The sequence below is a fragment of the Haloferax sp. DFSO60 genome (assembly GCF_046557615.1).
GTDB lineage: Archaea > Halobacteriota > Halobacteria > Halobacteriales > Haloferacaceae > Haloferax.
In genome coordinates this window covers 778,810-833,235 of sequence record NZ_JBKIII010000002.1, presented here as the reverse complement: position 1 = coordinate 833,235, position 54,426 = coordinate 778,810, and the positions used below count along the sequence as shown (strand labels likewise).

The following is a 54,426-nucleotide window of genomic DNA, read 5'->3' as shown; positions in this document are numbered from 1 at the left end:
GGCCGCGAAACGAGCGTCAGCGGAACCATTACGAACGACGGCCCGGACACGGCGCGTAACGCCGTCGTCGTCATCTCCTCGAACTCCCCGACGACGAACATCAAAGAGACCGAGTACGCACTCGGCACGCTCGAAGTCGGCCAGTCGTCTGACTTCGAGTTCACCGTCGAAGTGAGTGACTCCGCCGACGCGGGCGTTCGACAACTGAACTACGTCGTCGAATACCGCAACGCCGACGGTGACGTTCAGCAGTCGAAGTCGCTCACGATGGAGACGCAGGTCGAACCAAAACAGAACCTCTTCGACGTCGAGATGAAAAACGAGTCGCTCGAAGCCGGTTCCTCGCAGACGATGGTCCTCGTCGTCACCAACAACGGCGACGAAACCTTCCGTAACATCGACGCCAAGGCCTTCGCCGACAGTCCGCTCGGTCTCTCGGACGACACGGCCTTCATCGACGAACTCGCACCCGGTGAGTCGGAAGAGATTGCACTTGGAATGAGTGCGGCCTCGTCGGCGACGCCGAAGACCTACTCGTTCGACATCGACTTCCAGTACGAGAACGAAGACGGCGAGCGCAAACTCTCGGACTCCTACGCGGTCCCCGTCACGGTCACCGAGAGTGAAGGTGGCAACGGTCTGCCGGTCCCACTGATTGGCGGCGTCGTCATCATCGGCCTCGGCATTGTCGGCTTCCTCTGGTACCGCCGGTAACCCCTCCATCCAATCATGATTGACTACGAACGGTACGTTGACCGCCTCGGCGAGCACATCGTCACGAACCCTGGCAGGGTCGTCGCCCTGTTCTTGGTGGTGACGCTCCTCTTCGGTGCCGGTCTCGGAAACATCTCCACCGACGCCGGAACCTCGCAGTTCACCGAAGATTCGCCCGCACAGGAGGCACTCGACGACGTCAACCGCGAGTTCACTCCCGCGTTCGAGACGAGTTCAGGGAGTACACAGCTCATCCAACGCGACTCGAACGTCCTCTCGAAGTCGGCGATGCTCGATATGTTACGCTTACAGCAGAGCATCCTCGAGCGTTCGGACCTCCGGGCAACCTCTGCATCGTCGGTCGCTTCGACTGTCGCACAGACACTCGACCCGTCGGCGACGACTATCGACGCCCAGATTGCGGCAATGGAGACCGCCTCGCAGTCTGAGGTTCGCGCCGCGGCACGGCAGGCAACCTCCAATCCCGGCGTCGCCTCTCTGTTGAGTAACGACTTCAACCACGAGTCGGTCTCGGCGTCGGCGACGATTGGCGTCGTCTCTCACGAAGTTCCCGGTATCTCATCGAGTGCCGGTACCTCGGGGACGAGCCCGCTGACGGACATCCAAACGGAGATTCAAACGATGACCTCCGTCGCCGACAGCGACATCACTGTCTTCGGGAGCGGTATCATCTCCAGCGAGCTGGGTAACGTCATCGTCGACTCGCTCTTGCTGGTCGTTCCCGCCGCAGTGTTGCTCATCTTCGCCTTCCTCGTCATCGCCTACCGCGACCCCATCGACCTCCTTCTCGGAGTCATCTCGCTGGGTCTCGCTATCGTCTGGACGTTCGGATTCATGGGACTGGCAGATATACCGTTCAGTCAGATGCTCATCGCGGTGCCTCCACTGCTCCTCGCAGTTGGTATCGACTTCGGTATCCACGCGGTCAATCGCTACCGTGAAGAACGCATCAAAGACGTTGCGCCCCGTCCCTCGATGCGTGTCACGGTGAAACAACTCTCGGTGGCGTTCTTCATCGTCACCGCGACGACGGTGATTGGGTTCCTCTCGAACCTCACGAGTGACCTCGCGCCGATTCGAGACTTCGGTCTCGTCGCGGCGGTGGGTATCCTCTTTACCTTCCTCATCTTCGGGGTGTTCCTCCCGGCCGCTAAGCTCTACGCTGACGAACTGCGCTCCAAGTACAACGTCCCAGAATTCGGTTCGACACCACTCGGAAACGAGGGCGGACTGCTCGCACGTGTCCTCTCGGTCGGTGTCGTCATCGGTCGCCGTGCGCCGCGACTGTTCCTCGTCGTCGTGGTGCTGATTAGTATGGGTGCAGGTGCCTACGGGACTGGCGTCGATACCACGTTCTCCCAAGAGGACTTCCTGCCGCCGGAGGACCAACCAGCCGTTCTCCAGCAACTCCCCGAACCGTTCAAACCCGGCGTGTACACCGTCACACGCGACCTGAACTACCTCGAAGACACCTTCGAAAGTACGCAAGGCGACAGTGTGACGTTGTACGTCGAAGGCCAACTCAGGCACGACTCTGCGCTCGAAGAGATTTATCGCACCGGAGAGTCGCCGCCGGAGTCGTTCGTCGTCGAGGACCGGCGTGCCGAATCGACGAGCATCGTCACCGTCATCCAGAACTACGCGGCACAAGACCCCGAATTTGCGGCGCTCGTCGCCCGCAACGACGCGAACGATAACGGGGTCCCGGACGACAACCTCGAACAGATTTACGACGAACTGCTCGCATCTCCGGTCTCGTCGCAGGCGGCGTCCTACATCTCCGACGACTACCGCAAGACGCGCATTGTCTACACGGTCAAAGGCGATGCGACCCAAGACGAAATCGTCGCTGACGGCAAGGAAGTCGCCGACAAACTCCGGATGGACGCGACTGCGACCGGCAGTACGGTGGTGTTCAAAGCCGTCTCGGACACTATCTTCATGTCCGCGGTCAACAGTCTCGCCATCGCACTCTCGGTGACAGCAGTGTTCTTGGTACTCATCTACCAACTGCTCGAGGGGAAAGGCTCGCTCGGGGTGGTCAACGTCGTGCCCATCGTGGTCACAATTGCCCTCCTCGCAGGGTCGATGCGCTATCTCGGCATCCCATTGAACGCGTTGACAGCGACGATTCTCTCGATTGCAATCGGGTTGGGTATCGACTACTCTGCCCACGTCGTCCACCGATTCTCCGACGAGTACAACGCTGGCGGTGACCTCTTCGAGGCGCTTCGGCTGACCGTCGGCGGGACCGGTGGCGCACTCACCGGAAGTATGCTCACCACGACCACCGGCCTCGGCGTACTCGCTATCGCCATCACACCCGTCCTCGGGCAGTTCGGTATCGTGACCGCCCTGAGTATCTTCTACTCGTATCTGACCGCGCTCGTGGTCACGCCTCCGACGCTCGTCGTCTGGGAGCAACTGACCCAGCGCGGGACCGATGCGCCGACCTCTGTGTCCTCCTGACGCATCCCTCCGCCCCCTCCATCGCCCACGAAACTCGGCCCATCTCGGGTCGTTGCCCCTGCCCCTCACGCCCGAATCGCTCACAAACCATCGCTGCATCGCCTCTAACCACCCGATTCGCACTCGGACTCCCCACGGGACACCAAACCCACGTCGCTGCACACAACGCAACGCTCATGACCGACAACCAATCGAATCAAACTATGTCCACACTCTCGAAGCTTCGTCCGTGGCTCACCGCGCTCCTCGCGGCGCTTCTCGGTCTCCTCATAACGGGACTCGGCCACCTCTACTTGCGACGCTGGCGTCGCGCACTCCTCTGGATTGTACTCGCGTTCACTGTTGCGTTCGTCTTCGTCCCAACGTCGGCGCTCGAAGCCGTTGCGAACGGGACGACGATGCCGCCGCTCGCTGACCTCATGCCCGTTCTCGCTGTCAGCCTCGTCAGCGTGGCCGATGCGTTCTTCCTTGGGTGGAAGAAAGTCGCACGTACGCAGTCGGTCGCCCACGAATCCGACGAACAGCATCGAACCTGTCCGCAGTGTGGGGGAGAAATCGACCCCGAACTGGACTTCTGTCACTGGTGTACGACTCGTCTCGACACCGACGATGGAGTCAGTTCCTAACCGTCTCGTATCGCCATCTGACCACTGACCACACCCGACGAAACTTCACCGACTATGTACGACGGACCACCAGACACTGGCCGAAGCGAGACAGAACAGGCCATCATGGATGCGACGCTTCGAGCCCTCGCTACACACGGCTATGCCGATTTGTCTATCAAGAACATCGGCACCGAGTTCGAGAAGAGTACCTCGCTTCTGTACTATCATTACGAGAGTAAAGACGAACTGCTCCTCGCGTTTTTGGACTACATTCTCGACATCTTCGCGGCCAGCATCGACCCTCGCGCCGAGGACCCCGACGCAGAGATTCGTGAGTTCGTCTCGTACATCTTCTCTGACTCACAGGAAGACCCCGAGGTCGTCGCATTCCAGCGCACGATTATCGAGCTTCGCGCCCAGACGATTCACAAAGAGTCCTACCGCGAGAAGTTCGGCGAAATCGAGACGCACATGATAGAGACAGTCCAGACGCTCATCGAACGCGAAATCGAGGCCGGAAACTACCGCGATATGAACGCCGAAATGATGGCCGAGAATCTGATGGCGTTTCTCTACCGCGCCCTCGACGTTCGCGTGACCGGGACGCGACCGGAATCGGTCGATGCGATGCGAGAGTCCGTCTTCTTCTTGCTCGACAACGTGATGCCCCTCTCGGGAGACCCGCCACGGCCCGAAGACACGACTTCGTCCTGACGCATCAGAGACGCTACTTTTCTGCGGATTTGAGACGGTCTGACCCGTGTTCGCTCGGGTCGTCGATGAAGTCGATGATAGCTTGGGCTCCCTGGAAGCCTTCGTCGAGTCGGCCAACGAGGTCACCATCTTCGAACAACAAGAGCGTCGGCACGCTCCGGATGGTGTAGGTTTCGGCGATGGACATGTCGGTCTGTGGGTTGACCATCACGACCGTCACGTCGGTCGCTTTGGCGACCGTTCCGAGGACCGGTTCGATGCTCTGACAGAGCGTACAGCCCTTCGTGTAGATATCGAGAAGCACGCGCTCGTGCGTGGCGACGAGTTCGTCGAGTTCGGCTTTCGTCTCGATTCGGATGGGCTTTGTCGGTGCTGAATCGGTCTCTGTCGAAGCCATTGTGAACACTACGTGCTGTTGGTATCTATTGCTTTACTGAGAGACGCTACCACAGACCAATACCGCCGTGCGACGGTGCGTTGGACCCTCTCGGAAGGAGCGCCCTTTCGTGATGTTTAAGTAATGTCCCCGTTTCGTATCGCATGCAATCGCTGATAGGGGTGTAGTCCCCGAGTCCATGAGGGCGAAAATAACTACAAACGCAGTGTTGCGGTAGCCAAGCCTGGCCCAAGGCGCTGGGTTGCTAACTCAGTGGCGTCAAGCCCCCGGGGTTCGAATCCCCGCCGCAACGCTCACAAATCGACTCCCAAAGTCATGAGTGCAGAAGAACCACAGGACGGCTCACCCGAGGAGGAAGAAGACCTCCGTTACTTCATCCGTATTGGTCAAACTGACCTCGACGGAACGAAGTCGGTCGAGCGCAGTCTGACGGACATGAAAGGTATCGGCAAGCGCACAGCGCGCATCATCGCCGACGCCGCGGAAGTAGACCGAACGGCGCTGTTCGGAAAGCTTCCCGAAGACGAGATCGACTCCGTTGTCGATGTCGTCGAAAACTTCAAGGACCACGCCCCGACGTGGATGGTTAACCGACAGAAGGACTTCTTCTCCGGCGACACCGACCACATCATCGGCACGGACCTCGAAGAGAAGCGTCGACATGACATCAACCGCATGAAGATGATTAGCTCCTACAAGGGCGTTCGTCACCAGCGTGGACAGAAGGTTCGCGGACAGCGAACCAAGTCCACGGGTCGTACCGAAGGTACGATCGGTGTCAACGTCGAGGAGATCAAAGAGGGTCTCGAAGAATGACGACCGGCAACAACACGAAATTCTACGAAACCCCCAACCACCCGTTCCAGGGCGAGCGTATCGCCCAGGAAGCAGACATGCTTTCGCGCTACGGCCTCCAGACGAAAGAGGAGTTCTGGCGCGCACAGTCTGAACTGCGTAACATTCGCCGTGAGGCCCGACGCCTCCTCGGCGAAGCAGAGGGTGACGTCGAAGAAGCCGAAGCACTCGGCGACGAGTTTATGGCTCGTCTCCGCCGCTACGGCATTCTCGGAGAGAATGACGACATCTCGCAGACCCTGCGTCTCGACGTGACGGACATTCTCGAACGACGTTTCCAGACCATCGCCTACCGCAAGGGTCTCGCATCGACCCCGCAGCAGGCACGCCAGTTCATCGTTCACGGTCACGTGACGATCAACGGTGCCCGCTCGACGGTCCCCTCGCGTAAGGTCGAGGTCTCTGAAGAGGACTCCGTGAGCTTCGACGAGACGTCGCCGCTCTCGGACGAATTGCACCCTGAACGCGCGGAGGCTCAAGAATGAGCGAATCTGAATCCGACAAGTGGGGAATCGCCCACGTCCACGCATCGTTCAACAACACGCTCATCACGGTCACTGACATCACCGGTGCCGAGACGGTCGTCAAATCGTCTGGTGGCTCGGTCGTCAAGCAGAACCGTGACGAGGCGTCTCCGTACGCCGCCATGCAGATGGCAGAGAGCGTCGCCGACCAGATTAAGGCCGCAGGCATCTCGGGCCTTCACGTCCGAGTCCGTGGCCCTGGTGGCAACCTGAACAAGAGCCCAGGACCCGGCGCACAAGCTACGATTCGCGCCCTCGCCCGTGCCGGTCTCGAAATCGGCCGTATCGAGGACGTGACGCCTATCCCGCACGACGGGACGCGCGCGCCGAAAAACAGCCGACTGTAAATTACCATGGCAAACGACTTCGAGGTCACGTTCATCGAACGCGAAGACCGACGCGCCCGATTCGCCGTGCGTGGGCTGACGCCCGCGTTAGCTAACGGCATTCGCCGGGCGATGGTCGCCGACGTACCGACGTTCTCTATCGACACCGTTCGATTCGTCGAGAACACGTCGGTCATGTTCGACGAGATGATCGGACTCCGACTTGGTCTGGTTCCGTTCACGACGCCCCTCGACGAGTTCGAGCCTGGTGACGCTGTCACCGTCGCGCTCGAAGTCGATGGGCCAGCGACCGCATACTCTGGGGACATCGAGTCCGCAGACGACATGGTCGTCCCCGCGGACGAGAACGTCCCGATTATCGAGCTGAAGGAAGGCCAGCGCCTCGAATTCGAGGCCGACGCCGTCCTCGGCTACGGGAAAGACCACGCAAAGAACCAAGGCGGCGTCTCCGTTGGCTACCGACACCTTCAGCGTGTCGAGGTCATCGGCGATGCCGGTGAGTTCGATGAACAGGAGCCGAACATTCTTCGCGGCGTCATCGAAGAAGCCGCCGCAGAACACGCGGACGACGAGGATGCCGAAGACGGCGACCTCGTGGTCACCGACGAGTTCGGAAATGACCTAACGAACCGATACCCCGGCAAGGAAGTCGAAGTGCACGACGTGCCGGGCGCGTTCGTCTTCAGTGTTGAGACGGACGGTTCGTTCACCGTGGACGAGTTAGTGCGCCGCGCAGTCGCCTCCCTTGGTGACCGCGCCGCAGAACTCGAAGAAAAGGTCGCACTGTAAGTATGATTACTGCCCCGTACACACACCGAGGTTCGCCCCGCCCGAAAGCGGCCGCGCTCTCCACCGTGAGAGCCGACCGCACGACGGAATCGGGTCGGACCGAAGGTGTTTTTACGGGGCATGAAGTAAAGCGGAATGCGAGCAGGGATAGCCAAGTCTGGCCAAAGGCGCAGCGTTCAGGGCGCTGTCTCATAGGAGTTCGCAGGTTCAAATCCTGCTCCCTGCACTCCGCTTTCTCTCTAGAGGTACACAATGAGTAAGACGAACCCGAGACTCAACAGTCTCATCGCCGAGCTGAAGGCGGTCTCGCGTGAGTCCGGCGCCAACGTCTGGCAGGATGTCGCGGACCGTCTGGAAAAGCCACGGCGCACCCACGCGGAAGTCAACCTCGGTCGCATCGAGCGATACGCTAAGGAAGACGAAACCGTCGTCGTACCCGGCAAAGTGCTGGGGAGCGGTGTGCTGCAGAAGAACGTCACAGTCGCTGCTGTGGACTTTTCGTCCACCGCTCGCAAGAAGATCGAGCAGGTCGGCGACACCGTGACGCTGGAACAACTCGCTGAACAAAACCCCGATGGGTCTAACGTACGGGTGATTCGATGAGTCTCGCCGAATTCGACGCTGACGTGGTTGTCGATGCACGTAACTGCATCCTCGGCCGTGTCGCTTCGGAAGTCGCACAGCGTGCGATGGATGGCGAGAAGGTCGCAATCATCAACGCAGAAGACGCCGTCATCACGGGCTCGGAAGAGGACGTGATGGGTGTCTACCGCAAGCGCACTGAAATCGGTTCGGACCAGGGTCCATACTACCCCAAGCGTCCCGACCGAATCTTCAAGCGCGCCGTTCGCGGAATGGTACCGTACAAGAAGCCCCGCGGTCGCGAAGCGTTCGAGAACGTCCGCGTCTACGTCGGCAATCCGTTCGACGAAGACGGCGTGATGCTCGACGAAACGTCGCTGGACCGCCTCTCGAACATCAAGTTCATCACCCTCGGAGAGGTCTCCGAGAAACTGGGTGCTAACGTCACATGGTAACGAACACGTCCGGGAAAAAGAAGACCGCCATCGCCCGCGCAACCGTGCGCGAGGGTGAAGGGCGCGTCCGTATCAATTCCCAGCCAGTCGAACTCGTCGAACCCGAAATGGCCCGCCTCAAGATGCTGGAACCCTTCCGCATCGCAGGCGAGGACCTCCGTTCGAAAGTCGACATTGACGTGCGTGTCAGCGGTGGCGGCGTGGCCGGTCAGGCCGACGCAGTCCGAACCGCACTCGCACGCGGGCTGGTGCAGCATCTGAACGACGCTGAACTCCGCGATGCGTACATGGAGTTCGACCGTTCGCTGCTGGTCAACGACGTTCGCCAGTCCGAATCCAAGAAGTGGGGCGGACCGGGCGCACGGGCTCGTTACCAGAAATCTTACCGCTGAGGTGATTCACCCATGATGATTCCCGTCCGGTGTTTCACGTGTGGTAAAGTGATCGGCGAGCATTGGGACGAATTCCAAGCCCGTGCCCGCGAAGAGGGTGAAGACCCTGCTGAGGTCCTCGACGACCTCGGTGTCACTCGCGCCTGCTGCCGGCGGATGATGGTGTCGCACAAGGATCTCGTCGATGTCGTGTCCCCATACCAATGATGACGCGCTACAACCGTTACGAGAAAGCCCGCATCCTCGGCGCACGCGCGCTGCAGGTCTCCTACGGCGCACCGGTACTCGTCGAAACCGAGCAGACCGAACCTATACTAATCGCCGCCGAAGAGTATGATGCAGGTGTCCTTCCGTTCACCGTCAAACGAGAGGGTAAGTAACATATGACCCGAATCACATCCGTTTCGCTCCGTCGCGTGCTCGACTCGCGAGGCAACCCAACCGTCGAAGCCGACGTACTCACCGAGTCCGGTGGCTTCGGCCGTGCCGCTGCACCCAGCGGTGCTTCGACTGGCGAGTACGAAGCAATCGAGCTTCCGCCGTCCGAAGCAATCGCCGCAGCACGCCGTCACGCTGTCCCCCGGCTCGTGGACGAAGTCCACGCCGGAAACCAGCGTGAGGTTGACGCCGCACTTCACGCCGCCGACGGTACGGAGAACTTCTCCGAAATCGGCGCAAACAGTGCCGTCGCAATCTCGATGGCTGCCGCGAAAGCCGGTGCCGACGTGCTCGGTGCACCGCTGTACCAGCACCTCGGTGGTGCCTTCCGTGGCGAGAACTTCCCGACACCGCTCGGGAACGTCATCGGTGGCGGCGAACACGCCAAGGAAGCGACGAACATTCAGGAGTTCCTCGCCGCACCAGTCGGTGCGCCGAACGTCGCAGAAGCCGTCTTCGCCAACGCGAAGGTCCACGCACGCGCGTCTGAGATTCTCGACGAGCGTGGTGTCCCTGCCGCGAAAGGTGACGAGGGCGCATGGGCGCCAGCCATCTCCGACGCAGACGCGTTCGAAGTGATGGACGAGGCAGTCTCTGATGTCGAAGACGAACTCGGCTTCGAGATTGGCTTCGGCCTCGACGTCGCCGCCTCCGAGATGTTCGAAGACGGCGTCTACCACTACGGTGACGAGACGAAGACGACCGACGAGCAAATCGATTATATCGCCGAGCTCGTCGACGAGTACGAACTCGTCTACGTCGAAGACCCCCTCGAGGAGAACGACTACGAAGGCTTCGCACAACTCACCGACCGAGTGGGCGACCGCACGCTCATCTGTGGCGACGACTTGTTCGTCACGAACGTCGAGCGCCTCTCGGACGGAATCGACGTGGGTGCCGCAAACTCCATTCTCATCAAGCCCAACCAGATTGGGACGCTCTCGGACGCGTTCGATGCAATCGAACTCGCGAACCGAAACGAGATGGACGCGGTTATCTCTCACCGCTCCGGTGAGACGGAAGATACGACCATCGCACACCTCGCCGTTGCAACCGACGCTTCGTTCATCAAGACGGGCACGGTGCAGGGCGAGCGAACTGCCAAACTGAACGAACTCATCCGCATCGCGGACGACGCAGTATGAGCGACAACGATAACGACGCGGTGGAGGTCGTCGACGACGAAGCCGAGACGGAGGCCGAAGAGGTCGCCGAGACGGTAACCGACGAGGCTGCCACCGAAGAAGAGACCGCAGAGACCGCCGAGGCGGCCGAAGAGGCTACCGAGGCTGAAGAAGCAGAGCCGGAACCGGCCTTCGACGAGGACGTCATGCCCGACGAAGACGCCGACCTGCTCATCCCAGTCGAAGACTACCTGGCCGCCGGTGTCCACATCGGTACCCAGCAGAAGACCAAGGACATGGAGCGGTTCATCCACCGCGTCCGTGACGACGGTCTGTACGTGCTCGACGTGAGTCAGACTGACTCGCGTATCCGCACGGCTGCTGACTTCCTCGCGGGCTACAACCCCGAGCAGATTCTGGTCACGTCTTCGCGCCAATACGGTCGCTTCCCGGCCGAGAAGTTCGCCGACGCCGTCGGCGCTCGTGCCCGCACGGGCCGCTTCATCCCCGGGACGCTGACCAACCCAGACTACGCTGGCTACATCGAGCCTGACGTGGTCGTCGTCACCGACCCAATCGGTGACTCGCAGGCGGTCAAGGAGGCTATCACGGTCGGCATCCCGGTCATCGCGATGTGCGACTCGAACAACCAGACCTCGAACGTTGACCTCGTCGTTCCGACGAACAACAAGGGTCGCCGCGCACTGTCGGTCGTCTACTGGCTGCTGGCCAACGAGACGCTCGACCGCCGTGGCACCGACACCGTCTACGCCCTCGAAGACTTCGAGGCAGAGCTGTAATTCGGGACGACACCTTCGTCTCACAAATCGAATTTTCTCGAAGCTAACCGGTGAGCGACTGCACTGGTGAGACTCGTGCGCCCGCCCGCAATGAAGTGGCACTCACGACAAACGATTTTCCACAGGGCGCGCCTACAGCAACTATGGCAAAGCTACTCGCGCAGATGACCGTCGAAGAACTCGCCAACGCACTCGATGCGGGCGAGGAGATGACGCTCATCGACACCCGTCCACCAGAGAGTTACAACGCGTGGCACATCGAAGGGGCGACGAACATCCCCTATCACCCGGTCGATGGACTGGGGGCCGCGTGGGATTGGGAGCGAGTTTCGGACCTCGCGGCGACGGGGCCGCTCGTCGTCATCTGTGGAAAGGGACTCACGTCCACCTCTTTCGGCTTCGAACTCGGGACGCGGGGCTACGACGACGTTCGGGTCGTCAAAGGCGGAATGGAAGACTGGAGCAAACTCTACGAAGTCGTCGAAGTCGAGACCGGGAATCCGGACCTCTATCTCGCACAGGTCCAGCGCCGGGCGAAAGGATGTCTCGGCTACGTCGTCGGGTCGCGGGAGACGAACGAGGCAGTCGTCGTCGATTCCACACGCCAGTCCGAACAGTTCGAACTCGTCGCCGCGGACGCGGGAATGCGAGTCGTCGGGGTCTGCGACACCCACGTCCACGCCGACCACATCTCCGGCGGGCGCACGCTGGCGTCCCGACTCGACGTGCCGTACTACATGGGGTCGAACGCGACAGACCGTGACGTGCAGTACGACTTCGTCGCCCTCGACGATGGCGAGAGCATCTCGGTGGGCGACGTTGAAATCGAAACGCTCCACGCACCGGGCCACACCTCCGATATGGTCGCCTACCTCGTAGACGGGCAGGCACTCCTGACCGGGGATACACTCTTCGTCGAATCGGTCGGTCGGACCGAACTCCAGTTCGGCGACAACGATGCCGCGACGGGTGCAGAACTCCTCTACGACACGCTTCACGAGTCGATTCTCGGGTTACCGGACGAGACTAGAATCCTCCCGGGACACGTCTCGGTCGATACCGAAGGTCGATTCGGCGTCGCCGCACCCGGCCAACTCGTGAGTGCGACAGTCGGCGAACTCCGTGAATCGTTGGACTTCCTCTCGATGGACGAAACGTCGTTTATCGAGCGCATCACCGGCGACCTGCCCGAAAAGCCGCCGAACTACGAGCGAATCATCGCGCTCAACACCGGCCGTGGGTCGCTCGAAGGAGAAGAAGAGGCGACGCAACTCGAACTCGGGCCGAACAACTGCGCGGCGTAGTTAGACGCGTTCGACGACGCCGAGTCGTCGGTGGAAGAGTTCGTGGTCGAACCACGCCATTCGTCGGTCGTCGTAGTGATTCTCGGGAGCGAGCGCCAGCGATTCACTCGCCTGTTCGATGTCGCTGACGCCGAGTAAGAACGCACAGGGGCCTTCGCCGACACTGGAGACACGGTCTGCGAGCCAGCCGTCTGCGGTCTCACAGAGTGCGACGGGCGTCCCCGGAACCACAGAGAAGTGTGGAAATGGGCCGTTCGCCTCGATAGGCGTCGGATAGCGATGGCGACGTGCGAAGAAGTCGGCAGTCGCTTCTCGGTCTTCGGTTGCGACGACGACGGTTTGGATACCCTGAATCGTCGAATCAGAAGTTCGGCGAACGCGATAGCTTCGCGGGGTGCGGTCACGAATCAAAAACGGAAGCCGTTGGTCGTCGCCTTCGAAACACATGTCCCACTCGACGAGTCGGCCATCCGGTCGCTCTCTCGATGCTTCGTGCGGGCCGTTGATGACGACTCCGGCGTCGATTGCAGCCTTCGCGCTGGCGTGAACGTCCGGTACGTCGAGACACCACGCGGCAGGGCCGGCATCGGCGGCGAGATGGTCCGGCCAGAATCCGGCCTCCGACGGTTTCGTTCCGGGTGTCGGTGCGATGAGTTCGAGATACGACCCATCGGGGAAGGGGACAATCGCCATGTGTGTCGTACCGGTTCCGTGCTCGCCACCGTACGTTGGGGTGAGACCGACGTCCGCGGCAGCGTCTCGAAGTGTATCGAGGTCGAGTCCGCCGAACGCGACGTGGTCAATCGTCCGTTCCATACCCCACCATCTCACGTCAGGGTATAGTGTGTTCGCCCACCCTCGACCCGCCGAACATCACGTAATTCTAACTCGTCCGAAGCGTTTTGCCCGACGACACCTACTTACGGGGTATGAACATTCTTCGGAGCGTCTGGAGGGTTGCCGACTCTTCGTCCAATGGGAAGGGGAGTATCGACTGGCCGGCAGTCTCGGCGGCCGCGAAGGCGGCGACTGACCCTGGGTCGCTGGACCTCTCGACGGCCGACCGCGAAGGCTACGCAAGTGACGTTCGTGATGCGCGTGAGCGACTCCAAGCAGTCGCCGAAGTCGAATTCGACGTTCCGGAAGTTATCGAAGTACAGAATCGACACCACTGGATCGATGCGAACGTCGAGACGTTCCATCGCATTATGCTCCCACTCGAAGAACACGGGCCGACAGTGCTTCCCGGCATCACTCGCGCAATCAACACGGGCACGTTCGCACTCGTCCTCTCATTTCTCGGGAACAACGTCCTCGGCCAGTACGACCCGCTGTTGTTAGCCGACAGTGACGACGAACACGGCCTGTACTTCGTCGAACCGAACATTCGTCGCGTCGCCGAATCACTGGACGTCGAGTACCCGCGATTCCGCCGCTGGATTGCGTTCCACGAGGTGTCTCACGCCGCCGAATTTGGGGCGGCACCGTGGCTCTCGACACACCTCGAATCACGGATGGAACGCGGTATCGACGCACTCGTCGAGGGTGACCTCGACCGCGACGCATTCCGCGAACTCGATACGGCGATGACCGCCGTCGAAGGCTACGCGGAGTTACTCATGGACCGTGCGTTCGACGAGGAGTACACTGACCTCCGACGGAAGTTAGACGAACGCCGACAGGGTGGTGGCCCGATTGCAAAACTCACCCGCCGTCTTCTCGGGCTTGGCCTCAAGCGTCGGCAGTACGAACGCGGTGCGAAGTTCTTCCGCTACGTCGCTGACAAGCGTGGCGTCGCCGCCGCTTCTCGCGTGTGGGACCATCCGGAGAACCTGCCGACCGATGACGAATTAGACGTACCCGAGCGATGGATCGCGCGGGTGTCGCCTTGAGGAGACTGCAACTCCATCAGTAATGCGAACCCGCCCGGGGATTTCCTGAGCGCGTACGCACCTTGGGTAGTGTCTGTGTTGTGCCAAACGCCCAATTCAGCACCCCACGAGACTCCGGTATAGAACCAGGTCGTTGCCCCTGCCCTGGCTACCGGCAACGACGAGATGCACAGCCTATGGACATATAAGCTACGATTCTACGTAATTTCGGATTGCTGTTATTTATCCGCTAGCGAATGAAACAAATGAGTGACAATTGTGAGCATAATGTGTGTTGAACCTACAAGAACGACAGACAACGGTCTCGTCAGCGGCGGTTCGACGCGACGAACTCCTTGCTCCACCGGCCGAAGTAGACGATGAGTACGATACCGAGGACGAGTCCACCGAGAAAGGCCGCACCGATTTGAATGGGCGTCGCGTCACCAGCGAACGCGATGGCTGCCCCTGTGAATCCGTTGAGTAGGACGAACCCGACGCGAATCTGGTTGTTCGCGTTTCGAGTCTCGTCGTCGCTCAGACTGGGGCCGACCATCGACCCTCCTCGTGTGCAAAACGTAGCGACCCCAAAGATGGGCATCGAATCTGTTCGCTCATGTCTGTGTGATAGGCACGAGTGGGTTTGAAACCCGTTGGGTTCGCTCGCGAGGAGAGTCGTCCCTGTTCACACCACGTCAGTCTCGAAGCGGAGGATGGTCGAACCGGGCATCACAGTTCCGACACACGACGACGGCCGAACTCGCCTCTCCCCGCGTGATTCGCAAGTCGGTGTGCCCACACTCCGGGCAGTCGCTCGGCGTGTATTCCGATGCGCAGTCCGGACAGACGAATTGGAGGCTCTCTTCACCCGCCTCCAAGCGAAGGGTGTCGTGGCCGCAATCGGGACACGTCACCGGAATTCTCGTATCGTCGGTGTTCCGCGGCGCACCAAGCACGAGCGCGCTGAGTTCGCTCTCCGCGCGGTTCTCACCCGATTGAAACTCACCGGGTGCGAATCGAATCGCCTCGCCTTCGCAGATTGTGATTTCACCCTGCATCGTTTCGAACGTCGCTTCGCCCGCGACGACGACGAACACCTCTTCTTGGTCCATATGGGCGTGAAGTCCGCCGGGAAAGCCCTCTCCGGGGGCGAGTCGGTAGTGATTGAGCGCGAGGTCGGTCGTTCCCAACGGGTCAGACAATCCTCGGCGAGTGCTTCCCTCATCGAGTGAGTATGGTTCTACGTCGTCGAGGGCGACTTTCTTCATAGACTCAATCCGGGCGTGGCGGACAAAGTTCCTGTCAAATAAGGAGTTTTCTTGCGATCAGGGCCACTCAAACGCCACTGTGCGCTGTCGTCGCGTCTGTCCTACTGAAACCCGCGCCCCACTTCGTCAGTCTCAATCAGGTCGTCCAACTCCGAGGTCAGCAACCGATTCGCGTCGACGAACTCGTCGGTCAGACCTTCGAGCCGGTCGGGTCGCGCGTCGAACTCGTAGTCCATCGGGCCGAACGCCGGACTTTCGAGGGCGTCCATCACGTCGGTGAAGAAGTCGCCCGGTGTCGTCGGGGCGTCGGCATGGACTTTCACCGTTTCTTCGAGACGCTTGGCCATCGATTTGGCGTGGTCTTCGTCTTCCGGAGGTGCTTGCACACCGAATCGCCCCGTGTCGTCGGCGTCGCGTCTGGGAAACAGTGGTTCGAGGTCTTCGTCGATGCGGCGGGCCACTCTCGCGCCCACGCCGCGGACCTCGTAGGGGTTCTTCGCGTACGTCTTGAGTTGGTAGACGCCGACCGACGGGTGACCGAGATAGAGGTCTTCGCCGATTCCCTTGCGGCGGCGACCAGCGACTGCACGCCACTGTTCGGCATCGTGGCCACCCTCGGTGACATCTGAGAGAATATCTTGCCACTCTCTGACACGCATACGCTGACCTACTGCGGCGACGAGAAAGAACGTAGCGGTTAATTCGAATGACCGACGGCTATTTCCCCCCGTCGCCCCCACGAATTCGACGTGAACCTTCGCGGTCCGCTCGTCGAGGTCGGAGAGCCACGGACGGTCGAAACGCGGTACGGCGAGCGCTCGCTGGCCGAAGTTACGCTCCGCCCCGAGCGCGGGACCGCAGACCCGGTGACGGTGACGCTGTGGGGCAAGTGGACCCACGCCGCCGAACACGCCGAACCTGGCATGGACTTGCTCGTGACGAACGTCGATACCTCCGAATATCTGGGCGAAGAGACGTATTCGACCTCCAAAGAATCCTACGTCGTCGTCGAGCCCGACTTCCTCGTGGACGTGACCGACATTCGCTCGTGGGTGCAGTGTTCGCGGATGTACTATCTAAACAAGTTGTCGGGAATTCCGCTCAACTACCCTGTGGTCAAAGGGACCATCGTCCACGAAGTCTTCGGCGACCTCCTCCGCGGCCGCGACCTCTCGTCTTCTATCGACGAACGTATCGAAGAGCGTGGCCTCGAACTCGGTCTTCTCGGGCGCGAACCCGGCGAAGTCGCGGACGAAGTGCGCCGAAATGCCGCCGCCATCGAAGGGTGGCTCTCACAGGGCGTCCTCACCGACGAGGACGAGTGGCGTTCTGAATACACGCTCATCTCGCCGACGTTCGGCATCAAAGGACGCGCTGACGCTCTCAGACGCGGTGCCCCGGTCGAACTCAAGACTGGCAAGAACCTCAACCGCGACCCACGATTCCAAGACAAGATTCAGGCGGCGGCCTACGCCTTGATTCTCGAAGAGCGGGGCGTTCCAGTCGATACGGGAACGCTCCTCTACACGAAGAACACGACGCTCGACCGAACCGAAGAGTCAGGTGACCTCTCGCCCGCAAAGGACTTCTCTATCGGAAAGGGCCTGCTCGAATTCGTCGTTCGCACCCGCAACGAAATCGCCGCCATGGAGTTCGAGAGCGACGTACCGACGGGATACGAGTCCAACTCGAAGTGCCAGTACTGCTTCGAAAAGGACACGTGTATGGTCGTCTCAGGACGTCTCGGCCAAGAGTCGAAAGCCGGTGCAATCGGCTCTGCGGTCCCGGACGACGAGAAGGAGTACTTCGACCGATTCTACCGTGCAATCGAAGAAGAGCGCCACGCGGTCCACAACGAGTATCGAAAACTCTGGGAACAGAGCCCAGAGGAACGCGCCGACGACGACCGCGCAATCATCGGTCTCGAACCACTCGGCCAGCGCGAGTTAGACGACGGAACGTGGGAACTCCGCGCCCGTAAGGCGGACGATTCAGTATCCAAGCTCCGCGTCGGCGACGTGGCACTCGCCAGCGACGGCGAACCGGTCGAAGGCCACGCCGAACTCTCGCGCATCGTTGAACTCGGCGAAGAAGTCGTCGTCACGGCGAGCGAACCCGTCCCCCTCCGCCGACTCGACGTGTACCCGTCCGAACTCACCGTCGATAGACTCCTGACCGCGCTCTCGGATGCGATTCTCAAGTCCAGTCCCGACCGCAAGGACGTACTCTTCGGACGACGCGACCCCGAATTTTCGGACCGCTCTGCGGGTGAGACGTATATCGACAACAACGAAGCACAGAACGAGGCGGTCGAGCTTGCGGTCGATGCCGACGACGTGGCGCTCATCCACGGCCCGCCGGGGACTGGGAAAACCTACACTATCGCCCGAACGATTCGCGCACTCGTCGAAAACGGGAATCGCGTCCTCCTCACGGCATTCACGAACCGCGCGGTGGACAACGCGCTCGAAGCCCTCCGCGACCAAGGCTTCGAAGATATCGTCCGCATCGGCACCGAGTCGGGCGTCCGTGACGACATGCTCGACGTTCGACTCTCTCGCAGCGGCGACCCCAACACGCTCGCGGCCGCACTCCGAGATACCTCGGTCGTCGCCGCGACGACAGCCTCCTGTGGCTCTCGGATTATGCGCGAACAGTCGTTCGACGTTGCGCTCGTTGACGAAGCTTCGCAACTCACCGAACCCGGCACGCTCGCGGCCGCCAATTTGGCAGACAAGTTCGTCCTCGTCGGCGACCACAAGCAACTTCCTCCCGTGGTTCGCGCCGAAAACGACCTCCAAACGTCGCTGTTCCAGCGCCTCATCGAATCCTATCCGGAGTCATCGGTCATGCTCACCCAACAGTACCGCATGTCCCAACGGATTCAGGCCTTCGCGTCCACCGAGTTCTACGACGGCGCGCTCCGCCCCGCCGCAGGTGAAATCGCCGCCCAACACCTCCGCGACTTGGGTGTCGATGTGTCTGAGTTGCCCGACGAACTCCAAGACCCGGTCACCTTCGTGGACCCCGATGGGCGGCGCGTCGGCAACACGAATCCAGTCGAAGCAGAACGAGTCGCAGAAATCGTCAGGGCCTACGAAGCAGCAGGTGTCGCGTCCGAGGATATCGGCGTCATCGCCCCCTTCCGGGCGCAGGTGTCTGAAATCTCCCGTCGGACCGACGTGACCGTCGATACAGTGGACCGATTCCAAGGCTCTTCGAAGGAGGTTATCATCGTCTCGTTCGTCGCTACCGGCGACCTCGACGGCCCGTTGTTCGAAGACCACCGTCGGGTGAACGTCGCGCTCACTCGCGCGAAGAAAGCCTTGTGTCTCGTCGGCGACGCCAACGCACTCGAATCGGACCCCTTCTACGACCGAATGCTCGCGTGGGCGCGGCGATAAGCCGTCGTATTCGGGGGAACAGCTATGTATCAAGACATGTGAATTTCCTCTATGGCCGTGCTATCGAATTCTCGATAAGCTGAGGATTGAACCGTTGCTTTGGACGTGATGGCGGGTAGGGTCCGAACCTACCCGGGCACCCCGCCTCGGAAATCACCCGGCCCTCTCACAGTTTTACACCCCAAAGCGGTGGTCGCCGAAGCGTCTTCGTCTGTTGGACGCTCTCAGAGTGAGCAGTGAGCACCTGCTTCGAATTCGCTCATCGACCCACCGCACAATGGACATTCCTTCATTCGACGGTCCAAGCATCGCCCGCGCCATCGAACTCATCGCAGCACTCCTCACAGTCGTGTGGATTCTGCTGAACCTGACTGGCGTCTACTGACACCGTTTTTGCTTTTCACTGCACGTCGATTTCTAACTCGTCGTCCTCGATTTCGGCGTGGACGCGCTCGTGGAACTCCTGTAAGGCGGCGCTCTCGTCTTCTGCCAGCACCACGTCACTCGCCATCAACGTCGCAAGTCCGAACGCACGGGGTGTCGGCGTGGTGACTTCGCGCTGGATGACGCGCATCTCGCCCGCCTGCATGGCTTCGAGTGCGTCCTCGATTGCATCGATGTTGAGTTTGTCTTCCAGAATCTCTCGATAGGTCTCTTCCATCACGGCGAACTCCCCTACCTCTTGGGCAAACGAGAGCAACATCTCGGATGAAACCTGTTGTTGTGCGGCGGATTTCTCGTAGCCTTTGTAGCGTTTAAGAATCATGAGCGAGCGCGTCGCGTTGATTCTGAAGTAGCGTTTGAGCAAGTCGGTTCCATCGACCGCCGCCCGAAGGTCTTCGACCACCGACTCGGGCGAGAGTGAGTCGATGATTCGCTTCAAATCGACTTTCCGATTCAGCGGCATCGAGAGCGAAAAGCCGTTGTCGGCGACTGCGACTTGGACGTTCGCGTTGGTTTGGTTCGCGCAGTGGTGGGCAACGAGTCGAGAGAGACCGTCGTTGAACTGGCGGCCGTAGGTGCAGTGGACGTAGTAGTGACGCCGGTAAGTTTCTCGATTCAGCTCCTCTTCGATGACGATTCGCTCGTTCGTGGCGACGCTCTGGGGTCCGGCATACCTGACTTGCTCGTCGAACATCCGGGTGAGCGCCCGCACGCTGTGTTCGTCCAAGGGGAACTCCCTGAGCCAATTTCGAACCGCAGGTGGGCCGCCCTCTTCGAGTTTGTCGAGGAGGTCGGCCTGGAACTGTGCGATTTCTCTCCCGAGGTCGTAGGAGAGCGGGAGACGTTCGGAGAACCACGAGGGGACAGTCGGTCGCTTGGAGGTTCTATCGACGTAGACTTTCGAACCTCTTCGATATCGGTAGGCGAAGTGGTCGCCGCCGAGGACGAACACGTCGCCCTTCTCCAAGGTGTCGAGGTAGCCTTCGTCCAGCGTTCCGACCCAACTGTCCTGCCCGCGGACGATGACGTCGCACGTGAAACTGTCCGGAATCGTCCCGATGTTGGTCATGTAGATGACCCGCGCCATCCGCCCGCGTTTGCCGATGAGGGGTTCGCCGACCGGATACTCCTCGTAGTGGTGTTCACCATCCGGCGCGTCGTTGGTGTCGCGCCAAACCTTCGCGTACACGTTCTTGTCTTCGAGGCCATCGTAGTCGGCCGTCAGGTAACGAAAGAGGCGTTCGAACTGCGTATCAGAGAAGTTTCGATACGGATAGGCGCGCTGAATCGTCTCACGCAACTCGGACTCGGGTCGGATGGAGTTTATCGCCATCCCGTAGACTTGCTGTGAGGCAACGTCGAACGCGCCTTCGGGAATGAACACCCTATCGACGAAGCCCTCTTCGGCGCGTTTGAGCATCACCGCGCACTCCACGAGTTCGTCTCTGTCGAGGGCGATGACGCGGCCTTCGACGGTCTGACCGAGTTGGTGACCTGCACGTCCGACGCGCTGGAGCAGTGAGGCCACCGACTTCGGCGACCCAATCTGTATCACGAGGTCGATGTGCGGCATGTCGATGCCGAGTTCGAGACTCGTGGAGGTGGTGACGACGTTCAACTCGCCTGCTTTCAACTGGGACTCTATCTCTTGTCTGCGCTCTTTCGAGAGGCTCCCGTGGTGGCACCCGGAGTTGGTCTCGTCGTACGCCGAGAATTCTTCGCGGAGGTTGTGCAGCACGCGCTCGGCACCCGACCGCGTGTTCGTGAAGACGAGCGTGTTCGTGTGCGAGTCGATGAGTTCGTGCAGGCGGTCGTAGAAGCGGTTCTGGACGACACTTCGCGGCGTGCCGATGAGGTCGTCTGTCGGGCACTCTAATTTGATATCGAAGTCGCGGACGAAGCGCGTGTCCACGATGTCGTAGTCGCGCGGTTCGCCGTCTTCGTATCCGACGAGGTACTCGGCGACCGTATCGAGCGGTTCGACCGTCGCCGAACAGCCGATTCTGGTCGGAGAAGCGTGGGCGAGGTCTTCGAGGCGTTCGAGTGAGACCGAGAGGTGGGTGCCGCGTTTGTTCGCGGCGAGGCTGTGAATCTCGTCTACGACGACGTATTCGACGGTTCGAAGTTTCTCTTTGAACTTGGGGGAGTTGAGGAGAATCGCCAGCGTCTCCGGGGTGGTATTGAGAATGTGTGGCGTTTCGGAGAGCATCTTCTGTCGGTCCGACGACGAGGTGTCGCCGTGGCGAATCGCGTGTCGGATGTTGATCTCTTCGCCGCGTTCCTCGGCGAGTTCGGCGATGCCGTCGAGGGGTTCGGTGAGGTTGCGGTGGATGTCGTTGGCGAGCGATTTGAGAGGCGAGACGTAGAGACAGTACACCGAGTTGTCGAGGCCGTCGGGTGACTCCCGCTCGCGGCGGAACAGTTCGTTGATAATCGCAGTAAAGGAGGCGAGCGTCTTTCCCGACCCGGTGGGGGCACAGATGAGCGCGTTTTTGGACTCGTGGATGAGTGGAATCGCCCCACGTTGTGGTGGTGTGAAAAAGCCGCCGTTGCCGGGGACGAACTCGCCGAATTGGTCGGCCCACCACGTTCTCACGGCGGGTTCCAAGAGGTCCAGTACGTCCTCGTCGTCGATGGCGACCGAATGGGGGTCGAAGTCGTAGGACTCGGCCTTCGACGCGAGGAGTTCTCGACCGCGCTCAGTCATCGCGTGGACGTTAGCCTGCGCAGGTATGAGGGTTGTCCCTCTCAGGTGTCGATTCGGGGGTCGAACACGTCTCGAAGCGCATCACCCACGACGCTGAACGAGACGATGGTCACACTTTCTATCTGTTCGATTAGCCGACACGAATGGAAGGACTAACCCGGCGGGGCCGTCTATGGCTTGTATGCGCGTTACGTTCCTCGGAACCGGCAGCGCGATGCCAGTTTCGGGCCGAGCACAAACCGGACTCCTCCTCGAATCGGACTCACACGCGTTACTCGTCGATTGTGGCTCTGGAGTGTTGAGTCGGCTCGCCGAAACCCCCGTCGGCTACGAAGGTATCTCGTCGGTTCTCTTGACTCATCACCACCTGGACCACGTCTCTGACCTCATGGCCCTGCTCAAAGCACGCTGGCTTGCGGGCGAAGAGTACCTCGAAATCGTCGGCCCCGAGGGGACGCGAGAACTCGTCGAAGGACTCCTCGGCGTACACAGCTACCTACAAAATCGTCTCACGGTCGAAATCCGTGAAATCGGTCCCTACCCGTTCGAAGTCGCCGGATTCGACGTGGAGGGGTTCGAGGTTCGTCATTCGATGGACACCCTCGCCTACCGCTTTGCACACGACGACAGCGAGGGCGAGTTCGTCTTCTCCGGCGATACCGAACCGTTCGACGGACTCGCGAACTTCGCCGACGGCGCGGCTGTCTTGGCTCACGAATGCGCCTTCCCCGACAACCTCGATATCTCGAATCACACGACACCAAGCGCGCTCGGACGGGTGCTTCAAGGCCACGACATCGACCAGGTGTTTCTCACGCATCTCTACCCGCACGCCGCCCGCCAAACGGACGAACTCGTCGCTGGCGTCACGCGGAACTTCGACGGCGACGTGGCCGTCGCAGAAGATGGACTGACGGTCGAACTCTGATTCTCTCGGTGACTCGGCTACTCGCCGCGAATCACAGTCCCCGGCGACTCTCCGGCGACGAACGCCGAGAGTCCTTCGGGACCGAAGATGTGTGCCGGTGCGCCGAGCGCCAGTAATTTCTGTACCTTCGCGGCCATGCCCCCGGTCACGTCAGTCGATTCAGACCCACCGAGTGCGTCGGCCGCGTCTTCGAACGCCGTAATCTCTGGAATCACGTCGCCGTCGGTATCGAGGACGCCCGGAACAGTCGAACAGAGACCGACGCGGTCGGCATCGAGACCGGCGGCCAGCGAGACCACGAGGTCGTCGCCGGAGACGATAGTCGCACCCTTGCCCGCGTGGGCAATCACGTCGCCGTGAAGGATGGGGACGAATCCTTCTTCGAGCATCGTCTCGGTTGCCGCGAGCGGGAGCGACAGCGACCCATCTTCCTCGCGTGCGCCCGCGGAAAGTGGATGGACGGGAAGGCCAGCCACGCCACGTTCGGCGAGTGCGTCGAGGACGGCGTCGTTCAGACGCTTCATCGCATCGTTGATTTCGCGGATACCAACCACGTCGTAGGTTCCCGTCTCCGAGGAGACACCGTGGTCGGCGGCGTGGTGGTGTCCGAAGCTTCCGCCGCCGTGGACGACGACGACCTGTCCCGTTTCTGCAAGGGCGGCGACTGCATCGACGGCCGCCCCGAGTCCCGCCTCATCGACGGTTTCGGCTTCGTCTTTGTCTGTGACGACACTCCCGCCGAGTTTGAGGACGACGAGGCTCATTGGTCGCGCTCCGTCGCGCCCGTTTCTTCGGATTCGACGCGAACACCTTCGGTTGCGAGTTCTGCGCGGAAGGCGTCTTCACAACCCGGCGTGAACCTGAGCGCGGTGTTCGTCTCGGGTGTCGGGTCGAGCGCGACGGTACAGCCACCGCCGCCAGCACCGGTCAGTTTGGCACCGTAGGCACCGGCCTCGCGGGCGGCCCACACCATCGAATCGAGTGAGCGCGAGGAGACGCCGAGTGCTTCGAGGAGGCCGTGGTTGAAGTTCATGAACTCGCCGAGTTCTTCGAGCAGTTCTTCGGATGGGTCGGAATCGGGGTCTGCTTCGGAGAGGAGTTTCTCGCCACGTCTGACGATGTTGCCGATGGTTTCGACCGTATCGGCGGCGAAGTCGTACTGGTCGCGGAGTCCACGAACGTGCGAGACGAGCGCGCCCGTGTCACCCGCGCCACCGTCGAAGCCGATGACGAACGGGAGTGCGGGCGCGTCGATAGTTCGGCAGTCGTCGCCTTCGACGCGGACCGCGCCGCCCATCGCCGAACAGAAAGTGTCGGCGCGGGAGGCTTGCCCCTCTTGGACTTTGTGTTCGGCCTGATACGCTCGGTCGGCGATTTCGCGGGGCGTGAGTTCGACGCCGAGTTCGCGGGTCGCGGCGTCGATTCCGGCGACGACGACGGCCGCCGAGGAACCGAGTCCGGCCCCGAGTGGGATGTCGCTCTCGACGGTGATGTCGAAGCCAGCGTCGGGTGCGTCGGCGGCGTCGCGGGCCTGTTCGACGGCGGCATCGATGTAGCCCATCGCGGCTTCGACCAAGGGAGTCGGAACGTCAACGTCGGGCCGCGTGCCGGTCGAACCGCTGTACTCGACGGTAAAGCCGTTCAAACTCAAATCCTCCGCGCGCACGCGGACGTGGTCGTCATCTCGCAACGAGACCGAAACCGTCGCGCGCCGCTCGACGGCGCAGGGGACGGCGGGTTCCCCGTAGACGACGGCGTGCTCCCCGAAGAGATACACCTTGCCGGGGGCGCTCGAAACAGTCATACACCGGGCTTTCTGTGGGATTTGCTTAAGCGTATCCGACCGGCGTCGTCACTCGGGGTGAGTCTCAAAAAATGGCGTGGCGAGGTTATGCGCCGACTTCGACTTCTTCGGTGTCGAGACCGACGAGTTCTTCGTACTCTTCGTCGCCCGCGCCGCTGCGGAGGTAGCGAACGACGGCGGCGATACTGACGAGGAGGACTAGCCCGATGACGAGACCCATTCCGCGGCCCGAACTGGAGTCGTCGTCCATCTCGTCTTCGGCTTCGATTTCGACCTCCACAGCCTCTTGCATCTCTTCGTCGTCCATCTCTTCTTCGCTGGAGAACCGGCTCAGGAGCGGAGCGCGGTTAGTTGGGCGGAACTCGAATCCGTCGTGCAGGTGCACCTCGAAGAGGGTAAAATCTGCCATACACCTCAATACGCTCACAAGATGCATAGTCGTTGTGGAGGACGTGAGGATTCGTTGTATTCTTCACCTGTCACTGGTCATTTTGTAGCATGAACGACGACCGCCGCGTCTTTCTCGAATCACTTCTTACGACCCCAAGCCCGTCGGGATACGAGACCGACGGCCAGCGAGTGTGGGTCGAGTACGTCTCGCAGTTCGCCGACGACGTGACCGTCGATGCGTACGGAAACGCCGTCGCAGTCCACGAAGGCTCTGGTGATGGACCGGAGATTGCTTTCACCGGCCACGCCGACCAAATCGGCTACATCGTCCGCGACATCGACGACAACGGCTTCATCCGCATCGGCCCCATCGGCGGTGCCGACCGAACCGTCTCGAAGGGCCAGCACGTCACGGTCCACAGCGACGACGGCGACGTCCCCGGCGTCATCGGTCAGACGGCGATTCACCTCCGCGACGTGGGGAAAGAAGAGTACGACGACCTCGAAGAGCAGTTCGTCGATATTGGCGTGACCTCGGAAGACGAGGCAGGCGAGTACGTCGAAGTCGGCGACCCCGTCACGGTCGAAGCACAGGTCCGCGACCTCGCAGGCGACCGCATCGCCGCCAACGGCATGGACAACCGCGTCGGTACGTGGTCCGCCGCAGAAGGACTCCGCGCCGCAGTCGAGGCAGACGTCGATGTGACGGTCTACGCCGTGAGTACGGTACAAGAAGAAGTCGGTCTGCAAGGAGCGAAGATGGTCGGCTACGACCTCAACCCCGACGCGATGGTCGCCGTGGACGTCACCCACGCGACGGACAATCCGGACGTGCCGGGCAAGGCCAAAGGTCCCGTCGAACTCGGCGAAGGTCCAGTCGTCTCGCGCGGGACGGCGAACCACCCGAACGTCGTCGCACTCGCCCGCGACGCGGCCGAAGACGCAGAAATCGACGTGCAACTCCAAGCCGCAGGTATTCGCACGGGCACCGATGCGGATGCCTTCTACACGAGTCGCTCGGGGATTCCGTCGCTCAACATCGGCATTCCGAATCGCTACATGCACACGCCGGTCGAAGTCATCTCGACGAACGACCTCGACGACGTTGCAGCCCTGCTCGGCGCGATGGCGTCGCTCGCAGGAGATATCGACTCGTTCGGTGTCGAACTGTAAGGAGACGGGAACGCATTGGTCGACGACAGGAGCTAGGCGGGCGTCACAGAGGCACAATCTGTTTCGGGAAGTTTGACGCACGACGGCTGGTGGCAGCTCCATGTCGCTCGGGAAGACCGTAGCGATACCGTTGCAGGGCCACCATCCCTGAATCCTGAACGCTGGCATCTCTCTTAGCGTTCTAGTATACATTTCTGTCATACTCGGTTGACTGACAAGTGAGTGCTACCACCGAGTAGTGGTGTGGTATGCACAGTCCTCGCATGGCTTCCGGGCGAAAGAAAACCGTTAAAAGTCGCCAAACGGTGTTTCCACGTATGGCTGGAACTATCGAAGTACTCGTTCCCGGCGGGAAGGCAAACCCCGGTCCGCCGCTCGGACCCGAGCTCGGCCCAACGCCCGTTGACGTGCAGGCAGTCGTCAGCGACATCAACGACCAGACCGCTGCATTCGACGGCATGGAAGTCCCTGTCACCGTCGAATACGAGGACGACGGCTCGTTCTCTATCTCGGTCGGTGTGCCCCCAACGGCGGCACTCGTCAAGGACGAAGTCGGTTTCGACACTGGCAGTGGCGAACCCCAGAAGGACTTCGTCGCAGACATGTCCATCGAACAGCTCAAGAAGGTCGCCGAGCAGAAGTCCTCTGACCTGCTCGCCTACGACCTGAAGAACGCCTCGAAGGAAGTCGCTGGTACCTGTGCGTCCCTCGGCGTCACCATCGAAGGCGAAGACGCCCGCACGTTCAAAGGGCGTATCGACGGCGGCGAATTCGACGACGCGTTCGACGACGAGTAATCGTCGCAAACCGTCGAACCGCTCTTTCCGTCCGGTCGAGTTTGCTCGGCCGATGTTCTTCTCTCCACCACTAAACCACCGCGTTTCGCACAGGTGTATGTGGTGCCGTCACACGCGGAAACGCCCGATTTCGGGCGACTCGGCGGGTTTTCTTCGACGGACTTAAGTTGAGCCTACTCGTCCTGCCGGACGAGGCAGGCAGTAGCCTGTTTCACTGATCCGTAGGAGCAATCCTGCGTACTACGGAGGTGAATAATGGCAGATACAATAGTTGACGCAGTCTCTCACGCACTTGACGAGGCCCCCGCGCGGAATTTCCGCGAGACAGTGGACCTTGCAGTCAATTTGCGTGACTTAGATCTTAACGACCCGTCGAAGCGTGTTGACGAGAGTATCGTACTCCCGTCAGGCACTGGGCAGGACACCCAGATTGTGGTGTTCGCAACCGGTGAGACAGCAGTCCGTGCTGAAGACGTTGCTGACCAAGTTCTCGGGAAATCCGAACTCGAGGACCTCGGTGACGACACGGACGCCGCAAAGGACCTTGCTGACGAAACCGACTTCTTCGTCGCAGAGGCAGGACTGATGCAGGACATCGGTCGCTACCTTGGTACCGTCCTCGGTCCCCGCGGTAAAATGCCGACGCCGCTTCAGCCTGACGACGACGTGGTCGAGACGGTGAACCGGATGAAGAATACGGTGCAGCTTCGCTCCCGTGACCGCCGCACGTTCCACACGCGTGTTGGTGCTGACGACATGGATGCCGACGAAATTGCGGAGAACATCGACGTCATCATCCGCCGTCTCGAAGCAACGCTCGAGAAAGGCCCCCTCAACATCGACTCTATCTTCGTGAAAACGACGATGGGTCCATCTATCGAGGTGCCCGCATGAGCGAGTCTGAAGCACGCCGAACTGAGGTCATTCCGCAGTGGAAGCGCGAAGAAGTTGACGCACTCGTCGACTTCATCGAAGGGTACGAATCCGTTGGCGTCGTGGGTGTCGCGGGCATCCCGAGCCGACAGCTCCAGGCAATGCGCCGCGAGCTGCACGGCTCCGCCGAGGTGCGCATGAGCCGTAACACGCTCGTGAACCGCGCGCTCGACGAGGTTCAAAGTGGTTTCGAAACCCTCACTGACTACATTTCCGGACAGGTCGCCCTCATCGGCACGAACGATAACCCGTTCGCCCTGTACAAGGAACTCGAGGCGTCCAAGACGCCCGCACCGATTAATGCCGGTGAAACCGCCCCGAACGACATTGTCATCCCCGAGGGTGACACGGGTGTCGACCCGGGTCCGTTCGTCGGTGAACTCCAGCAAGTTGGCGCATCCGCGCGCATCATGGATGGCTCCATCAAGGTGACCGAGGACTCGAAAGTCCTCGAAACCGGTGAAGTCGTCTCCGAAGAACTTGCAGGCGTCCTCTCCGAACTCGGCATCGAACCCAAGGAGGTCGGTCTCGACCTTCGTGGCGTCTTCTCCGAAGGCGTCCTGTTCAAGCCAGACGAACTCGCAATCGACGTGGACGAGTACCGCGCGGACATCCAGTCCGCCGTCGCCGCCGCGACCAACCTCTCGGTCAACGCGGTCTACCCGACCACGCAGAACGCGCCGACGCTCATCGCGAAGGCGACCAGCGAGGCGAAGGCTGTTGGCCTCTTTGCCAACATCGAGAGTCCGGACTTCATGCCGGAACTCGTCGCCAAGGCAGACGCCCAGATCCGCGCACTCGCTGCGCAGATCGACGACGAAGAGGCGCTCCCCGAGGAACTCCGCGGCGCTGTCGCGCCTAGCGCGCCCGCTACGGAAGAAGAAGAATCGACTGACGAAAACGCAGAGGAAGCCGACGAGGCAGACGCTGACGACGACGCCGACGACGAAGACGGCGACGACGAAGCAGGCGACGCTCTCGGCTCTCTGTTCTAACAACACACAAGGAACACAACAATGCAATACGTCTACGCTGCTCTCATCCTGAACGAGACGGACGCAGAGATCAACGAAGAAAACGTCACCGCAGTCCTCGAAGCTGCCGGTGAAGATGTCGAAGAGTCCCGTGTCAAGGCGCTCGTCGCCGCACTCGAGGACGTCGACATCGAAGAGGCCATCGAGACGGCCGCTGCCGCTCCTGCACCTGCTGCAGGCAGCGCTGGTGGCGAAGTCGAGACGGCTGACGATGACGAAGAAGAGGCCGCTGAGGAAGAGGCCGCTGAAGAAGAAGACGACGAAGACGAAGACGCAGACGGCGAAGGCCTCGGCGCTCTCTTCGGCTAATTCGGACACAGCGACCGCATCCGCGGTCACGATTCGTTCACAATCCCGATTTCTTTCGATGCTCGTCGGCGAGCGGCGGCGCTGTTCTTCGCAGCGCGTAGGTTCATATTCGATAGCGAAGCCACTCCCGGTCGATGTCTGTCGTTGGCTCGGTACCCGCGTTCGCTCCTGTACTCGCGGGTGTCGCCGTCGGTATCTTCCTCGGAACGTGTTCAGGTCTCGTCCCGGGACTCCACGCGAACGCCTTTGCCCTCCTCTTGGCGTCGGTCGCCCCGGAGGTTCAGGGACCGCCATCGGCAGTGACCGCCGCGATGCTCGCCGCCGCGACGGTCCACACGTGTCTCGATATCGTGCCGAGTCTCGCACTGGGCGTCCCCGACGCGGCGCTCGCTCCCGGTGCGTTGCCGGGCCACCGACTCGTCCTCGGCGGGCGCGGGCGCGAAGCACTCAGACTCTCTGCGCTCGGGAGTGGCTTCGCGCTCTGTCTCACGATTCCGATTGCGATTCCGCTCACCGCGGCGATGGTTCGTCTGTACCCGATGCTCAGCGAGTGGTTGTGGCTCGTCCTTCTCGCCGTCATGGTCGCACTCGTCTGGACCGAACCCACTGTCCAAGCCAAACTCGCTGGTGGTGTTTCTATCGTCGCCGCGACCACGCTGGGATTCGTGACACTCGACTACTCGTTTTCGGGGTCGCTCCCCGTCGGTGACGTACTCGCACCGCTCTTGGCAGGACTGTTTGGGATTCCTGTCCTCCTCGATGCGTGGGAGAGCGCGGGTGTGCCGCCGCAAGACGACCCCACGCTCGCAACGACTCGGCGGTCGATGGCTCAAAGTGTACTCGCCGGGACAAGTGGCGGCGCGCTCGTTGGCTATCTTCCGGGCGTCTCGGCCGGTGTCGCCGGGACGTTCGCGTTGAGTGTCCTCCCTACGAGTGACCCCGAGACATCGGCGCGGGCGTACGTCACCGCGACGAGCGCGGCGACGACAGCGACGACGGTGTTCGCGCTCTTCGCCCTCGCCGGACTCGGAACACCACGAACCGGCGTGCTGGTTGCGATTAGCGAGACGAATCTTCCGGCTGAGCTTGCACTCGCCGTTCCCGTGACCGTCTGTGCGGGAATCGTCGGCGTGTTGTTGGTTCCAGTTCTCGGGGACCGCGTACTCGAACTCGTCGGTCGGGTTGACCAGAAACACCTCGTCGCAGGCGTCTGTGCCCTGCTCGTCGCGCTCTCCTGGGGATTTGCTGGGGTCGGTGGAGTCGTGATACTCGTCGGTGCGTCGATAGTTGGCTTACTTCCTCCGCGACTCGGGTGTCGTCGCGTTCACCTGATGGCCGTCTTGCTCGGCCCGCTCGTGGTCCGGTGAGCCAAACTTGCCCCAAAGTGTGTCACACGATACCGCCCACTGGACCGGGAAAGACAACGGTTAAAGGTCACGCGCCGGTTTGTTCTTCGTATGAGCGACGCAGAACAGCGACACGCTCGACAGTGTGTGTCCTGTGGCATCAACATCGCCGGCATGAGTGCGGCTACGTTCGACTGTCCGGACTGTGGCAACGAGATTTCTCGCTGCTCCAAGTGCCGAAAGCAGAGCAACCTCTACGAGTGCAACGAATGCGGATTCCTCGGACCCTAAAACCATGGGAAAAGTAGCAGCCAAAATCAAGGTTATGCCGAACAGCCCCGAGCTCGACCTCGACGACCTCGAAACCAAACTCGAAGATTCGCTCCCTGAGGGCGCGAAAATCAAGGGCTTCGAACGCGACGACGTCGCGTTCGGTCTCGTCGCCCTCCTGCCGACGGTCATCGTCCCTGACGATGCTGGTGGCACCGAGGCTGTCGAAGAAGCGTTTACGAACGTCGAAGGCGTCGAGAGCGTCTCCGTTCAGAACGTCGGCCGTATCTAACGCGGACCAGACGTTTTTCCACCCTTTCTACGCGACTACAGAGCGGATGCGCTGGCGTGCGTGGTCCTCCATCAGCACGATGCCGAGGACCATGCCAAGGGCGACCCCGAGCAGGACGGTGACTGGGAAGAAGTCCCAAATCAGACCGGTGATACCGCCGAGCATCATGCCGATAGCGACGCCCATCGCGAACCACTCCCCGGACCAACTCGACGCCTCGCGAGGTTCGATTTGCATCTCGTGCTGGATGCTGCGTTTAACGGTCGCTTGTGGTTCTCCGAGTACCTCGTCTGCGAGCGTTACCGATTCCTGAGACATGTATAATGATTCTTCGTTTGAGACCATAACCGTTCCCGCGATTCCCAGACTCCGAAAACGACGAAAATAAAGAATGTGAGGCTTCTAAACGGGAGTTAGAACGCGGCGTCGAACGCTTGCTGGAGGTCGGCTTTCATGTCGTCGATGTGTTCGACACCGACGGAGACACGAATCAAGCCGTCAGTCAATCCCGCCGCGAGGCGCTCTTCGCGTGGAATCGCGGCGTGGGTCATCGCCGCCGGTTGTTCGATGAGGCTCTCGACACCGCCGAGACTCTCGGCGAGCGTGAACACGGTCGTCTCCTCGACGACGGTCGATGCCTGTTCGAGCGTGCCGTCGAGTTCGAACGAGAGCATGCCGCCGAAGTCGTCCATCTGCTCGCTCGCGAGGTCGTGTTGCGGGTGCGAGTCGAGACCAGGGTAGAAGACCTCGGAGACGGCTTCGTGGTTGTCGAGCCACGCTGCGAGTTCGCGTGCGTTGTCGCAGTGACGGTCCATACGAACGGGGAGCGTCTTCGTGCCGCGAAGCACGAGGAAGCAGTCGAACGGCGAGGGTGTCGCGCCGACGGAGTTCTGGTAGAACGCGATTTCCTCGTCCAATTCTTCGTCGTCGGTGATGAGCGCGCCGCCGACCACGTCAGAGTGGCCGCCGAGGTACTTCGTCAGTGAGTGGGAGACGATGTCCGCACCGTCTTCGAGCGGACGCTGAAGGTAGGGCGTGGCGAAGGTGTTGTCCACCGCACAGAGCGCGTCGAACTCGTGGGCGATGTCGGCGAGCGCCTCGATGTCGTTGACGCGCATCAGTGGGTTCGTGGGGGTTTCGACCCACACGAGTTCGGTCTCCTCGCGCATGGCGTCGCGGACGGCGTCGTGGTCGGTCGTCTCTACGAAGTCGAATTCGAGGTCGTACTTCTCGTAGACCTGCGTGAAGATGCGGTGCGTTCCGCCATACACGTCGTTCCCGGCAACGACGTGGTCTCCCGCTTCGAGCAGGTTGAGGACGGTGTTGATAGCGCCCATCCCCGAGGAAAAGGCGCGACCGTACTCGCCACCTTCGAGCGCGGCGAGGTTGTCTTCGAGGTCGGTTCGCGTCGGGTTACCCGTCCGAGAGTACTCGTAGCCGCGGTGGTCTCCGGGGCCGTCTTGTACGTAGGTCGAGTTGGCGTAAATCGGCGTCATGAGCGCGCCCGTCTCCTCGTCCGGGTGCTGTCCGGCATGGATGGCGCGGGTTTCGATGCGCCGCTCGTCTTCAGACATACGTGGATGCCCGCACTCGCTCAGGTTAAGTCCGTCTCTCCGCGATGGGTACGCGGACGGGGCACATGCGCGGTCCGTAACGTGCAATTTATAATGGCGACGCAAGTATTCGTTCTCACGACTATGCCGAGCTCCAACGGTCCACTCAAGGGTACGCGAGGAAAGCTTTCGAACAAACCCCGCGAGCGCGGAACCTCCCCGCCACAGCGCTCTATCGCCGAATTCGAGGATGGACAGAAGGTCCACCTCAAGATCGACCCAAGCGTGCGCGAAGGTCGCTTCCACCCGCGCTTCAACGGCCTCACCGGTGAGGTCGCAGGCAAACAGGGCCGCGCGTTCAAGGTCCTCATCAACGACGGTGGCAAGGAAAAGACCGTCATCGTCCGTCCTGCACACCTGCGCGCCCAGAAGTAAGCAATGACTATCTTCAAAGAAAAGCTCGACGAGGAGTATCTCACGATTTCGGAAGTGAAAGAACTCCTCGCCGAGGTTGAGGAAGACCGCGCACTCGACGAAGAACGCGAGATGCGCTACGAACTGGCGCGTGCGATCGAGCACGTCAACCGGTTTGCTCACCTCGACCCCGAGGAATCCCGTGAACTCGTCGAGGAGCTCGCCGAGCTTGAGAAGATCGACGCTGCGACTGCCATCAAAATCGCGGACCTCCTTCCCGAGTCCCGCGACGAACTCCGTGCAGTCTTCGCACAACAGCGCTATGCGCTCTCTGGTGACGAACTCGACGAAATTCTCAACGTCGTCGCCAAGTACATCTGACCGCGTTACCACGCGGCCAACTATTTAAATAGAACGTCGTCGTATCTACTGACATGACTACGACGGATAGCGGTGACACCGACACGACGGGTGAGTACGCTGTCCTGCTCGACGTACTCCGACACGGACGTCGAAGCGACAACCGACGATTCGATTCGCCCCCTCTCGGGTACGCCCTGGCTGAATCGAACTTCCATCTCCTCGAGTTGACACTCACGGAGGACGCCGACGTGAGTATCGGCGACCGAGTTCTCATCTCACCAGTAGAATCGCGAGACGACGTCGAACGGGTCTCTCGAATCAGTTACGACGACCTCTCGAATACGGCCCACTCCGAGTTGGAGTACGTCGTGAAGGACATCGTCGATGCCGACGAGCCTCGGTTCGTCGACTTCTACAACGACGCCCAACCCATCACGCTTCGGCTTCACCAGTTGAATCTGCTGCCCGGCATCGGGAAGAAGCTCCGCGACAAGGTACTCGAAGAGCGCAAACGCTACGGCCCGTTCGAGTCGTTCGACGACCTCGAAGAGCGCGTCTCCGGGCTTCACCACCCGAAAGACATCGTCATCGAGCGTATCCTCGAAGAGATCGACGGCAACGATGTGAAATACAAGACATTCGTCCGCGCCGACGCATAAGCAGAGCGGGAGTTTTACCCACTCGCATCTGTTACCCTCGCCAATGACGAGTGACGGACCCGTTGGTTCCGAACCGGTCGCACGCGACCCGGACGCCCTCATTAGCCGCGCCGGGGCTCGTGGTGACCCGAATCACGACCAACATTTTCTCATCGACGACCGCGTCGTCGACCGTATCCCGACGTATCTCCCAGAAGACGCGGACCGCTCGCACATCCTCGAAATCGGCGGCGGTCCGGGTGTCCTCACCGACCGCCTACTCCGCGTCGCCGACCGAGTCACGGTAATCGAACAGGACGAAACGTTCGCCAGCCACCTCCGACGCGAGTTCGCAACCGAGGTCGAAGACGGCCGACTGACCGTTATCGAAGGTGACGCGCTCGAAGCCGACCTCCCCGACTTTACGGCGTGTGTCTCGAATCTCCCTTACAGCATCTCCTCCGAGATTTCGTTCCGTCTACTCCCGACCGGCAAGCCGCTGGTGTTGATGTTCCAAAAGGAGTTCGGCGAGCGCATGGCCGCCGAATCCGGAACCTCTGAGTACGGTCGGCTCTCGGTCAGCACCCAGCACTACGGCGCTGTCGAGGTCTGTGAACACGTTCCTCGTGAGGCGTTCGCGCCGAAACCCGCCGTCCAGAGTGTCATCGTCCGAATCACCCCGCGAACCCCCGACTACGAAGTTGACGACGAGGAGTTCTTCCTCGATTTCGTCAAGGCACTCTTTACTCAGCGCCGCAAAACGATTCGAAACGGCATCCGAAACACAGCACACATCTCGGGACTCTCCGACCCTGAGGCTGTCGTCGAGGCGGCCGACGAGGACGTCCTGCGAAAGCGAGCAGGCAACATGGCACCGACCGACTTCGCCGCGCTCGCCCAACTCGCCGCCGAAACCGGCTTGTAAGCTATGGCACTCTTCACCGACATCGCAACGCTGTTCTCGACGACCGAAGCACGCATCGCCGCGACAGTTGTGACGGTTATCGTCGTCGCACTCGTCTGGGCACTGGCCGCTCGACTCCACGACAAAGATATCGAGTCGGTCTCTGGACCTGTTTGGCACCTCGCCGTGACGCTTCTCCGACTGTCTGCCGTCCTCAGCGGTGGGGTCGTACTCGTCGGCATCTGGGCCAACGCGCCCGCTGTCGGCGCGTTCATCTCGCAGTACAACATCGGCAGCGAGATGGTCGTCCAAGCGGGCCTCTCGTTCGCGTTCGTCGTCGGCGCGTACGTCGTCACGTCGGTCCTCTCTCGACTCACGAAGGAAGTCGCGAGTACGCGACCGGAGATATCCGACCACCAGCGCGAGATTATCTACCGGATTTCGCAGGTCACCGTCTACCTCATCGTCTTGATACTCATCCTCGGTATCTGGCGGGTAGAACTCGGCGGCATCCTCGTCGGTGCGGGATTCCTCGGTATCGTCGTCGGTATGGCCGCCCGACAGACGCTCGGTGCCATGCTCGCGGGGTTCGTCCTCATGTTCTCTCGGCCGTTCGAAATCGGCGACTGGGTCGAGGTGGGAGACCACGAAGGCATCGTCACCGACATCACAGTCGTGAACACTCGCATCCAGACCTTCGACGGTGAGTACGTGATGGTCCCGAACGACGTGGTGAGTTCCGAGAGTCTGGTCAACCGGAGTCGAAAGGGAAGACTCAGACTCGAAATCGAAGTCGGCGTCGATTATGGGAGCGACATCCAACACGCCGCAGAAGTCGCCCAAGAATCGGTCGAAGAACTGGACGAAGTACTCTCGGTTCCGAAACCGCAGGTCGTCGCCAAACGCTTCGGCGACTCGTCGGTGGTACTCGCAGTCCGACCGTGGATAGACCGCCCGAGCGCCCGTCGGAAGTGGCGTGCCCAAACGGCCGTCATCGGCGCGATTCACGACGCGTTCGCCGACGAAGAGATTACCATCCCGTTCCCACAACGCTCTCTCTCTTCGCGCGAGGAATCGGGGCCGGTGTCGCTCACCGAACCCGCAGTTATCGGTTCAGAACAGAGAGACCGGACCGATGGAGGAGCAGACGAATGAAGGACCTCGCAGAACGACGCGGGATGAACACCTCGGTGTACCAACCTGCGGAGGATTCGGGACTACTCGCACAGGCCGCAATCGACCGGGCACAAGGACGCGTCCTCGAAGTCGGGACTGGTTCAGGGTGGGTCGCCGCCCAAATCGCCGAGAAGACGGACACCGAGGTCGTCGCCAGCGATATCAACCCACACGCCTGCAAGCAGGCGATTGGACGCGCAGAAAAACTCCGTGAGGAGGGTCACCGCGGATTCGATGTCGTCCGCGGAAACCTCGTCGGCCCCTTCCGAGACGACGTATTCGACACGGTTGCATTCAACCCACCGTATCTCCCCGAACACCCGGACGGGACGCCACAAGACGACTGGATGGAACAGGCACTCACCGGCGGCGAAGATGGCCGAGCGGTCATCGACCCCTTCCTCGACTCGGTAGGTCGCGTGTTGAAACCCGACGGCGAGGCACTCTTGCTCGTCAGTAGTCTCTCCGGCTACGACGAAGTACTCGCTCACGCCGAAGCGAATGGTTTCGACCACGAAGTCGCCGTACAGGAGTCCTACCCGTTCGAGACGCTCACGGTCCTCGCTCTCTCGAAATAATATAACTGGCGTGCATTTGTTGGGATAGGAAATATTATACTCCGTCATTTCTTAGCGGTGAGTGATGACCGAACTCGTCTCGACCACACCGGGATTGTATCCCCTCCCGGATTGGGCGAAGCAGGACCTCTCCGACCTCAAAGGACACCAGAAGCACGACCTCATCTCCGGCGACGAAGGCCCGGAAATCGTCGATGTGTACGACCGTGCCCGCGAGGAAGTCGTCTCCGAGCAAATCGACGCTGGCCTCGACCGCATCGTCGAAGGCCAACTCCGCTGGGACGACATGCTGGCACACCCGCTGACCGTACACGAGAACGTCGAGACCGGCGGTATCGTCCGGTACTACGACAACAACAACTTCTACCGCGACCCGCAAGTCAAGGGTGAACTCACCTTCTCCGGCGACGTCGCGTCCGAACTCGAAGCCACGAGCGAACTCCTCGATGGACAGGCGCTTCAGGCCGTCCTCCCCGGTCCGTACACGCTCGCAGACCTCGCCACGAACGAGTACTACGACGACGATGCGGCGTTCCTCGATGCTGTCGGCGAGTTCCTCGCTGGGGAAGTCGATGCCTTCCCAGAACACGAGACGCTGTTCCTCCTCGAACCCTCGCTCGTCACCGATTCGCCGGACGAAGACCTCGACGAACGAATCCCCGACGCAATCGACCGCATCTCCGATGCGACCGACGCCGACGTGGTCGTCCAGACCTACTGGGGCGCACTCGAAGAGAAAGTCTACGCGCACCTCATGGATGCCAACGTCGATGCACTCGGCTTCGACTTCGTCGCCGGTGACCGCGAACAGACGTTCTACAACATCAACGAGTACGGCACGAAAGACGACATCGCCCTCGGCCTCGTCAACGGCCAGAACACGCTCGTCGAGTCGCCCGAGACCGTCCACGAACGCGTCGAGTGGACGCTCGACCGCATCGCGAACAAGACGTTCGACCGCGCGTACGTGACGACCAACACCGAACTGTTCTACCTGCCGGAGAATCGCGCGACGGAGAAACTGAGCGCCCTCGCAGAGGTTGTCAACGCTCCGGAGGTGAAAGCATGAGCCGAAACGTCGAAAACCGCGAACAGTTCCGCCCCGAGAACCACGAAAACGACCACTTCCTCTTGACCACGGTCGTTGGTTCGTACCCGAAACCCAAGTGGCTCAACCGTGCCACCGACCTCGCCGAAGACTCGGACTCGAAGTTCACCGACGAACACCTTCACGAGGCTCACGACGACGCGTGCCGCGTCATCACCCACGAACACGAACGCGCCGGACTCGACACCGTCGTGGACGGCGAGATGCGCCGCAACGAGATGGTCGAGTACTTCGCCCATCGGATTCCCGGCTACGAGTTCAATGGCCCAGTCAAGGTGTGGGGTCACAACTACTTCGACAAGCCATCTGTCGTGGACGAAGTCGAATACGACGAACCGTGGCTCGTCGACGAGTTCGAGTTCACCCAGAACGTCGCCTCCCGCCCCGTCAAAGTCCCCATCACGGGGCCGTACACCCTCGCTAGCTGGTCGTTCAACGAACACTACGACTCGGAAGCAGACCTCGCCTACGCACTCGCCGACCTCGTGAACGAGGAAATCGAGAAACTCGTCGAGGCAGGCGCACGCTACATCCAAATCGACGAACCCGCGCTGGCGACGACGCCGGACGACCACGCCATCGTCGGCGAGTGTCTCGAACGCATCGTCGCGGGCGTCCCCGACGAGGTTCGCATCGGCCTGCACGTCTGTTACGGCGACTACTCGCGCATCTACCCCGAACTCAACGATTACCCAATCGACGAGTTCGACGTGGAGCTGTGTAACGGTGGCTACGACCAAATCGACGTGTTCACCGACCCCGAATTCGAGCCAGACCTCGCACTCGGCGTCGTTGACGTGCACACCGCCGAAGTCGAGACGGTCGAAGAGATTAAAGAGAACATCAAGCAGGGACTCAAGGTCGTTCCCCCGGAGAAACTCACCGTCTCGCCCGACTGCGGTGTGAAACTCCTCCCCCGCGAGGTTGCCTACCAGAAGATGGAGAACATGGTCAAAGCGACCCGCGAAGTCGAAGCTGAACTCGACGCGGGCGAAATCGACATCACCGCGCCAGTTCCGAAAGCGGACTAACCACGCGGTCGCTCGCTTTTCTCGCTTGTCTTATTCTCGCTTCGTCGCCTTCACCGACAGCGTCATCGGAATATCCGGTTCGCCGCCGGGGAAGCGCCACCATCTGTCGTCTCCTTCTACGAGATTCGGGAAGCGCTGGTAGCAAATCTTCGGGAGTTCGTGGACGAACTCGATGTCGAGTCCAGCACCGATGAGCGCGTTCAGGATATCGCCGGTCGTGTGTGCCCAAAAGAAGGTCGTCCCGTTCTCGATTGTGTCATCGCTGGCGTAGCCTTTGTCGTCATCGAATCGGTGGACTTCGTCGGAGAAGTACGGATACTCGAACTTGGCCCACTGTTCATTTGTCTTCTCGACAGCGCCGACGACGGGGTGGATTTCGGCGATGTAGAACGTCCCGCCGGGTGTGAGAAAGTGGTCGATAATCTCGGCCCAGCGGTCGATATCTGAGAGCCAACTAATCGTGCCGTAGGAGGTAAACACGACGTCGAACTCGCCGTCGAGGTTGTCTGTGAGTTCGTACACGTCGCTCTCGACGAACGTCGCTCGTTCGGCGTCGATTCCCGCCTCGTCGCGGAGTTCGCGAGCCATCTCGATTGCCTTTGGAGAGAAATCGACTCCGGTGACGGTCGCACCTTCGCGCGCCCACGAGAGTGTGTCCATGCCAAAGTGGCACTGGAGGTGGAGGAGAGAGTTACCTTCGACCGAACCGAGTTCCTCGCGTTCGAGGTCCATCAGTGACGATTCGCCAGCCAAGAACCCGTCCACGTCGTAGAGCGGTGTGGAAGGGTGAAGTTCGGCCAACTCGTCCCAGTGGTCGCGGTTGGTCGCGCTAAAGTCGTCCATACATCGTCCCCGTAAGATGGGAATAAGTGCTTTGTCCGGTGTCGCATGGAACCGTGTCACATGGAGTTCGGTAAAAATCGAGCCACAGCAACTCGAAGAGCGCGGACGAGCGCAACCGTAGCGGTTGCTCACGACCGTGAAAAACGAAAAACTGCGACGGAGTCGCGTTATTCGTAGAGCCAGCTGGCGTCGATGCGCTCGTAATCGACGAGTTCGTCCTCGTCGAAGAAGAGTGCAATCTCGCGCTCGTTGGCGCCCTCGTCCTCGTTGTCGGAGCCGTGAATGACGTTCCGGCCGAGGTCGAGTCCGTAGTCACCGCGGATGGTACCGGGTGCGGATTCTGCGGGGTCGGTCTCGCCCATCATGCGGCGGACCTGACGGGTCGCGTCTTGTCCTTCCCAGACCATCGCGAAGACGGGACCGGAGGTGATGAAGTCGACGAGACCCTCGAAGAACGGCTTGCCTTCGTGCTCGCCGTAGTGTTCGTGAGCGAGTTCCTCGTCAATCTGCATGAACTTGCCGCCGACCATCTTGAGGCCGCGGTCTTCGAAGCGAGAGACGATGTCGCCGATGAGGCCACGCTGGACGCCGTCCGGCTTGACCATCACGAAGGTTCGCTCGTCGGACATTTAGTTGTCCCCCGATTGGCGACCGCGCTGGCGGCGGCCTGCTTCCGTCCACTCAAGGTCGCGGGCTTCGCGCCCGAGGAAGTAGTTCTTCTCTGCTTTGGAGTCCTTGAAGTGGAGAACGGTACCGTCGTTCTTGACGTACATCGTGCCCGTACCGGGCTCGATTTCGTCACCACTGTAATCGCAGGTTCGCTTTTCCACCATGATTACTGTCCTCCAATGGAGTCAGCGTCACGCTGGGTCTCACGGAGCTGCAGGATGTCGCCCTCTCGGACGGGACCCAGCACGTTTCGCGTGATGATGCGGCCCTGATTGGAGCCTTCCTGGATGCGGCACTTGACCTGCATGGCCTCGCCGTGCATCCCAGTCTTTCCAACGACTTCGATGACTTCAGCAGACGTCGAGTCGTTGGCTTGTTCGTCCGCGCTCATGGTCGGTTATCGAAGGTCCTCGACCTTGGTCGCGATGTCTTCGACCTGCTCCGAAGCCTCGCCAGCGTCGACGATGGCTGCGGCAGCACTGCCGACTTCGAGGCCGGCGGCGTGGCCGATGTCGTCCTGCGTCTCGACGAAGATGAACGGAATACCCTTCTCGTCTGCAATCTCGGGGATGTGCATGACGATCTCTTCGGGCGAGACGTCCTCGGCGACAAGCACGAGCTTTGCGTTGCCACGCTCGATGGACTTGGTCGTTTCGTTGGTTCCTTTCTTCACGATACCAGTATCTCGGGCGACCTCGAGCGCCTCGACGGCGCTGTCAGCGAGGTCGGCCGGTACGTCGAAGTCTACGTAGACAGCCATTGTTGTTCACCTATGTTCCTGTTCGCGGGCTCGACTCCCTCACCGGCGTCACCAGTCGGTCCGTCGCAACCGGTGCGCACGAGTTATCCCTTACGGCAAGGAGGTTCATCAACCCCGGACAGGCTGTAACCATTCCTTACTCAGGACCCCATAAAAGCGCTTTCAAAATCTCATCGCCGTGCGACGCGCCCACACGCACCGAAAGAAACGCCCTTTTCGTCTGACTCTGTAACGAATATATGAACGGTCCCGGCGACGACGCCCGCGACGATACGACGCCCACAAAACCCGTCACCGACGTGGACATCGAAGCCCTCGCGAACGCCTGCCGCGACGACGCGATGGCGACGAACCAACGGCGAGTCATCGTCCTCGCCGGTGACAGAGATGCCGGTATCGACGCCGCCTTCGACGTTGTCCGTGGTACAGACATTCTCGACGACGAGGTAACGTTCGTCACGAGTCGAGAGGGATTTCGCTTCCACCGAGTCGAACCCATCCACGCCTCGGAACTCCTCGGAACCACGCGAAGCCTCGTCGTCCTCGATGCCCACGAATCGTTCTCGCCCAATACACTGGGGCGCGTCGCGGGCGCAGTCGATGGCGGCGGCCTGCTCGTTCTTCTCACCCCGTCGCTCGACGCGTGGCCCGCCTGCCACGACGAGTTCGACGAACGCCTCGCCGTCCCACCCTTCTCGCTCGACGACGTGAGCGACCACTTCCGTAGTCGCCTCGTCTCGACGCTTCGGGACCACCCCGGCATCGCACTCGTGGACCTCGGTTCCCAAACTCTCGAACGCGACGGAACCCACGAGCAGGGAATCCACTTCGAGGTTCCGGATGCGTTCGTCCCGAAGACGCACGTGTTTCCCACCCGCGCATACGAGGACTGTCTCACTGCCGACCAGTCGGAGACCCTCGCTGCACTCGAATCGCTCTGCACACCCGGCAACGCCGTCGTGGTCGAAGCCGACCGTGGCCGTGGAAAGTCGAGTGCCGCCGGACTCGCCGCGGGAAGCCTCGCCGCCGAAGGAAAGCACGTCGTCGTAACCGCCCCCGGCACACAGAACGCCGCCGAAGTGTTCGAACGCGCCGAACGATTGCTGGCCGAACTCGATGAACTCGATTCGAGAGAACAGTACGACCTCCAATCGAACGCTGGAGGCAGCGTTCGATACGTCCCACCGACCGAAGTCGAATCCACCCTCGGCGATATCGACGCACTCGTCGTCGACGAGGCGGCGGCGCTCTCGGTTCGCTTGCTCACGTCGTTCCTCGATGCCCCCGCCGTCGCCTTCTGTACGACAGTCCGCGGCTACGAAGGCGCAGGCCGCGGGTTCGCGGTTCGATTTCGTGGCCGCCTCGACGACTCCGACTTCGACGTTTCGGACGTTCGACTCGACCATCCGATTCGCTACGCGGCGGGCGACCCGCTCGAATCGTGGACGTTCCGTGCGCTCTTGCTCGATGCCCGCCCGCCGGTGGACCAACTCGTCTCCGATGCGACGACTGACTCGGTAGCGTACCGAACGTTCACTCCCGAGAACCTGCTGGCCGACGAACACCTGCTTCGAGAGGTCTTTGGCTTGCTCGTCCTCGCTCACTATCGGACCGAACCCGACGACTTGGCGCGCCTCCTCGATGCGCCGAACCTCACCCTTCGGGCGCTCACCCACGACGGCCACGTCGTCTCTGTCGCGCTCCTCGCGCGCGAAGGAGGATTAGACGAAGCGACGCGCAACCACATGTACTTCGGCGGGCGTATTCGGGGAAACATGCTTCCCGACGTGTTCACGAGTCAACTCCGTGACGAAGATGCGGGAATCCCAGTCGGCTATCGCGTCATGCGCATCGCCACCCATCACGCCGTCCGCAGTCAGGGTCTCGGTTCACGACTCCTCGGCGAGATTCGAGACGAGTTCGCGGGCGAAGTCGATTATCTGGGTGTCGGCTTCGGTGCCACGCCCGAACTCCTCAGGTTTTGGCACCGAAACGGCTACGGGACGGTCTACCTCTCGACGACTCGCAACGACACCAGCGGCGAACACTCGGCGCTCATGCTCTGTCCACTCTCCGATGCGGGCCACGAACTCGCAGACCGCCATACGTCGTACTTCCTCGGTCGCACCATCGACATGCTCTCGGACCTCCTTTCGGACCTCGACCCCGACGTGGTTCGCGGGGCGCTTCGAGCGACTCGGTCGCCGTACACGCCAGAACTGTCTCCGTACGAGTGGCGGACTGTCGCCAGTGCGGCCTACGGTCCCGGCCTGTCGATTATCGCGCTCGGCGCGTTTCGGAGACTCGCGCTCGCGTATCTCACCAACCCGGAGGAGTTAGACGAGCGCCAAGAGCGCCTCATCGTCCGAAAAGTCCTCCAAGCACACTCGTGGGGCGACGTTGCGGACGACCTCGAATATCACTCCACGAGTCAAGCGATGCGGGCACTCGGTGCGGCCTACCAGCCGGTTGTCGATAGATTCGGCACACCCGGGGCCCACACCGAGCGCGACCGGTATCTGGACTGACGGGCGATTCGATGGGCCTGCAGTACAGCGATGTCGCTTCGCTACGAAGCGTGTGTATGGAGACGTGTAGCGAAGACGGCTGTGAGAATCCCGCCGCTGTCAGGCTCTACATTCCGTGGGACGAGAACAGAGACGTGTGTACCGCGCACGGGCGCGTACTCGTCCAGCAAGATGGTGTCGTAGCCGAACCACTCGACGGTGCAGAAAAATATTGGAAGTAGTGTTTGCGGGACCGGACGGCGACCGTTCGGTTTGGCGTCTTATCGAAGTGAGACAGCCATCATCACTTCATCGACGTACTCGTCGTCGATTTTGTAGTGCTTCTCGCGGGTGGCTTCGGTCTCCCACCCGTGGTCTTCGAGGAAGGTGATTGCCCCCTTGTTCGTCGCCGGAATGCTGTTGTAGAGTTTTTCGAATCCGTGTTCCCGCGCCCATTCGGTGCCGCGACCGAGCAGTTCGTTGCCGATGCCGTGGCCTCGGTAATCGGCGCGAACACCGACGGTGAGTACTGCGGTGTGACTCAGTTTTGCGGCCTCCGGCAGGTCGAGATGGACCCACCCAGCGAGGTCGTCGTCCACGGTTGCGACGAACATCATCCGCGAGGAGAGTTCGTTGTGTCGCAAGACGACTTCTTCGTGGTCGAGGACGTCGGCGACAGTCTCGGCTTCGATGTAGGTTCCCTCTTCTGCGACCTCGTTGATGGCGTCCAAGAGGCTCTCTAAATCGACATCTTGGGCCATTCGAATCGTGACCTCGAGGTCGCCCAGCTTCGCCGTTCGTTCCTCTTCGGTCGCGTAGGCGACTTCGACGTGGTTCCCGACCTTTCTGATGTAGCCGTCTCGGCGCAGAATCGTCAGGTGTGTCCCGAGCGCGGCAGGGTCGAAATTGAGTGCCCGTCGGACTTCGTCTTCTCGAACGGAGCCGTGGCTCTCGATGTATTCGTAGATGTCCTTGCGGTCCTTGTGGTCGAAATTCAGAGAGTCAGTTACTTCCATGGCATGGTATCACAGCCCACATTATTAATTGTTATTCGTGATATTCTAGACAGACACAGCGTTGAATCGGATTTCACGGCCCGGAATGGGCGAATTTCGCGTCAATACCGGGGCGGAACACACGTCAGCAGTTGCGCCGTATCGAGTGCGCTGTGTGTTCTGAGGAGGATTTCTGCGGCCTCCCGAACGGTAAACTCTGGGTCGAACTCGACGCCATAACACCGGACGTAGAGCGAGAGCCAATCGTTGAGTGCCCGCTGGAGCAGTCGGAACTCCTCTTGTGTGAACGCGACCATCCGCCCACCGGTTCGCGCCTCGATGTAGAGTGCGACGACCGGGCCGACACCGTCGCGAGCGTACGCGAGCGCCTGCGACTCAATCGTAGCTGTGTCCGCTTCGTCCGGCGGTGGCTCGAACGATTCGCGTGCTTTCCGGGCCTCTTCGGCCAGTGTTCTCACACGCTCGCCGAACCGGACGTGTTCCGGGTCGCGGCGGGTCTCGGCTTGTAGTCCGTCTCGATGCTCGTCTGTCATCGGCATCGACTACCCTTCCATGAAGTCCACGCCCTTGCCGCCGCGTGGGTGCGTCCACTTCGTCTTCGCAACGACGGCGCAGGTTCCGCACTCGACGCAGGGTTGCGTGTCGAGGCTGACGACGTGTTCTTCAGAGCCGTTGGTTCGGATAACTTCGTCGCGGTAGCACCCGCCACCGAATCCGACCGCAGAGACGGGACACGCTGCGACTGCCGCCCCACTCACGTCGTAATCGTTGTCGAGGAGTTCGATGTGCGGCGACCCGATGTCTGTGTCGTACCGAAGTTCGCCGATTCTGGCTTCGAGCGTCGGCGGCGTGACGTTGCTCGTCTCGCGGATTGGAACGCCGAGTTCCTCGCCGATGACGGTTGGGAGCGTGACGTACGGCGTTCGCGTGTCGGGAATCAGCGCCGAGAGCGCGGGCGTGTTGTAGAGGCGTTCGAGTTGCCCCGAAAGCCCGCGAATCGCCGCTCTGCCGACGAACGACGTGAGGACGTCGTCCACCACGTCGGTCACCGTCTCGTTTTCTGTGAGACCCCGCAGGGTGTCGTAGCCTCTCGGGCGGAGTTTGCGCATCACGCCGTTGTCGCGGAGTTTCTTCGCGTAGAGTTCGCCCGCCTGTTCGGTTTTGTTGCGCGATTTCGCCTGTGCGTAGGCTTCGGCGGCGAGTGCGCCCGCGGTTACCGCGTGGTTCATCCCCTTGATGATTGGGCCTTGGGCCTGCATCTGCCCGGCGGCGTCGCCGACGACCATCAGGCGACCCAAGTGTGGTTCGCGCAGTGCTACCTTCTTCGAGTCGGGGACGAGTTTCGCGCTGTACTCCAACTCGTGGTAGTCGTCGCCGAGCCAATCAGCCAGCAGTGGGTGGGTCAAGAGTGCATCGAGCAGTTCGTGCGGTTCGGCGCGTTCGGCGACGAGGCTGTCGAGGTGGAACACCGTCCCGATAGAGAGGGTGTCCTGATTCGTATAGAGGAACCCACCGCCGCGAACGTCTTGGAACAGGTCGCCCGAGAACAGGTGTGCGACCCCTTCGTCGTCACCGACGTCGAATCGCTCGGCGATAACGTCGTGCGGCATATCGACGACCGCTTTGACGCCTTGGAACCACTCACTCGGGTCGTCCCAGTCCATCAGCCCGGCGGCGCGGGCGACTTCGGAGTTCACCCCGTCGGCGGCGATGATGACGTCGGCGGTTATGGGGTCGATTTCGTCCATCGTGACGCCGATGATTTCACCCTGGTCGCGGAGTAGGCCGTTGACGTGGACGCCAGTCAGCACGCCACCGCCCGTCTCGCGGGCTCGTTCGTGAACTCGGTCTTCGAGCCACGAGTCCATCTTGCGCCGAAGAACGGCGTCACACCACTCGGTGTCGTGTTCGTGGAGTTTGGTCAGGTCGAACGATTCGACCTTCGTACCGGCGATGTTGTGGATGCGGTAGTCGGTGACGGGTCGTTCTGCGGCCTCCTCACGGAATCCCGGAAAGAGGCTGTCGATGGTGTACGGCGAGGATTCCTCGGCGTAGATGAGTCCACCGGAGACGTTCTTCGACCCGGCCTCGACGCCGCGTTCGAGGACGAGCGTCTCGATACCGTAGTTTGCGAGCGTTGCCGCGGCTGCCGCGCCACCGGGTCCGGCCCCGATGACGATTGCTTCGTAGTGTTCGTATTCCGTCATTGTGAGTCACCTCGTTTTTCGCCGCCGTCGCTCGCGAGCGCGGCGCTGAACGTCCCCTGTTTGAGTGCTTCCGTGAGTTGCGGCAGGACCTCGAACAGGTCGCCTTCGATGAAGTAGTCCGAGAAGTCGCGGATGCGGGCGTTCGGGTCGGTGTTGATGGCGATAATCGTATCCGACTCGTCCATCCCGACTTTGTGCTGGACCGCACCCGAGATGCCCGCCGCGATGTAGAGTTTCGGCGCGACGACCTGTCCGGTCTCGCCGATTTGTCTGTCTTCGTTGGTGTACTGCTCCACGTGGCCGTCGAATTTGAACGACCCCGTGACGATACCGCGCGTGACGCCGATTTCGCTGTCTTCGAACTGGTCTGCGAGTTCCTTGACGAGTTCGACACCGCGGGTCGGGTCGTCGCCGATGCCACGACCAAACGCGACGATGACCTCGTGGCCGGTGAGGTCGATTCCCTCGTCGAGTTGGTCGTAATCGGTGACCGAGACGCGGAACCACTCGGATTCGAGCGGTGCCTCGTGGGTGACGACGAGACCCTCGCGGTCGGGGTCTTGTTCGGGAATCGGGAAGCTACCGGGGATGACTGATGCACCCTGTGGGTGGAACTCCCGAGTCGGGTTGTCGATACAGAGAATCGTCGAGTATTCGAATCCGGAGAAGTCGGGGCGCTTCATGTGAAGCACGCGACTGAACTCCTTTTTCTCGCCTGCGACGCCGGTTTTGACCGGGTTCGAGATGACCTCTTCTGTGATGTAGAGGCCAGAACAGTCGCTTGCGAGACCCGAGTCGAGTTCGGCTTGGGCGAGCGCCGACAAGTCGCGGCCGTTATTCGTCGCCGGGAACAGCACGTACCGCGGTTTGTCGTAGTCACGCCACGCTTCGTCTCGGCCGCCGTTGCTCTCGTTCTCTGTGTGGGTCGCCCCGCCACGTGCCATGTCACAGAAGATTTCTGTGTAGGGTTTGTGCTGGAAGCGTTCGAGTCGCGGGTCTTCGCGGACGACGACGACGTCCGCCCCGTAGGCGATGGTGTCGGCGACGTGTTTGCTCACGTCAGACCCGATGAGTACGGCGACGACGCGCTCTTCTTCGTCGTAGTCCTCGTTGTACTGGTCCATCAACGCCCGGGCCTTGCCGAGCATCTCTTTCGAGACATCGACGAGTTCGCCCGCTTGCGTCTCGCAGTAGACCCACATGTCGCGGTAGTTGCCGTTGTGAAGCGCACGAACGTGGCGCTTGTCGCGCGTCGGATGCGAGAGGTCTGGGTGTCGCTCTTCGGCCGTCTTCTCGATGATTTCGAGTTCTTCGGCCTGCTTGTCGCTTCCCTGAATCGAGTCGCGGCGTTTGTTGATGAGTCGTTTGACCGAATCGCGGTCTTTTCCCGACTCTTCTCGTTCGAGCAGTGAATCGAGGTCCGAAACCTCGTCGATCGATTGCAGTGCGTTACCCACCTCGGCTGCACTCATCGAATCGAGGTCGAGTCCTTCGACGTCCTCCGGTTCGTCGCTCTCGGAGAACTTCTTGATTCGGCTCTCGATGAGCGCAATCGCGCCCGCGCGGTTCTCGCCGCGGTGTTCTGCTTGCAGTATCTCTTCTAACTCACCCACATCTTCGATGTCTTTGATGGCTGGGCCGAGTTCCGAAATGTCGTAGTCGCCGGGATTGAATTCAGTCATCGTCTGCACCTCCTGCGGCCGCGGCACTCTCGCCACTGGCCGACTGCATCACTTCGAGTACCTCACTCATCGACTCTACGTCACCCGGGTTGACCATCGTGGCCTCACGCTCTGCGGGGGCCTTTGGAATCGGGTCCACCGAAGAGACAATCGTGGGCGACCCGTCGAGGCCGATGAAGTCGGGGTCCACGTTGATGTCGGTGTGGTCCCACACCGTCAGGTACTCCTCGAAGTTTGCCGCGCGTTCTTGTGTCTCTGCGCGCAGGTCTTTCAGCGTCAGTCGCTGGCGCGCCGTTCGGTACGACGGTTCGAACTCGGGGTCGGTGACGATGAAGGCCGGAAGCGACGCTTCGACCGTCTCTATCTCTTCGATATCGCCTTCCACGAGTCGTTTCGCGCGGACCTTCCCCGCTTCTTCGTCCACGTCCAGCGAGATGACGTGCGTGAGAAGCGGCATGTCCAGACACCAGTTCGTCTGTGGGCCAGTGTGGCCCGTCTCACCGTCTGCGGTCTTGAACCCCGCAAATACGAGGTCCGGAACGCCGAGTGTCTCGATAGCCGAACTGAGCGTAATCGCTGTCGCCCACGTGTCGGCGGCGGCCATCTCGCGGTCCGAGATGAGATACAAGTCGTCGGCGTAGGCCGATTCCATCGCCTCTTGGAGGACTTCTTTGTATCCCGGCGGGCCCATGCTCATCACGCTGATTTTCCCGCCGTGTTGGACGCGTGTCTGTAACGCCGCATCGAGCGCGAACTGGTCGTTCGGGTTCATCACCGTGGGCGTCTTCCCGCGTTCGAGATGCCCTTCTTCGTTAAACGATACCTGTCCCTCTCGAAAGTCGGGGACGCCCTTCGTTAATACCACCATGTGCATTGAGAACAACCTCCATTTAGTGCTAGCTCATATTCATAATAATTGTTTGTGTCTAATAAGAAGAGACTCAGCAATTGCTGAGTGATTCGTATGTGGTCAGAAACGAGGCGTTTGGGTCAGATGCGGCCAGCGCGCCCCGGGTCCACGTCGATGGCATCGACGGGACAGACATCGACACAGAGCATACAGTCGATACACTGGTCTTCGTGCGTCGGTTGGGCTTTGAGTTCTGATTCGGGGTGGCCGGGTGTGTCTACCCACGTGAACACGTCGACGGGGCAATCTTCCAGACACGCGCCGTCTGCGAGGCAGATGTCGAAATCGACGGCGACGTGGGTGCCGTGGATACCGAGTTTTTCGGGCGGGTCGATTGGCCCCCACACTGCCACCGGGCCATCGTCGTCGATACGTTCTCGATTTTTCTCGAAGTTTGGGTCAATCGCCATGGCGTTTGTTAACGTTCCACTGAAAGAACAATAAATCATACCCTGCTCAGCGACACTCGGGCGGTGGGGTGATAACCCTCGGACACGAAGGTCACGACTAATGGAGCCGTTCTTCTGGGTCGCACTCGTCCTCCTCGTCCTCGGCGTCGTCGGAAGCGTCCTTCCGATGCTTCCCGGCGCGTTACTCTCGGTTATCGGTCTCCTCGTCTACTGGTGGTCCACGGGCTTTTCCGAACCCGGACTCCTCGCGCTCGCCGGTCTGCTCTTCGTCGGACTGACCGCACTCGTCGCCGACTACGGTGGTGGCGTCATCGCCGCCCGATTCGGCGGGGCATCGACCAAAACGTCGATTCTCGCGGGCGTCGTGGGCCTCATCTTACTCTTCGTCCTCGGCCCACTCGGCATCTTCATCGGCGTCGCCGGGACCGTGTTCGTCGTGGAGTACCTCGACCACCAAGACGCCGAACGCGGCGCACAGCGCGCGGCGATTGCGACAGTCGGCGTCCTCGCAACGTCGGTGGTGCAGGTGTTCTTGACGCTCGCACTGCTCGCCGGGTTCGTCCTCACGGTCGTCGTCTGAAGGCACGAAGTCGGCGAGTCGAACTCAGAATTCTGCGACGACTCGCGCGGGCGCACCATCAGAATCGACGCGAAGCGGCAGTACGAACAGCGTAAACGATTCTCCTACCGGAAGCATCGCCAGCCCACACAGGTTTTCGACGATGAGGTTTCCCGCGCCCAGTACGGCGTTGTGAACCGGAATCTCACTGCCGCCGGTCGGGTCTGGGCTAAGTGCATCCGTGGCGACGGCGTATCCCCGGTCGGCACAGAACTGCGCCAATTCGGCCGAGAGCGATGGGTGTTCGGTCATTCGGTCGGTTCCCCACTCGTCTTCCCAGCCGGTTCGAAAGACGAGACACTCGACATCCGACTCAATCTCCGGCAGATGGGCAGGCGTGATTTTCCCGCCTGCCCCAACTCCCCGACAATCGACCACCTGCGCGGTCATCCGCAACTCATCGACCGAATAGGAATCGAGCGTCGCACCATCCGGTTCGGTGTGCGCGGGGGCATCAACGTGGGTCCCCGTGTGGCTCCCCAATTCGAGTCGGGCAACGCGGTAGCCATCGCGGTCGAACGTCGCGTGGGATTCGACACTCACCGGAGGGTCACCGGGATACGTCGGCATCCCCGACTCGATGGGTCGGGTGAGGTCCACGAGCGTCACGTGTCGGGCCACCGCTCGATGTAAATCGTCTCGTCGGTGTAGAACCGAACCGCGTCGTCGCCTTGGGCGTGCAAATCACCGAAGAACGACGCGTTCGACCCGCCGAAGTGGAAGAACGCCATCGGTGCAGCAGTTCCAACGTTGACGCCGAGATTGCCCGGTTCGGCTTCGTTTCTGAATCGCTGGGCTTCGCCGCCGGAGGTGGTGAACAGACTCGCGGCGTTGCCGAACTCAGAGGCGTTGACGACGGAGAGGGCTTCGTCGAAGTCCGAGACGCGAACCAGCGCGAGTACGGGACCGAAGAGTTCGTCGCGGGCGAGCGACGAGTCCGGCGACACGTCGCCGAAGATGGTCGGCCCGAGGAAGTGGCCGTCGCCGGGAACGTCGGCTTCGCGGCCGTCGAGGAGGAGCGTCGCTTCCGAATCGGCACCCGCGTCGATGGCGTCGATGATGTTCTCGCGGTGCGCGCGGGTTGTGAGCGGTCCCATCTCCGTCTCCTCGTCGAGTCCGCTCCCGACGACAACCTCGCTCGCGCGCTCGACCAATCGCTCGGCGAACTCGTCGTAGATGCCGTCTTCGACGACGGCGACGGGGTTGGCGAGGCAGCGCTGGCCGGTATTGGCGAACGCCGACCCGACGGTGCCTTCGACGGCCGTTTCGAGGTCGGCAGTCGCGCTCACGATGACGTGGTTCTTCGCACCACCTTGTGCCTGCACGCGCTTGCCGTGACTCGCGGCGGTTTCGTAGACGTGGCGGGCGATAGGGGTGCTTCCGACGAACGAGATTCCTTCGACGTCGTCGTGGGAACAGAGCGCCTCGACGGCTGTTTTGTCGCCGTGGACGAGTGAGACGACACCCTCGGGAAAGCCTGCTTCGTGGGCCAGTTCGACGAGTTTCGTCGGCGTGAACGGATTTCGCTCGCTCGGCTTGAGGACGAACGTGTTTCCGGTGGCGACGGCGTAGGGAAGAAACCACAGCGGAATCATCGCCGGGAAATTGAAGGGCGTGATGGCGGCGAAGACGCCCAGTGGCTTTCGTACTGCCGTCTCGTCGATGTCGGGGGCAGCGTGCTGCAGGTGGCCTGCTTGCATCATCGTGGGCGCGCCACAGGCGACCTCGACGTTCTCGATACCGCGTCGAATCTCGCCACGTGCTTCAGACAGGGCTTTGCCGTGTTCGCGGACGAGGCCACGAGCGATTTCGTCTTGGTGTTCTTCGAGCAGTTGTTTGTAGCGAAACAGCGGTTGCAGCCGTTCCTCGATTGGCGTCTGTCGCCACGATTCGAACGCTTCTTTCGCCGCCGTGACAGCCTCGTCAACGTCCGCTTCGTCGCTGAATCGGACCTCGCCGAACTGTTCACCAGTCGCCGGATTTTCGACTGGTTGCCCCGCCGACGATGGGGTGGTCCACGCCCCGCCAACGAAGTTCCGCACCTGAATCATTTTGTTATCATCAGTCATGACACAGTGTGCCGCACGTCGTCACAAAGAAGTATCGCTGGGAGGCGAACCAGTCGCTCGTCGCGGGAGAACGAAGGACTCCGGAGAAGCAGTCGGACTACTTGTGCGCGAAGTACGTGACCGTCTCGTCGTCGTCCTTCGAATCGACGCGAGCGAAGCCAACGCGCTCGAACTGGACGAGTTCGTCAACAGGGAGGTCGCCGAAGTCGGGTTCGGCAACACCGGTCACGTCGCCGTCCATCGTTCGCATGCGAACCGGAAGACCATCTTCAGGTACCCAGTGAATGACGGGAACGTCGCCCTCGCGGACCACGTCTAAGTCGTCGCCTGTGGCCACGAGTGTGTCGTCTTCGCGGCGGACCGCGCCGAAGCCTTTCAGCCAGACGCGCTCACCCTCGGCGGGTACGTCGTCGGATTCGAGGAGGACGCTGTCGCCGACCGGGATGGCCCGAGTACCGCGGCCTTCGAAACTCGGGTGGAGCGGCGGGTGTGCCTCGTCGGGGCCGCCTTCGATGGCGAACGCCTCGCCGTTCCGGACGAAGAAGTAGCGGTTCGTCTCGTCGTCTACGAGGTCACGGTTGTTGGCGTAGACAGAAGACATGGCGAGGTCAACGTCGGAGGTGGACATGCCGAGTTCGACCATCGCGTCCACGATTGCCTGTCCACGGATACCGCGACGGCGGACCGACTGGATGGTGGGCGCGCGCGGGTCGTCCCAGCCATCGAGTTCGCCCTCGTCGATGAGTTCCTTGATAGTCGAGGTGGACATCTTCACGTCGTACGCGTCGAGTTGGACGTGGCCCCAGTGGAGGACTTCCGGGTAGTCCCAGCCGAAGTAGTCGTAGACGAACTGCTGGCGCTTGGCGGAGTCTTGGAGGTCGATGCCGCGGATGATGTGGGTGACGCCCGTCAGGTGGTCGTCAACGCCGGACTGGAAGTCGAGCATGGGCCACGCGCGGTAGTCTTCTGCTTCCGGACGTGGGTGCGGGGTGTCTATCATGCGGAAGGCAACCCAGTCGCGGAGTGCGGGGTTCTTGTGTTCGATGTCGGTCTTGACACGAAGAACCATCTCGCCGGAGTTGTACTCGCCATCGACCATGGCTTCGAACTCTTCGAGCGTCGTCTCTGTGTCCTTGTCGCGGTGTGGACACGGCTTGCCGTCGTTCTTCAGGTTGGAGAAGTCCTCACCAGAACAGGAACAGGTGTACGCGCCACCTTTCTCGATGAGGTCGCGGGCGTAGTCGTAGTAGGTCTCCACGCGGTCCGAAGCGCGAATCACGTCGTCGGGTTCGAATCCGAGGAATGCGATATCGTCGAGGATGGCGTCGTAGGCCGAGAGGTCCGGGCGCTTCGTCTCGGGGTCGGTGTCGTCGAAGCGGACGATAAACGAGCCATCGTACATCTCCTTGTACGTCCCGATGACCGCGGGCATCCGAGCGTGGCCCATGTGCCACGGACCGTTCGGG

63 protein-coding genes and 2 tRNA genes (2 of these 65 cut by a window edge) are annotated in these 54,426 nt (G+C 61.1%); 40 read left to right on the top strand and 25 right to left on the bottom strand.

What is annotated here, in order from left to right:
* The 4 genes from ACK509_RS13845 to ACK509_RS13830 form a co-directional block, all read left to right on the top strand.
* A protein-coding gene (locus ACK509_RS13845; RefSeq protein ID WP_410767121.1) for a sialidase-1 crosses the window boundary here: on the top strand, positions 1–714 show its 3' portion. The gene continues 912 nt to the left of window position 1, outside the view; only the last 714 of its 1,626 coding nucleotides appear in the window; its start codon lies off the left edge, out of view; the stop codon is at positions 712–714.
* A gap of 15 nt (positions 715–729) precedes the next feature.
* A complete protein-coding gene (locus ACK509_RS13840) occupies positions 730–3,204 on the top strand; it encodes an efflux RND transporter permease subunit (protein WP_410767120.1) in 2,475 nt (824 codons plus the stop codon).
* Positions 3,205–3,407: 203 nt separating this feature from the next.
* A complete protein-coding gene (locus tag ACK509_RS13835; protein WP_410767119.1) occupies positions 3,408–3,830 on the top strand; it encodes a zinc ribbon domain-containing protein in 423 nt (140 codons plus the stop codon).
* A gap of 54 nt (positions 3,831–3,884) precedes the next feature.
* Positions 3,885–4,526 carry a TetR/AcrR family transcriptional regulator gene (locus ACK509_RS13830; protein WP_410767118.1) on the top strand — a complete coding sequence of 214 codons (642 nt, stop codon included), beginning with the start codon at positions 3,885–3,887 and terminating at the stop codon, positions 4,524–4,526.
* A 13-nt stretch (positions 4,527–4,539) separates the two neighbouring features.
* Here ACK509_RS13830 and ACK509_RS13825 read toward each other — a convergent pair whose 3' ends face one another.
* A complete protein-coding gene (locus tag ACK509_RS13825) occupies positions 4,540–4,923 on the bottom strand; it encodes a thioredoxin family protein (protein ID WP_410767117.1) in 384 nt (127 codons plus the stop codon).
* 207 nt (positions 4,924–5,130) lie between these two features.
* Between ACK509_RS13825 and ACK509_RS13820 the strand changes: the two genes are divergently transcribed.
* The 14 genes from ACK509_RS13820 to ACK509_RS13755 all read left to right on the top strand — a co-directional run bounded on the left by ACK509_RS13820 (position 5,131) and on the right by ACK509_RS13755 (position 12,533).
* A tRNA-Ser gene (locus ACK509_RS13820) sits at positions 5,131–5,215 on the top strand.
* 23 nt (positions 5,216–5,238) lie between these two features.
* The gene (locus ACK509_RS13815) at positions 5,239–5,739 is read left to right on the top strand and encodes a 30S ribosomal protein S13 (RefSeq protein ID WP_410767116.1); all 501 of its coding nucleotides are present in this window, start codon (positions 5,239–5,241) and stop codon (positions 5,737–5,739) included.
* Positions 5,736–6,263, top strand: a complete 528-nt coding sequence (locus ACK509_RS13810) for a 30S ribosomal protein S4 (RefSeq protein WP_410767115.1) — start codon at positions 5,736–5,738, stop codon at positions 6,261–6,263. The genes ACK509_RS13815 and ACK509_RS13810 overlap by 4 nt, the downstream gene beginning before the upstream one ends.
* Positions 6,260–6,649: a 30S ribosomal protein S11 gene (locus ACK509_RS13805; protein WP_410767114.1), complete on the top strand. Its 390-nt coding sequence runs from the start codon at positions 6,260–6,262 to the stop codon at positions 6,647–6,649. The genes ACK509_RS13810 and ACK509_RS13805 overlap by 4 nt, the downstream gene beginning before the upstream one ends.
* 6 nt (positions 6,650–6,655) lie before the next feature.
* The gene (locus tag ACK509_RS13800) at positions 6,656–7,438 is read left to right on the top strand and encodes a DNA-directed RNA polymerase subunit D (RefSeq protein ID WP_410767113.1); all 783 of its coding nucleotides are present in this window, start codon (positions 6,656–6,658) and stop codon (positions 7,436–7,438) included.
* 141 nt (positions 7,439–7,579) lie between these two features.
* A tRNA-Leu gene (locus ACK509_RS13795) sits at positions 7,580–7,664 on the top strand.
* 26 nt (positions 7,665–7,690) lie between these two features.
* Complete coding sequence (locus ACK509_RS13790) at positions 7,691–8,041, top strand: 50S ribosomal protein L18e (RefSeq protein ID WP_410767112.1); 351 nt, start codon at positions 7,691–7,693, stop codon at positions 8,039–8,041.
* Complete coding sequence (locus ACK509_RS13785) at positions 8,038–8,475, top strand: 50S ribosomal protein L13 (protein WP_410767111.1); 438 nt, start codon at positions 8,038–8,040, stop codon at positions 8,473–8,475. The genes ACK509_RS13790 and ACK509_RS13785 overlap by 4 nt, the downstream gene beginning before the upstream one ends.
* Positions 8,469–8,867 (top strand): 30S ribosomal protein S9, encoded by a 399-nt coding sequence (locus tag ACK509_RS13780; RefSeq protein ID WP_390221339.1) that lies wholly within the window; start codon positions 8,469–8,471, stop codon positions 8,865–8,867. Before ACK509_RS13785 ends, ACK509_RS13780 begins: the two co-directional genes overlap by 7 nt.
* A gap of 12 nt (positions 8,868–8,879) precedes the next feature.
* Positions 8,880–9,074 (top strand): DNA-directed RNA polymerase subunit N, encoded by a 195-nt coding sequence (locus ACK509_RS13775; RefSeq protein WP_410767110.1) that lies wholly within the window; start codon positions 8,880–8,882, stop codon positions 9,072–9,074.
* On the top strand, positions 9,071–9,247 hold the full coding sequence (locus tag ACK509_RS13770) for a DNA-directed RNA polymerase subunit K (protein WP_410767109.1): 177 nt from the start codon (positions 9,071–9,073) through the stop codon (positions 9,245–9,247). Before ACK509_RS13775 ends, ACK509_RS13770 begins: the two co-directional genes overlap by 4 nt.
* 3 nt (positions 9,248–9,250) lie before the next feature.
* Entirely contained in the window at positions 9,251–10,450 is a 1,200-nt protein-coding gene (eno, locus tag ACK509_RS13765) for a phosphopyruvate hydratase (protein ID WP_410767108.1), read from the top strand.
* Positions 10,447–11,229 (top strand): 30S ribosomal protein S2, encoded by a 783-nt coding sequence (rpsB, locus tag ACK509_RS13760; RefSeq protein WP_410767107.1) that lies wholly within the window; start codon positions 10,447–10,449, stop codon positions 11,227–11,229. The genes eno and rpsB overlap by 4 nt, the downstream gene beginning before the upstream one ends.
* 143 nt (positions 11,230–11,372) lie before the next feature.
* Positions 11,373–12,533, top strand: coding sequence for an MBL fold metallo-hydrolase (locus ACK509_RS13755; protein ID WP_410767106.1), 1,161 nt, complete (start codon positions 11,373–11,375; stop codon positions 12,531–12,533).
* On the opposite strand, the gene ACK509_RS13750 is transcribed toward ACK509_RS13755, so the two are convergent.
* Entirely contained in the window at positions 12,534–13,349 is an 816-nt protein-coding gene (locus ACK509_RS13750) for a VOC family protein (protein WP_410767105.1), read from the bottom strand. It lies immediately after the preceding gene.
* Positions 13,350–13,462: 113 nt separating this feature from the next.
* On the opposite strand from ACK509_RS13750, the gene ACK509_RS13745 reads away from it, so the two are divergent.
* Positions 13,463–14,425 (top strand): zinc-dependent metalloprotease, encoded by a 963-nt coding sequence (locus ACK509_RS13745; protein ID WP_410767104.1) that lies wholly within the window; start codon positions 13,463–13,465, stop codon positions 14,423–14,425.
* A 307-nt stretch (positions 14,426–14,732) separates the two neighbouring features.
* Here ACK509_RS13745 and ACK509_RS13740 read toward each other — a convergent pair whose 3' ends face one another.
* From ACK509_RS13740 to ACK509_RS13730, 3 genes are all read right to left on the bottom strand, one after another.
* Entirely contained in the window at positions 14,733–14,960 is a 228-nt protein-coding gene (locus ACK509_RS13740; RefSeq protein ID WP_410767103.1) for a hypothetical protein, read from the bottom strand.
* Positions 14,961–15,099: 139 nt separating this feature from the next.
* Complete coding sequence (locus ACK509_RS13735; protein ID WP_410767102.1) at positions 15,100–15,672, bottom strand: cupin domain-containing protein; 573 nt, start codon at positions 15,670–15,672, stop codon at positions 15,100–15,102.
* 101 nt (positions 15,673–15,773) lie between these two features.
* On the bottom strand, positions 15,774–16,331 hold the full coding sequence (locus ACK509_RS13730; protein ID WP_410767101.1) for a hypothetical protein: 558 nt from the start codon (positions 16,329–16,331) through the stop codon (positions 15,774–15,776).
* Between the two features lie 90 nt (positions 16,332–16,421).
* On the opposite strand from ACK509_RS13730, the gene ACK509_RS13725 reads away from it, so the two are divergent.
* A complete protein-coding gene (locus tag ACK509_RS13725; RefSeq protein ID WP_410767100.1) occupies positions 16,422–19,076 on the top strand; it encodes an AAA domain-containing protein in 2,655 nt (884 codons plus the stop codon).
* A gap of 400 nt (positions 19,077–19,476) precedes the next feature.
* Here ACK509_RS13725 and ACK509_RS13720 read toward each other — a convergent pair whose 3' ends face one another.
* The gene (locus ACK509_RS13720) at positions 19,477–22,227 is read right to left on the bottom strand and encodes an ATP-dependent helicase (RefSeq protein WP_410767099.1); all 2,751 of its coding nucleotides are present in this window, start codon (positions 22,225–22,227) and stop codon (positions 19,477–19,479) included.
* Positions 22,228–22,408: 181 nt separating this feature from the next.
* On the opposite strand from ACK509_RS13720, the gene ACK509_RS13715 reads away from it, so the two are divergent.
* A complete protein-coding gene (locus tag ACK509_RS13715) occupies positions 22,409–23,155 on the top strand; it encodes an MBL fold metallo-hydrolase (protein WP_410767098.1) in 747 nt (248 codons plus the stop codon).
* 17 nt (positions 23,156–23,172) lie between these two features.
* Here the strand turns inward: ACK509_RS13715 and ACK509_RS13710 are convergent, their stop codons facing one another.
* The 3 genes from ACK509_RS13710 to ACK509_RS13700 all read right to left on the bottom strand — a co-directional run bounded on the left by ACK509_RS13710 (position 23,173) and on the right by ACK509_RS13700 (position 25,368).
* The gene (locus ACK509_RS13710) at positions 23,173–23,919 is read right to left on the bottom strand and encodes an isopentenyl phosphate kinase (RefSeq protein ID WP_410767097.1); all 747 of its coding nucleotides are present in this window, start codon (positions 23,917–23,919) and stop codon (positions 23,173–23,175) included.
* Complete coding sequence (gene mvk / locus ACK509_RS13705; RefSeq protein WP_410767096.1) at positions 23,916–24,959, bottom strand: mevalonate kinase; 1,044 nt, start codon at positions 24,957–24,959, stop codon at positions 23,916–23,918. The genes ACK509_RS13710 and mvk overlap by 4 nt, the downstream gene beginning before the upstream one ends.
* A gap of 85 nt (positions 24,960–25,044) precedes the next feature.
* Positions 25,045–25,368 (bottom strand): hypothetical protein, encoded by a 324-nt coding sequence (locus tag ACK509_RS13700; protein WP_410767095.1) that lies wholly within the window; start codon positions 25,366–25,368, stop codon positions 25,045–25,047.
* An 89-nt stretch (positions 25,369–25,457) separates the two neighbouring features.
* Here ACK509_RS13700 and ACK509_RS13695 point away from each other — a divergent pair, with 89 nt between their 5' ends.
* The 8 genes from ACK509_RS13695 (at position 25,458) to ACK509_RS13660 (ending at position 31,503) form a co-directional block, all read left to right on the top strand.
* Positions 25,458–26,522, top strand: coding sequence for a M42 family peptidase (locus tag ACK509_RS13695; RefSeq protein WP_410767094.1), 1,065 nt, complete (start codon positions 25,458–25,460; stop codon positions 26,520–26,522).
* Between the two features lie 317 nt (positions 26,523–26,839).
* Positions 26,840–27,319: a 50S ribosomal protein L11 gene (locus ACK509_RS13690; RefSeq protein ID WP_410767093.1), complete on the top strand. Its 480-nt coding sequence runs from the start codon at positions 26,840–26,842 to the stop codon at positions 27,317–27,319.
* A 255-nt stretch (positions 27,320–27,574) separates the two neighbouring features.
* Positions 27,575–28,213, top strand: coding sequence for a 50S ribosomal protein L1 (locus ACK509_RS13685; protein WP_410767092.1), 639 nt, complete (start codon positions 27,575–27,577; stop codon positions 28,211–28,213).
* On the top strand, positions 28,210–29,247 hold the full coding sequence (locus ACK509_RS13680) for a 50S ribosomal protein L10 (RefSeq protein ID WP_410767091.1): 1,038 nt from the start codon (positions 28,210–28,212) through the stop codon (positions 29,245–29,247). The genes ACK509_RS13685 and ACK509_RS13680 overlap by 4 nt, the downstream gene beginning before the upstream one ends.
* Before the next feature lie 21 nt (positions 29,248–29,268).
* Positions 29,269–29,595 (top strand): 50S ribosomal protein P1, encoded by a 327-nt coding sequence (rpl12p, locus tag ACK509_RS13675; RefSeq protein ID WP_410767090.1) that lies wholly within the window; start codon positions 29,269–29,271, stop codon positions 29,593–29,595.
* A gap of 134 nt (positions 29,596–29,729) precedes the next feature.
* A complete protein-coding gene (locus ACK509_RS13670; protein ID WP_410767089.1) occupies positions 29,730–30,962 on the top strand; it encodes a tripartite tricarboxylate transporter permease in 1,233 nt (410 codons plus the stop codon).
* 90 nt (positions 30,963–31,052) lie between these two features.
* Positions 31,053–31,232 carry an HVO_2753 family zinc finger protein gene (locus ACK509_RS13665; RefSeq protein WP_410767088.1) on the top strand — a complete coding sequence of 60 codons (180 nt, stop codon included), beginning with the start codon at positions 31,053–31,055 and terminating at the stop codon, positions 31,230–31,232.
* A gap of 4 nt (positions 31,233–31,236) precedes the next feature.
* Complete coding sequence (locus ACK509_RS13660) at positions 31,237–31,503, top strand: elongation factor 1-beta (RefSeq protein WP_390221363.1); 267 nt, start codon at positions 31,237–31,239, stop codon at positions 31,501–31,503.
* A 27-nt stretch (positions 31,504–31,530) separates the two neighbouring features.
* On the opposite strand, the gene ACK509_RS13655 is transcribed toward ACK509_RS13660, so the two are convergent.
* Positions 31,531–31,821 (bottom strand): hypothetical protein, encoded by a 291-nt coding sequence (locus ACK509_RS13655; RefSeq protein WP_410767087.1) that lies wholly within the window; start codon positions 31,819–31,821, stop codon positions 31,531–31,533.
* Between the two features lie 95 nt (positions 31,822–31,916).
* Entirely contained in the window at positions 31,917–33,077 is a 1,161-nt protein-coding gene (locus ACK509_RS13650) for a cystathionine gamma-synthase (protein WP_410767086.1), read from the bottom strand.
* A gap of 123 nt (positions 33,078–33,200) precedes the next feature.
* On the opposite strand from ACK509_RS13650, the gene ACK509_RS13645 reads away from it, so the two are divergent.
* The 8 genes from ACK509_RS13645 to ACK509_RS13610 all read left to right on the top strand — a co-directional run bounded on the left by ACK509_RS13645 (position 33,201) and on the right by ACK509_RS13610 (position 39,268).
* Positions 33,201–33,491: a 50S ribosomal protein L21e gene (locus ACK509_RS13645; RefSeq protein ID WP_410767085.1), complete on the top strand. Its 291-nt coding sequence runs from the start codon at positions 33,201–33,203 to the stop codon at positions 33,489–33,491.
* Between the two features lie 3 nt (positions 33,492–33,494).
* The gene (locus ACK509_RS13640) at positions 33,495–33,851 is read left to right on the top strand and encodes an RNA polymerase Rpb4 family protein (protein WP_410767084.1); all 357 of its coding nucleotides are present in this window, start codon (positions 33,495–33,497) and stop codon (positions 33,849–33,851) included.
* Positions 33,852–33,904: 53 nt separating this feature from the next.
* Positions 33,905–34,492, top strand: coding sequence for a DUF655 domain-containing protein (locus ACK509_RS13635; protein WP_410767083.1), 588 nt, complete (start codon positions 33,905–33,907; stop codon positions 34,490–34,492).
* Between the two features lie 43 nt (positions 34,493–34,535).
* Positions 34,536–35,396, top strand: coding sequence for a 16S ribosomal RNA methyltransferase A (locus ACK509_RS13630; protein WP_410767082.1), 861 nt, complete (start codon positions 34,536–34,538; stop codon positions 35,394–35,396).
* 3 nt (positions 35,397–35,399) lie between these two features.
* A complete protein-coding gene (locus tag ACK509_RS13625) occupies positions 35,400–36,530 on the top strand; it encodes a mechanosensitive ion channel family protein (protein WP_410767081.1) in 1,131 nt (376 codons plus the stop codon).
* The gene (locus ACK509_RS13620) at positions 36,527–37,129 is read left to right on the top strand and encodes a HemK2/MTQ2 family protein methyltransferase (protein ID WP_410767080.1); all 603 of its coding nucleotides are present in this window, start codon (positions 36,527–36,529) and stop codon (positions 37,127–37,129) included. The genes ACK509_RS13625 and ACK509_RS13620 overlap by 4 nt, the downstream gene beginning before the upstream one ends.
* A 64-nt stretch (positions 37,130–37,193) precedes the next feature.
* A complete protein-coding gene (locus ACK509_RS13615) occupies positions 37,194–38,198 on the top strand; it encodes a 5-methyltetrahydropteroyltriglutamate--homocysteine methyltransferase (protein WP_410767079.1) in 1,005 nt (334 codons plus the stop codon).
* The gene (locus ACK509_RS13610; RefSeq protein WP_410767078.1) at positions 38,195–39,268 is read left to right on the top strand and encodes a methionine synthase; all 1,074 of its coding nucleotides are present in this window, start codon (positions 38,195–38,197) and stop codon (positions 39,266–39,268) included. Before ACK509_RS13615 ends, ACK509_RS13610 begins: the two co-directional genes overlap by 4 nt.
* A gap of 30 nt (positions 39,269–39,298) precedes the next feature.
* On the opposite strand, the gene ACK509_RS13605 is transcribed toward ACK509_RS13610, so the two are convergent.
* The 5 genes from ACK509_RS13605 to rpl7ae form a co-directional block, all read right to left on the bottom strand.
* Positions 39,299–40,111 (bottom strand): class I SAM-dependent methyltransferase, encoded by an 813-nt coding sequence (locus tag ACK509_RS13605; protein WP_410767077.1) that lies wholly within the window; start codon positions 40,109–40,111, stop codon positions 39,299–39,301.
* 167 nt (positions 40,112–40,278) lie between these two features.
* Positions 40,279–40,740 carry a nucleoside-diphosphate kinase gene (gene ndk, locus ACK509_RS13600; protein ID WP_410767076.1) on the bottom strand — a complete coding sequence of 154 codons (462 nt, stop codon included), beginning with the start codon at positions 40,738–40,740 and terminating at the stop codon, positions 40,279–40,281.
* Complete coding sequence (locus ACK509_RS13595; protein WP_410767075.1) at positions 40,741–40,944, bottom strand: 50S ribosomal protein L24e; 204 nt, start codon at positions 40,942–40,944, stop codon at positions 40,741–40,743. It lies immediately after the preceding gene.
* Between the two features lie 2 nt (positions 40,945–40,946).
* Positions 40,947–41,171 carry a 30S ribosomal protein S28e gene (locus ACK509_RS13590; RefSeq protein WP_390221377.1) on the bottom strand — a complete coding sequence of 75 codons (225 nt, stop codon included), beginning with the start codon at positions 41,169–41,171 and terminating at the stop codon, positions 40,947–40,949.
* A 6-nt stretch (positions 41,172–41,177) separates the two neighbouring features.
* Entirely contained in the window at positions 41,178–41,540 is a 363-nt protein-coding gene (gene rpl7ae, locus ACK509_RS13585; protein WP_410767074.1) for a 50S ribosomal protein L7Ae, read from the bottom strand.
* A 239-nt stretch (positions 41,541–41,779) separates the two neighbouring features.
* Between rpl7ae and tmcA the strand changes: the two genes are divergently transcribed.
* Positions 41,780–44,068: a tRNA(Met) cytidine acetyltransferase TmcA gene (gene tmcA, locus ACK509_RS13580; protein WP_410767073.1), complete on the top strand. Its 2,289-nt coding sequence runs from the start codon at positions 41,780–41,782 to the stop codon at positions 44,066–44,068.
* Between the two features lie 56 nt (positions 44,069–44,124).
* Positions 44,125–44,289 (top strand): hypothetical protein, encoded by a 165-nt coding sequence (locus tag ACK509_RS13575; protein WP_410767072.1) that lies wholly within the window; start codon positions 44,125–44,127, stop codon positions 44,287–44,289.
* Between the two features lie 39 nt (positions 44,290–44,328).
* Here ACK509_RS13575 and ACK509_RS13570 read toward each other — a convergent pair whose 3' ends face one another.
* The 6 genes from ACK509_RS13570 to ACK509_RS13545 all read right to left on the bottom strand — a co-directional run bounded on the left by ACK509_RS13570 (position 44,329) and on the right by ACK509_RS13545 (position 50,272).
* Positions 44,329–45,063: a GNAT family N-acetyltransferase gene (locus ACK509_RS13570; RefSeq protein WP_410767071.1), complete on the bottom strand. Its 735-nt coding sequence runs from the start codon at positions 45,061–45,063 to the stop codon at positions 44,329–44,331.
* A 101-nt stretch (positions 45,064–45,164) separates the two neighbouring features.
* The gene (locus ACK509_RS13565; RefSeq protein ID WP_410767268.1) at positions 45,165–45,596 is read right to left on the bottom strand and encodes a hypothetical protein; all 432 of its coding nucleotides are present in this window, start codon (positions 45,594–45,596) and stop codon (positions 45,165–45,167) included.
* A 9-nt stretch (positions 45,597–45,605) separates the two neighbouring features.
* Positions 45,606–47,270 (bottom strand): FAD-dependent monooxygenase, encoded by a 1,665-nt coding sequence (locus tag ACK509_RS13560; RefSeq protein WP_410767070.1) that lies wholly within the window; start codon positions 47,268–47,270, stop codon positions 45,606–45,608.
* On the bottom strand, positions 47,267–48,952 hold the full coding sequence (locus tag ACK509_RS13555) for an electron transfer flavoprotein subunit alpha/FixB family protein (protein WP_410767069.1): 1,686 nt from the start codon (positions 48,950–48,952) through the stop codon (positions 47,267–47,269). The genes ACK509_RS13560 and ACK509_RS13555 overlap by 4 nt, the downstream gene beginning before the upstream one ends.
* Positions 48,945–49,826, bottom strand: coding sequence for an electron transfer flavoprotein subunit beta/FixA family protein (locus tag ACK509_RS13550; protein WP_410767068.1), 882 nt, complete (start codon positions 49,824–49,826; stop codon positions 48,945–48,947). Before ACK509_RS13550 ends, ACK509_RS13555 begins: the two co-directional genes overlap by 8 nt.
* 116 nt (positions 49,827–49,942) lie before the next feature.
* On the bottom strand, positions 49,943–50,272 hold the full coding sequence (locus tag ACK509_RS13545) for a ferredoxin family protein (RefSeq protein WP_410767067.1): 330 nt from the start codon (positions 50,270–50,272) through the stop codon (positions 49,943–49,945).
* 100 nt (positions 50,273–50,372) lie between these two features.
* On the opposite strand from ACK509_RS13545, the gene ACK509_RS13540 reads away from it, so the two are divergent.
* The gene (locus ACK509_RS13540) at positions 50,373–50,852 is read left to right on the top strand and encodes a DUF456 domain-containing protein (protein ID WP_410767066.1); all 480 of its coding nucleotides are present in this window, start codon (positions 50,373–50,375) and stop codon (positions 50,850–50,852) included.
* Positions 50,853–50,876: 24 nt separating this feature from the next.
* On the opposite strand, the gene ACK509_RS13535 is transcribed toward ACK509_RS13540, so the two are convergent.
* The 3 genes from ACK509_RS13535 to ACK509_RS13525 form a co-directional block, all read right to left on the bottom strand.
* Entirely contained in the window at positions 50,877–51,500 is a 624-nt protein-coding gene (locus tag ACK509_RS13535) for a cyclase family protein (RefSeq protein WP_410767065.1), read from the bottom strand.
* Positions 51,497–52,960, bottom strand: coding sequence for a CoA-acylating methylmalonate-semialdehyde dehydrogenase (locus tag ACK509_RS13530; protein WP_410767064.1), 1,464 nt, complete (start codon positions 52,958–52,960; stop codon positions 51,497–51,499). Before ACK509_RS13530 ends, ACK509_RS13535 begins: the two co-directional genes overlap by 4 nt.
* Positions 52,961–53,057: 97 nt before the next feature.
* A protein-coding gene (locus ACK509_RS13525) for a glutamate--tRNA ligase (RefSeq protein WP_410767063.1) crosses the window boundary here: on the bottom strand, positions 53,058–54,426 show its 3' portion. 344 nt of this gene lie beyond the right edge of the window; the window shows 1,369 of its 1,713 coding nt (coding positions 345–1,713); the start codon falls outside the window, past its right edge; the stop codon is at positions 53,058–53,060.

Bases quoted from the DNA above. Each gene is read 5' to 3' on its own strand.
- rpsB (WP_410767107.1), top strand. From the start codon at position 10,447: ATGAGCGACAACGATAACGACGCGGTGGAGGTCGTCGACGACGAAGCC.
- mvk (WP_410767096.1), bottom strand. From the start codon at position 24,959: ATGACTGTTTCGAGCGCCCCCGGCAAGGTGTATCTCTTCGGGGAGCAC.
- ACK509_RS13540 (WP_410767066.1), top strand. From the start codon at position 50,373: ATGGAGCCGTTCTTCTGGGTCGCACTCGTCCTCCTCGTCCTCGGCGTC.
- ndk (WP_410767076.1), bottom strand. From the start codon at position 40,740: ATGTCCGACGAGCGAACCTTCGTGATGGTCAAGCCGGACGGCGTCCAG.
- ACK509_RS13615 (WP_410767079.1), top strand. From the start codon at position 37,194: ATGACCGAACTCGTCTCGACCACACCGGGATTGTATCCCCTCCCGGAT.
- ACK509_RS13810 (WP_410767115.1), top strand. From the start codon at position 5,736: ATGACGACCGGCAACAACACGAAATTCTACGAAACCCCCAACCACCCG.
- ACK509_RS13750 (WP_410767105.1), bottom strand. From the start codon at position 13,349: ATGGAACGGACGATTGACCACGTCGCGTTCGGCGGACTCGACCTCGAT.
- ACK509_RS13645 (WP_410767085.1), top strand. From the start codon at position 33,201: ATGCCGAGCTCCAACGGTCCACTCAAGGGTACGCGAGGAAAGCTTTCG.
- ACK509_RS13790 (WP_410767112.1), top strand. From the start codon at position 7,691: ATGAGTAAGACGAACCCGAGACTCAACAGTCTCATCGCCGAGCTGAAG.
- ACK509_RS13660 (WP_390221363.1), top strand. From the start codon at position 31,237: ATGGGAAAAGTAGCAGCCAAAATCAAGGTTATGCCGAACAGCCCCGAG.
- ACK509_RS13780 (WP_390221339.1), top strand. From the start codon at position 8,469: ATGGTAACGAACACGTCCGGGAAAAAGAAGACCGCCATCGCCCGCGCA.
- ACK509_RS13630 (WP_410767082.1), top strand. From the start codon at position 34,536: ATGACGAGTGACGGACCCGTTGGTTCCGAACCGGTCGCACGCGACCCG.
- ACK509_RS13570 (WP_410767071.1), bottom strand. From the start codon at position 45,063: ATGGAAGTAACTGACTCTCTGAATTTCGACCACAAGGACCGCAAGGAC.
- ACK509_RS13815 (WP_410767116.1), top strand. From the start codon at position 5,239: ATGAGTGCAGAAGAACCACAGGACGGCTCACCCGAGGAGGAAGAAGAC.
- ACK509_RS13665 (WP_410767088.1), top strand. From the start codon at position 31,053: ATGAGCGACGCAGAACAGCGACACGCTCGACAGTGTGTGTCCTGTGGC.
- ACK509_RS13590 (WP_390221377.1), bottom strand. From the start codon at position 41,171: ATGAGCGCGGACGAACAAGCCAACGACTCGACGTCTGCTGAAGTCATC.
- ACK509_RS13555 (WP_410767069.1), bottom strand. From the start codon at position 48,952: ATGACTGAATTCAATCCCGGCGACTACGACATTTCGGAACTCGGCCCA.
- ACK509_RS13720 (WP_410767099.1), bottom strand. From the start codon at position 22,227: ATGACTGAGCGCGGTCGAGAACTCCTCGCGTCGAAGGCCGAGTCCTAC.
- ACK509_RS13805 (WP_410767114.1), top strand. From the start codon at position 6,260: ATGAGCGAATCTGAATCCGACAAGTGGGGAATCGCCCACGTCCACGCA.
- ACK509_RS13710 (WP_410767097.1), bottom strand. From the start codon at position 23,919: ATGAGCCTCGTCGTCCTCAAACTCGGCGGGAGTGTCGTCACAGACAAA.
- ACK509_RS13565 (WP_410767268.1), bottom strand. From the start codon at position 45,596: ATGACAGACGAGCATCGAGACGGACTACAAGCCGAGACCCGCCGCGAC.
- ACK509_RS13670 (WP_410767089.1), top strand. From the start codon at position 29,730: ATGTCTGTCGTTGGCTCGGTACCCGCGTTCGCTCCTGTACTCGCGGGT.
- ACK509_RS13550 (WP_410767068.1), bottom strand. From the start codon at position 49,826: ATGCACATGGTGGTATTAACGAAGGGCGTCCCCGACTTTCGAGAGGGA.
- ACK509_RS13620 (WP_410767080.1), top strand. From the start codon at position 36,527: ATGAAGGACCTCGCAGAACGACGCGGGATGAACACCTCGGTGTACCAA.
- ACK509_RS13700 (WP_410767095.1), bottom strand. From the start codon at position 25,368: ATGGCAGATTTTACCCTCTTCGAGGTGCACCTGCACGACGGATTCGAG.
- ACK509_RS13695 (WP_410767094.1), top strand. From the start codon at position 25,458: ATGAACGACGACCGCCGCGTCTTTCTCGAATCACTTCTTACGACCCCA.
- ACK509_RS13610 (WP_410767078.1), top strand. From the start codon at position 38,195: ATGAGCCGAAACGTCGAAAACCGCGAACAGTTCCGCCCCGAGAACCAC.
- ACK509_RS13650 (WP_410767086.1), bottom strand. From the start codon at position 33,077: ATGTCTGAAGACGAGCGGCGCATCGAAACCCGCGCCATCCATGCCGGA.
- ACK509_RS13730 (WP_410767101.1), bottom strand. From the start codon at position 16,331: ATGCGTGTCAGAGAGTGGCAAGATATTCTCTCAGATGTCACCGAGGGT.
- ACK509_RS13530 (WP_410767064.1), bottom strand. From the start codon at position 52,960: ATGACTGATGATAACAAAATGATTCAGGTGCGGAACTTCGTTGGCGGG.
- ACK509_RS13690 (WP_410767093.1), top strand. From the start codon at position 26,840: ATGGCTGGAACTATCGAAGTACTCGTTCCCGGCGGGAAGGCAAACCCC.
- ACK509_RS13655 (WP_410767087.1), bottom strand. From the start codon at position 31,821: ATGTCTCAGGAATCGGTAACGCTCGCAGACGAGGTACTCGGAGAACCA.
- ACK509_RS13745 (WP_410767104.1), top strand. From the start codon at position 13,463: ATGAACATTCTTCGGAGCGTCTGGAGGGTTGCCGACTCTTCGTCCAAT.
- rpl7ae (WP_410767074.1), bottom strand. From the start codon at position 41,540: ATGGCTGTCTACGTAGACTTCGACGTACCGGCCGACCTCGCTGACAGC.
- ACK509_RS13735 (WP_410767102.1), bottom strand. From the start codon at position 15,672: ATGAAGAAAGTCGCCCTCGACGACGTAGAACCATACTCACTCGATGAG.
- ACK509_RS13625 (WP_410767081.1), top strand. From the start codon at position 35,400: ATGGCACTCTTCACCGACATCGCAACGCTGTTCTCGACGACCGAAGCA.
- eno (WP_410767108.1), top strand. From the start codon at position 9,251: ATGACCCGAATCACATCCGTTTCGCTCCGTCGCGTGCTCGACTCGCGA.
- ACK509_RS13830 (WP_410767118.1), top strand. From the start codon at position 3,885: ATGTACGACGGACCACCAGACACTGGCCGAAGCGAGACAGAACAGGCC.
- ACK509_RS13785 (WP_410767111.1), top strand. From the start codon at position 8,038: ATGAGTCTCGCCGAATTCGACGCTGACGTGGTTGTCGATGCACGTAAC.
- ACK509_RS13840 (WP_410767120.1), top strand. From the start codon at position 730: ATGATTGACTACGAACGGTACGTTGACCGCCTCGGCGAGCACATCGTC.
- ACK509_RS13740 (WP_410767103.1), bottom strand. From the start codon at position 14,960: ATGGTCGGCCCCAGTCTGAGCGACGACGAGACTCGAAACGCGAACAAC.
- ACK509_RS13575 (WP_410767072.1), top strand. From the start codon at position 44,125: ATGGAGACGTGTAGCGAAGACGGCTGTGAGAATCCCGCCGCTGTCAGG.
- ACK509_RS13640 (WP_410767084.1), top strand. From the start codon at position 33,495: ATGACTATCTTCAAAGAAAAGCTCGACGAGGAGTATCTCACGATTTCG.
- ACK509_RS13560 (WP_410767070.1), bottom strand. From the start codon at position 47,270: ATGACGGAATACGAACACTACGAAGCAATCGTCATCGGGGCCGGACCC.
- ACK509_RS13715 (WP_410767098.1), top strand. From the start codon at position 22,409: ATGCGCGTTACGTTCCTCGGAACCGGCAGCGCGATGCCAGTTTCGGGC.
- ACK509_RS13755 (WP_410767106.1), top strand. From the start codon at position 11,373: ATGGCAAAGCTACTCGCGCAGATGACCGTCGAAGAACTCGCCAACGCA.
- tmcA (WP_410767073.1), top strand. From the start codon at position 41,780: ATGAACGGTCCCGGCGACGACGCCCGCGACGATACGACGCCCACAAAA.
- rpl12p (WP_410767090.1), top strand. From the start codon at position 29,269: ATGCAATACGTCTACGCTGCTCTCATCCTGAACGAGACGGACGCAGAG.
- ACK509_RS13685 (WP_410767092.1), top strand. From the start codon at position 27,575: ATGGCAGATACAATAGTTGACGCAGTCTCTCACGCACTTGACGAGGCC.
- ACK509_RS13770 (WP_410767109.1), top strand. From the start codon at position 9,071: ATGATGACGCGCTACAACCGTTACGAGAAAGCCCGCATCCTCGGCGCA.
- ACK509_RS13635 (WP_410767083.1), top strand. From the start codon at position 33,905: ATGACTACGACGGATAGCGGTGACACCGACACGACGGGTGAGTACGCT.
- ACK509_RS13835 (WP_410767119.1), top strand. From the start codon at position 3,408: ATGTCCACACTCTCGAAGCTTCGTCCGTGGCTCACCGCGCTCCTCGCG.
- ACK509_RS13605 (WP_410767077.1), bottom strand. From the start codon at position 40,111: ATGGACGACTTTAGCGCGACCAACCGCGACCACTGGGACGAGTTGGCC.
- ACK509_RS13545 (WP_410767067.1), bottom strand. From the start codon at position 50,272: ATGGCGATTGACCCAAACTTCGAGAAAAATCGAGAACGTATCGACGAC.
- ACK509_RS13800 (WP_410767113.1), top strand. From the start codon at position 6,656: ATGGCAAACGACTTCGAGGTCACGTTCATCGAACGCGAAGACCGACGC.
- ACK509_RS13825 (WP_410767117.1), bottom strand. From the start codon at position 4,923: ATGGCTTCGACAGAGACCGATTCAGCACCGACAAAGCCCATCCGAATC.
- ACK509_RS13680 (WP_410767091.1), top strand. From the start codon at position 28,210: ATGAGCGAGTCTGAAGCACGCCGAACTGAGGTCATTCCGCAGTGGAAG.
- ACK509_RS13775 (WP_410767110.1), top strand. From the start codon at position 8,880: ATGATGATTCCCGTCCGGTGTTTCACGTGTGGTAAAGTGATCGGCGAG.
- ACK509_RS13595 (WP_410767075.1), bottom strand. From the start codon at position 40,944: ATGGTGGAAAAGCGAACCTGCGATTACAGTGGTGACGAAATCGAGCCC.